General features: G+C 63.2%; 51 protein-coding genes and 2 pseudogenes (1 of these 53 only partly in view). 24 read left to right on the top strand and 29 right to left on the bottom strand.

Going from position 1 to position 56781, the window contains the following annotated elements:
* Positions 1-204, bottom strand: a pseudogene (locus tag HB375_RS15855) (phasin); its annotated part reaches 159 nt to the left of the window's first position; the annotation flags it as partial.
* A gap of 191 nt (positions 205-395) precedes the next feature.
* Between HB375_RS15855 and HB375_RS15850 the strand changes: the two are divergent.
* Together HB375_RS15850 and HB375_RS15845 are read left to right on the top strand one after the other, a co-directional pair.
* Positions 396-3041: a PAS domain-containing sensor histidine kinase gene (locus HB375_RS15850; RefSeq protein ID WP_167673989.1), complete on the top strand. Its 2646-nt coding sequence runs from the start codon at positions 396-398 to the stop codon at positions 3039-3041.
* A gap of 108 nt (positions 3042-3149) precedes the next feature.
* The gene (locus HB375_RS15845; protein WP_167673988.1) at positions 3150-5873 is read left to right on the top strand and encodes a bifunctional acetate--CoA ligase family protein/GNAT family N-acetyltransferase; all 2724 of its coding nucleotides are present in this window, start codon (positions 3150-3152) and stop codon (positions 5871-5873) included.
* A 7-nt stretch (positions 5874-5880) separates the two neighbouring features.
* On the opposite strand, the gene HB375_RS15840 is transcribed toward HB375_RS15845, so the two are convergent.
* The 7 genes from HB375_RS15840 to HB375_RS15810 all read right to left on the bottom strand — a co-directional run bounded on the left by HB375_RS15840 (position 5881) and on the right by HB375_RS15810 (position 10735).
* Positions 5881-6411, bottom strand: a complete 531-nt coding sequence (locus tag HB375_RS15840; protein WP_167673987.1) for a DUF3828 domain-containing protein — start codon at positions 6409-6411, stop codon at positions 5881-5883.
* A gap of 97 nt (positions 6412-6508) precedes the next feature.
* Positions 6509-6988 (bottom strand): bacterioferritin, encoded by a 480-nt coding sequence (bfr, locus tag HB375_RS15835; protein ID WP_167673986.1) that lies wholly within the window; start codon positions 6986-6988, stop codon positions 6509-6511.
* A gap of 82 nt (positions 6989-7070) precedes the next feature.
* The gene (locus HB375_RS15830; protein WP_167673985.1) at positions 7071-7328 is read right to left on the bottom strand and encodes a (2Fe-2S)-binding protein; all 258 of its coding nucleotides are present in this window, start codon (positions 7326-7328) and stop codon (positions 7071-7073) included.
* A 105-nt stretch (positions 7329-7433) separates the two neighbouring features.
* Positions 7434-8105 (bottom strand): LutC/YkgG family protein, encoded by a 672-nt coding sequence (locus HB375_RS15825; protein ID WP_167673984.1) that lies wholly within the window; start codon positions 8103-8105, stop codon positions 7434-7436.
* Positions 8102-9535, bottom strand: a complete 1434-nt coding sequence (locus HB375_RS15820) for a LutB/LldF family L-lactate oxidation iron-sulfur protein (protein ID WP_167673983.1) — start codon at positions 9533-9535, stop codon at positions 8102-8104. The genes HB375_RS15825 and HB375_RS15820 overlap by 4 nt, the downstream gene beginning before the upstream one ends.
* Positions 9532-10338, bottom strand: a complete 807-nt coding sequence (locus HB375_RS15815; protein WP_167673982.1) for a (Fe-S)-binding protein — start codon at positions 10336-10338, stop codon at positions 9532-9534. Before HB375_RS15815 ends, HB375_RS15820 begins: the two co-directional genes overlap by 4 nt.
* 1 nt (position 10339) lies before the next feature.
* On the bottom strand, positions 10340-10735 hold the full coding sequence (locus HB375_RS15810) for a c-type cytochrome (protein ID WP_167673981.1): 396 nt from the start codon (positions 10733-10735) through the stop codon (positions 10340-10342).
* Positions 10736-10973: 238 nt separating this feature from the next.
* Here HB375_RS15810 and HB375_RS15805 point away from each other — a divergent pair, with 238 nt between their 5' ends.
* From HB375_RS15805 to HB375_RS15775, 7 genes are all read left to right on the top strand, one after another.
* On the top strand, positions 10974-12407 hold the full coding sequence (locus HB375_RS15805) for an FAD-linked oxidase C-terminal domain-containing protein (RefSeq protein ID WP_167673980.1): 1434 nt from the start codon (positions 10974-10976) through the stop codon (positions 12405-12407).
* A complete protein-coding gene (gene glcE, locus HB375_RS15800; protein WP_167673979.1) occupies positions 12407-13591 on the top strand; it encodes a glycolate oxidase subunit GlcE in 1185 nt (394 codons plus the stop codon). Before HB375_RS15805 ends, glcE begins: the two co-directional genes overlap by 1 nt.
* A 79-nt stretch (positions 13592-13670) precedes the next feature.
* Positions 13671-14210 (top strand): DUF2585 family protein, encoded by a 540-nt coding sequence (locus HB375_RS15795; RefSeq protein ID WP_167674085.1) that lies wholly within the window; start codon positions 13671-13673, stop codon positions 14208-14210.
* Between the two features lie 9 nt (positions 14211-14219).
* A complete protein-coding gene (gene glcF / locus HB375_RS15790; RefSeq protein ID WP_167673978.1) occupies positions 14220-15578 on the top strand; it encodes a glycolate oxidase subunit GlcF in 1359 nt (452 codons plus the stop codon).
* Between the two features lie 193 nt (positions 15579-15771).
* Positions 15772-17178, top strand: coding sequence for a chromosome partitioning protein ParA (locus HB375_RS15785; protein WP_167673977.1), 1407 nt, complete (start codon positions 15772-15774; stop codon positions 17176-17178).
* Between the two features lie 116 nt (positions 17179-17294).
* Complete coding sequence (locus HB375_RS15780; protein ID WP_167673976.1) at positions 17295-17876, top strand: NUDIX hydrolase; 582 nt, start codon at positions 17295-17297, stop codon at positions 17874-17876.
* An 81-nt stretch (positions 17877-17957) separates the two neighbouring features.
* On the top strand, positions 17958-18692 hold the full coding sequence (locus HB375_RS15775) for a DUF2076 domain-containing protein (RefSeq protein ID WP_167673975.1): 735 nt from the start codon (positions 17958-17960) through the stop codon (positions 18690-18692).
* 47 nt (positions 18693-18739) lie between these two features.
* Here HB375_RS15775 and HB375_RS15770 read toward each other — a convergent pair whose 3' ends face one another.
* Positions 18740-19069 (bottom strand): DMT family transporter, encoded by a 330-nt coding sequence (locus HB375_RS15770; protein WP_167673974.1) that lies wholly within the window; start codon positions 19067-19069, stop codon positions 18740-18742.
* A 349-nt stretch (positions 19070-19418) separates the two neighbouring features.
* Entirely contained in the window at positions 19419-20204 is a 786-nt protein-coding gene (locus HB375_RS15765; protein ID WP_167673973.1) for a L,D-transpeptidase, read from the bottom strand.
* A 214-nt stretch (positions 20205-20418) separates the two neighbouring features.
* Between HB375_RS15765 and HB375_RS15760 the strand changes: the two genes are divergently transcribed.
* The 4 genes from HB375_RS15760 (at position 20419) to HB375_RS15745 (ending at position 24681) form a co-directional block, all read left to right on the top strand.
* The gene (locus HB375_RS15760) at positions 20419-21264 is read left to right on the top strand and encodes a DMT family transporter (RefSeq protein WP_167673972.1); all 846 of its coding nucleotides are present in this window, start codon (positions 20419-20421) and stop codon (positions 21262-21264) included.
* Positions 21265-21458: 194 nt separating this feature from the next.
* Complete coding sequence (gene groES / locus HB375_RS15755) at positions 21459-21749, top strand: co-chaperone GroES (protein ID WP_167673971.1); 291 nt, start codon at positions 21459-21461, stop codon at positions 21747-21749.
* 60 nt (positions 21750-21809) lie between these two features.
* Positions 21810-23444 carry a chaperonin GroEL gene (groL, locus tag HB375_RS15750; RefSeq protein ID WP_167673970.1) on the top strand — a complete coding sequence of 545 codons (1635 nt, stop codon included), beginning with the start codon at positions 21810-21812 and terminating at the stop codon, positions 23442-23444.
* A 118-nt stretch (positions 23445-23562) separates the two neighbouring features.
* On the top strand, positions 23563-24681 hold the full coding sequence (locus HB375_RS15745; RefSeq protein ID WP_167673969.1) for an FUSC family protein: 1119 nt from the start codon (positions 23563-23565) through the stop codon (positions 24679-24681).
* Positions 24682-24683: 2 nt separating this feature from the next.
* On the opposite strand, the gene ogt is transcribed toward HB375_RS15745, so the two are convergent.
* The 5 genes from ogt to HB375_RS15720 all read right to left on the bottom strand — a co-directional run bounded on the left by ogt (position 24684) and on the right by HB375_RS15720 (position 28594).
* Positions 24684-25232, bottom strand: coding sequence for a methylated-DNA--[protein]-cysteine S-methyltransferase (ogt, locus tag HB375_RS15740; RefSeq protein WP_167673968.1), 549 nt, complete (start codon positions 25230-25232; stop codon positions 24684-24686).
* Entirely contained in the window at positions 25229-26734 is a 1506-nt protein-coding gene (locus HB375_RS15735; RefSeq protein WP_167673967.1) for a DNA-3-methyladenine glycosylase 2 family protein, read from the bottom strand. The genes ogt and HB375_RS15735 overlap by 4 nt, the downstream gene beginning before the upstream one ends.
* Before the next feature lie 61 nt (positions 26735-26795).
* Positions 26796-27470 (bottom strand): glutathione S-transferase family protein, encoded by a 675-nt coding sequence (locus tag HB375_RS15730; RefSeq protein WP_167673966.1) that lies wholly within the window; start codon positions 27468-27470, stop codon positions 26796-26798.
* A gap of 19 nt (positions 27471-27489) precedes the next feature.
* A complete protein-coding gene (gene gstA / locus HB375_RS15725; RefSeq protein WP_167673965.1) occupies positions 27490-28107 on the bottom strand; it encodes a glutathione transferase GstA in 618 nt (205 codons plus the stop codon).
* A 37-nt stretch (positions 28108-28144) separates the two neighbouring features.
* Complete coding sequence (locus HB375_RS15720; protein WP_205800230.1) at positions 28145-28594, bottom strand: DoxX family protein; 450 nt, start codon at positions 28592-28594, stop codon at positions 28145-28147.
* 94 nt (positions 28595-28688) lie between these two features.
* Here HB375_RS15720 and HB375_RS15715 point away from each other — a divergent pair, with 94 nt between their 5' ends.
* Both HB375_RS15715 and HB375_RS15710 read left to right on the top strand, forming a co-directional pair.
* A complete protein-coding gene (locus HB375_RS15715; RefSeq protein ID WP_167673963.1) occupies positions 28689-29117 on the top strand; it encodes a MarR family winged helix-turn-helix transcriptional regulator in 429 nt (142 codons plus the stop codon).
* A 122-nt stretch (positions 29118-29239) separates the two neighbouring features.
* On the top strand, positions 29240-29788 hold the full coding sequence (locus HB375_RS15710; RefSeq protein ID WP_167673962.1) for a VOC family protein: 549 nt from the start codon (positions 29240-29242) through the stop codon (positions 29786-29788).
* A gap of 182 nt (positions 29789-29970) precedes the next feature.
* Here HB375_RS15710 and HB375_RS15705 read toward each other — a convergent pair.
* The 5 genes and pseudogenes from HB375_RS15705 to HB375_RS15685 all read right to left on the bottom strand — a co-directional run bounded on the left by HB375_RS15705 (position 29971) and on the right by HB375_RS15685 (position 35244).
* Positions 29971-30998: pseudogene (locus HB375_RS15705) on the bottom strand (ABC transporter substrate-binding protein).
* Between the two features lie 134 nt (positions 30999-31132).
* Positions 31133-32503 carry a matrixin family metalloprotease gene (locus tag HB375_RS15700; RefSeq protein WP_167673961.1) on the bottom strand — a complete coding sequence of 457 codons (1371 nt, stop codon included), beginning with the start codon at positions 32501-32503 and terminating at the stop codon, positions 31133-31135.
* Positions 32504-32673: 170 nt separating this feature from the next.
* Positions 32674-33459, bottom strand: coding sequence for a MetQ/NlpA family ABC transporter substrate-binding protein (locus HB375_RS15695; protein ID WP_167673960.1), 786 nt, complete (start codon positions 33457-33459; stop codon positions 32674-32676).
* A 35-nt stretch (positions 33460-33494) separates the two neighbouring features.
* Complete coding sequence (locus HB375_RS15690; protein ID WP_167673959.1) at positions 33495-34160, bottom strand: methionine ABC transporter permease; 666 nt, start codon at positions 34158-34160, stop codon at positions 33495-33497.
* Positions 34150-35244 (bottom strand): methionine ABC transporter ATP-binding protein, encoded by a 1095-nt coding sequence (locus tag HB375_RS15685; RefSeq protein ID WP_167673958.1) that lies wholly within the window; start codon positions 35242-35244, stop codon positions 34150-34152. Before HB375_RS15685 ends, HB375_RS15690 begins: the two co-directional genes overlap by 11 nt.
* A gap of 364 nt (positions 35245-35608) precedes the next feature.
* Here HB375_RS15685 and HB375_RS15680 point away from each other — a divergent pair, with 364 nt between their 5' ends.
* Positions 35609-37702 carry an ABC transporter ATP-binding protein/permease gene (locus tag HB375_RS15680; RefSeq protein ID WP_167673957.1) on the top strand — a complete coding sequence of 698 codons (2094 nt, stop codon included), beginning with the start codon at positions 35609-35611 and terminating at the stop codon, positions 37700-37702.
* A 163-nt stretch (positions 37703-37865) separates the two neighbouring features.
* On the opposite strand, the gene HB375_RS15675 is transcribed toward HB375_RS15680, so the two are convergent.
* The 7 genes from HB375_RS15675 to aptA form a co-directional block, all read right to left on the bottom strand.
* Positions 37866-38342, bottom strand: a complete 477-nt coding sequence (locus HB375_RS15675; RefSeq protein ID WP_167673956.1) for an META domain-containing protein — start codon at positions 38340-38342, stop codon at positions 37866-37868.
* A 126-nt stretch (positions 38343-38468) separates the two neighbouring features.
* A complete protein-coding gene (gene hisG / locus HB375_RS15670; RefSeq protein WP_167673955.1) occupies positions 38469-39443 on the bottom strand; it encodes an ATP phosphoribosyltransferase in 975 nt (324 codons plus the stop codon).
* Complete coding sequence (locus HB375_RS15665; protein ID WP_167673954.1) at positions 39443-40534, bottom strand: ATP phosphoribosyltransferase regulatory subunit; 1092 nt, start codon at positions 40532-40534, stop codon at positions 39443-39445. Before HB375_RS15665 ends, hisG begins: the two co-directional genes overlap by 1 nt.
* A 127-nt stretch (positions 40535-40661) precedes the next feature.
* Entirely contained in the window at positions 40662-41153 is a 492-nt protein-coding gene (locus tag HB375_RS15660; RefSeq protein ID WP_167673953.1) for a hypothetical protein, read from the bottom strand.
* 75 nt (positions 41154-41228) lie between these two features.
* Positions 41229-41573, bottom strand: coding sequence for a hypothetical protein (locus tag HB375_RS15655; RefSeq protein ID WP_167673952.1), 345 nt, complete (start codon positions 41571-41573; stop codon positions 41229-41231).
* Between the two features lie 53 nt (positions 41574-41626).
* On the bottom strand, positions 41627-43171 hold the full coding sequence (hisS, locus tag HB375_RS15650; RefSeq protein ID WP_167673951.1) for a histidine--tRNA ligase: 1545 nt from the start codon (positions 43169-43171) through the stop codon (positions 41627-41629).
* Positions 43172-43364: 193 nt separating this feature from the next.
* On the bottom strand, positions 43365-44714 hold the full coding sequence (aptA, locus tag HB375_RS15645) for an omega-aminotransferase AptA (RefSeq protein ID WP_167673950.1): 1350 nt from the start codon (positions 44712-44714) through the stop codon (positions 43365-43367).
* A gap of 244 nt (positions 44715-44958) precedes the next feature.
* Between aptA and HB375_RS15640 the strand changes: the two genes are divergently transcribed.
* The 3 genes from HB375_RS15640 (at position 44959) to HB375_RS15630 (ending at position 48339) form a co-directional block, all read left to right on the top strand.
* On the top strand, positions 44959-46269 hold the full coding sequence (locus tag HB375_RS15640) for an EAL domain-containing protein (RefSeq protein WP_167673949.1): 1311 nt from the start codon (positions 44959-44961) through the stop codon (positions 46267-46269).
* 134 nt (positions 46270-46403) lie between these two features.
* Positions 46404-47285: a TIGR01459 family HAD-type hydrolase gene (locus HB375_RS15635; protein ID WP_167673948.1), complete on the top strand. Its 882-nt coding sequence runs from the start codon at positions 46404-46406 to the stop codon at positions 47283-47285.
* A 97-nt stretch (positions 47286-47382) separates the two neighbouring features.
* Positions 47383-48339, top strand: coding sequence for a bifunctional riboflavin kinase/FAD synthetase (locus tag HB375_RS15630; RefSeq protein ID WP_246728540.1), 957 nt, complete (start codon positions 47383-47385; stop codon positions 48337-48339).
* A 3-nt stretch (positions 48340-48342) separates the two neighbouring features.
* Here the strand turns inward: HB375_RS15630 and msrB are convergent, their stop codons facing one another.
* Positions 48343-48846 carry a peptide-methionine (R)-S-oxide reductase MsrB gene (gene msrB / locus HB375_RS15625; RefSeq protein WP_167673946.1) on the bottom strand — a complete coding sequence of 168 codons (504 nt, stop codon included), beginning with the start codon at positions 48844-48846 and terminating at the stop codon, positions 48343-48345.
* Between the two features lie 298 nt (positions 48847-49144).
* On the opposite strand from msrB, the gene ileS reads away from it, so the two are divergent.
* From ileS to HB375_RS15600, 5 genes are all read left to right on the top strand, one after another.
* Positions 49145-52093 carry an isoleucine--tRNA ligase gene (ileS, locus tag HB375_RS15620; RefSeq protein WP_167673945.1) on the top strand — a complete coding sequence of 983 codons (2949 nt, stop codon included), beginning with the start codon at positions 49145-49147 and terminating at the stop codon, positions 52091-52093.
* 152 nt (positions 52094-52245) lie between these two features.
* The gene (gene lspA / locus HB375_RS15615) at positions 52246-52713 is read left to right on the top strand and encodes a signal peptidase II (protein ID WP_343232429.1); all 468 of its coding nucleotides are present in this window, start codon (positions 52246-52248) and stop codon (positions 52711-52713) included.
* An 84-nt stretch (positions 52714-52797) separates the two neighbouring features.
* Complete coding sequence (locus HB375_RS15610) at positions 52798-53442, top strand: hypothetical protein (RefSeq protein WP_167673943.1); 645 nt, start codon at positions 52798-52800, stop codon at positions 53440-53442.
* Between the two features lie 229 nt (positions 53443-53671).
* Entirely contained in the window at positions 53672-55003 is a 1332-nt protein-coding gene (locus HB375_RS15605; protein WP_167673942.1) for a M16 family metallopeptidase, read from the top strand.
* A gap of 20 nt (positions 55004-55023) precedes the next feature.
* Complete coding sequence (locus tag HB375_RS15600; protein WP_425515190.1) at positions 55024-56307, top strand: M16 family metallopeptidase; 1284 nt, start codon at positions 55024-55026, stop codon at positions 56305-56307.
* A gap of 68 nt (positions 56308-56375) precedes the next feature.
* Here the strand turns inward: HB375_RS15600 and HB375_RS15595 are convergent.
* A partial coding sequence (locus HB375_RS15595; protein ID WP_167673940.1) for a M10 family metallopeptidase C-terminal domain-containing protein occupies positions 56376-56781 on the bottom strand: 406 nt, incomplete at its 5' end.

The raw sequence follows: 56781 nt of genomic DNA, 5'->3' as shown, positions 1-56781 counted from the left end.
CTGCTCGGCGTAAGAGAAGCTCTTGCGCGTCACATCCTTGGCGCTGGCCTGCGCCGTAGTGGCCGAGCCTTCGAATGTGTCGACGGTCTTCTGGGCGGCGCCCATGAAGCCATCGACGGCCTTGCGGGCCTGCTCGACGCTCTTCTCGGCGAAGTCGCGCATCTCAGTGGGGATCTCGTAACCGGGGGTCGGATTCGTTGCCATCGAACACTCCTTTTCGGCAATTGTGCAGTGCAATATCACATTGTGCACCGCAAAACAACTCGAGGCCTCAAGATTAAGGTTACTATAAAGTAAAGCGGTGAGAGAGCTTTGCCACCGGCCCAGGATCGCCGATAGTGAAGAAGACGTATTGTAAGAGGTGCCTTGTCGGCAGGTGAAGGTCTAAGCCGTTCATGACGGATGCTCCGAACCCCTTTGAAGCGATGATCGCGCGGCTCGCCGCGGACCCGGCTTTGGCCATGATGGCGAAGCCGGGAATGGGCGTGCTCGTGTGGGATCTGGCTATCGAAAGGCTGCTTTGGGCCTCCCCAGTGGCGGAAGGCTTGGGGGATGTTTTTGCCGATGCCGAGGGCAAGGTTCTTCCCGGGTTCAGGGCGAGTGACCGCCTGAAGGCGCTGGCCGGCGGCCTTGCGCCCCGGCAGGGTATGCGCCTGGAACGCCTGCGGCTCGATCCCACGCAGGCATGGATGCCGGTCACCTGCGCCTGCCGGCTCGCGGATCTCCCGACCGGGGAGACGGTGCTGGTGACGGCGATTGTCGGGCCGGTGCCGAAGGTCTCTCCCAAGCCGCGCGCCGTTCCGACGGCCGAAGCTTCTGCCGCTATTGCTCCGGATGTCGTCCTGCCTCCGAAGGTCGCCAAGCCGACCACGGTTCGTTTCGTCTGGCAGGCGGATGCTGCGACCCGTTTCATCCATGTCTCACCGAACCTTGTCGAGGCCGTCGGGCCGGCGGCGGGGAACATCGTCGGCCGGACCTGGGACGAGGTGTCCCGCTCCGTTGCCCGTGATCCGGAGGGGGCCATCGCGTCCCTCTTTGCCCACCGCGAGACCTGGAGCGGCCGCACCATTTTCTGGAGCCTCGATAGCTCCCCGAAGGAGGTCCCTGTCGATTGGGCCGGGATGCCGATTTTCGGCGATGATCGCGCACTTGTCGGCTTTCGCGGTTTCGGCCTTCTGCGCATGGACGCAGCCCGCGAGGCGGAGCAGCCCGACGAGGAGCTCCCCGCGCCGAACGATGAAGCCGCTGCGGACGACGAAGAGAGCCCCGATCTGACGACAAGCGATGACGAAAGCTGGTTTGCGCATCTGCGCGACCGGGTGGCCGAAGCCCTCGCAAGTTCCAAGCCCGTCGCACCGGAAGAAGTCAGGAGCGAACAGGCTTTCGAGCCGACCGCCAAGCCAGCGGTAGTGCCCGCTCGTCAATCGACCTTGTCGAGCGTCGAGCGCAATGCCTTCCGCGAAATCGCACGCGCCCTCGGCGCACGCGTGGAAACCGCGCCTGTCGAAGAGACGCCTGCCGTCGAGGAGCAAGAGGCTGCGCCTGCTGTTCCGCCAGAGGCTCCAGGCTCCAATGGCGACAAGGTGCTCGACCGCCTGCCCATCGGCGTTCTCGTCCATCAGGGCGAAGAGGTGCTTTTTGCCAACCGCTTCCTGCTTGACCTGACCGGCTACGACGATATTGACCAGATCGCGCGCGAAGGCGGCCTCGTGTCCCTGTTCCGCGGCAGTCCCGTTCTGCAAGGCGCGGACGAGGGCGGCTCGCAACTCGCGCTCACCAACCGGCGAAACGAAAGCGTGGCCGTTGAAGTGCGCCCCGCGGCCGCTGAATGGAACGGCGAGCCTGCAAGCGTCATGGTCATCCGCAAGGCTCCTGAAGCGGATCAGGCGCGTCTGCGGGCCGTCGAATGGGATCTACGCGAGCACGAAAGCCGTGTGCATGAGTTGGAGTCGATCCTCGACACCGCAACTGATGGCGTCATCGTGTTCGACGAGACCGGGCGCATTCTGTCGTTGAACCGCTCGGCGGAAGCGCTGTTCGGCTATGACCAGCGCGACGTGGTGGGCGATGCGATCACCGTCCTGCTCGCGCCGGAAAGTCACATCGTGGCGCTCGGCTATCTAGAGGGCCTGCGTTCACCCGGCGTGGCGAGCCTGCTCAACGATGGTCGCGAGGTTCTGGGGCGCGTGCGCCAGGGCGGCACGATCCCGCTCTTCATGACCATGGGCCACGTCAATGACGGGCCGCAGCGGAAATTCTGCGCTGTGCTGCGCGACATCACCCCCTTCAAGAAGGCGGAAGGCGAGCTGGTCGGCGCGAAGCGCGCGGCTGAGCAAGCGAGCGCGCAGAAATCCGATCTCTTGGCCAAGATCAGCCATGAAATCCGCACGCCGCTCAATGCCATCATCGGTTTTGCCGAGGTGATGCTGGAAGAGCGCTTCGGCCCTATCGGCAACGAGCGCTACAAGAATTATCTGAAAGACGTTCACGCCTCCGGCGCGCATGTCATCAGCCTGGTCAACGATCTTCTGGATCTCGCCAAGGTCGAAGCCGGGCGGATGGAGCTGACCTTCACGAGCGTCAATCTCAACGATCTCGTGTCGTCCTGCGTCGCGCTTCTTCAGCCGCAGGCCGCGCGCGACCGCATCGTCATGCGCACGAGCTTCGCCGTAAAACTTCCGCCCGTCGTCGCGGATGAGCGCTCCATGCGCCAGATCGCGCTCAACCTCATCTCGAACGCCATCAAGTTCACCGATGCGGGCGGACAGGTCATCATCTCGACTGCGCTGACCGACCGGGGCGAGGTCGCGTTCCGCGTGCGCGATACCGGCATCGGCATGACGGAAAATGAGATCGAGGCAGCGCTCGAACCGTTCCGTCAGCTCGCGACCTCGCGCAAACGCGGCGGCACCGGCCTCGGCCTGCCGCTGACCAAGGCGCTCGTCGAATCCAACCGGGGCGCGTTGCAGATTTCGAGCCACCCGAACGACGGTACCCTCGTCGAGGTGATCTTCCCGCCGACGCGGGTTCTCGCCGAGTGATGCCGGCTTTGCGCAGCCCCCACGCCCGCTATTGCTGAGTCAGACGATTGATCCTGGCGGAATAGACGCTACGCTTCTCTCTTCCGTGACACGAGACGAAGGATTATCATGTCCACCTATCGCCTCGACAAACTCTTCTCGCCCCGCTCCGTCGCCGTCATCGGGGCGAGCCCGCGGCCGGGCTCTCTCGGCTCGACCTTTCTCAAGAACCTGATCGAGGGCGGATACGCGGGCGCGCTTTATCCGATCAATCCGCATCATCGTCAGGTGGAGGGTAGGCGATGCTATGCGTCGATCTCCAAGCTGCCGGAGACGCCGGACCTTGTCATTGTCGCGGTGCCGCCGCGCAACGTTCTGGAGGTGATTGAGGAAGCTGGCCGCAAAGGGGTCGCGGCGGCGATCATCGCGACCGCGGGGCTTGGCTACGGGCGCGATTCTGAGGCGGAAAAGGTAAGGGTTACAGCGCGCCGCTACGGCCTGCGCGTCATCGGCCCCAATTGCATCGGCGTCATTGCACCACGTGCGCGGCTTAATGCGAGCTTTGCGGCGCATAGCGCCGCCCCTGGCGATCTCGCGCTTGTCTCGCAATCGGGCGCAGTCGCGGCAGGTCTGGTCGAATGGGCGGCGCAGCGGCAGGTCGGCTTTTCGGCCATTGTCTCGCTCGGCGACAAGGTCGACGTCGACTTCAGCGACTGCATGGATTTCTTCTCGGCAGATGCCGGCACCCGCGCGATCCTGCTTTACATCGAGTCCATCGACAACGCGCAAAAGTTCATGTCGGCGGCACGGGCCGCCGCGCGCACCAAACCCGTCGTGGTCATCAAGGCTGGGCGCCATGCACAGGGCGCGAAGGCGGCGGCAACGCATACCGGAGCTATGGCGGGGTCGGATGCGGTTTACGACGCCGCCTTCCGACGCGCCGGTCTTTTGCGCGTGCTCGATCTCGATCAGCTTTTCGCCGCCGCCGAGACGCTGGGACGGCAAAAACCGTTTCCCGGCAATCGCCTTGCCATTCTCACCAATGGCGGCGGCGTGGGGGTGCTGGCGGTCGACCGCCTCATCGACCTCGGCGGTACGTTGGCCGCGATCTCCGACGCCACGCGCGCGAAGCTCGACAGCTTCCTGCCGCCGACATGGTCACATGCGAATCCGGTCGATATCGTCGGTGACGCCGATCCCGCCCGTTACAAGGGCGCGCTGGAAGCGTTGATAGCGGATCGTGACAACGATGCGATCCTCGTGCTCAACGTGCCCACCGCCGTGACGAGCGCGCCCGAGGCCGCGACAGCCATCGCCGGCGTGGTGAAACACGAGCGGCGTCATGGCTTGCAGCACAAGCCGGTCTTTGCCGCCTGGATCGGCGAGGACCCGGATTCCGCCCGCGTGTTCGAAGAGGCGCGCATTCCGCATTTCTCGACGGAAGCGGACGCCGTGCGCGGCTTTCTGCAGCTGGTGCGCTATCGCGAGGCGCAAAGCGAACTCATGGAAACGCCGGATAGTCTGCCCCATGATTTTGCACCCGATACCGCCGCCGCGCAGAGGATCGTCGAGCGCGTTCTTGCCGAGGGGCGGGAGTGGCTCGATCCGTTGGAGGTCAACGCCCTCTTGCGAGCCTATGATATTCCCGTCGCTCCTGTCGTCCTCGCCAAAACCGCCGATGAAGCGGCGGAGGCCGCGCGCCCATTCCTGGCGAATGGCGGCACGGTCGTGGTCAAGATCCTCTCTCCCGATATCGTGCACAAATCCGATATCGGCGGCGTGAAGCTCGATCTTACGACGGAGGGTGCGGTGAAAAATGCCGCCGCCGACATTTTCGCGCGCGCGGCGCGGCTGCGCCCGGATGCCTCTGTGAGAGGCGTGACGATTCAACCGATGATCCGGCGGCCGAAGGCGCGTGAACTGATTGTCGGCCTTGCGGACGATCCCTCTTTCGGGCCGGTCGTTCTCTTCGGTCGCGGCGGCACGGCGGTGGAGGTCATCAATGACAAGGCCCTCGCGTTACCGCCGCTCGATCTGAAACTGGCGGACGATCTCATTTCACGCACGCGCGTGTCGCGCATTCTCAAATCCTACCGCGACGTTCCTGCCGCAGACATGCCAGCCATCGCGCTGGTTCTGGTGAAAGTCGCGCAACTCTCTGCCGATATTCCGCAGGTCCACGAACTCGACATCAATCCGCTGCTCGCGGATCACGACGGCGTCATTGCCGTTGACGCGCGCGTCGCCGTCGCGCCGGTGCCAAAGGCGCGAAAGGGCAAAGGCCATCCGCGCTTAGCCGTGCGGCCGTATCCTAAGGAATGGGAGCGCACCATCACGCTACGCGACGGACGCACGATTTTCGTTCGCCCGGTTCGCCCTGAGGACGAGGCAGAGTTTCGCCGGTTCTTCGAGCAGATCACGCCGGAGGATCTGCGACTGCGGTTCTTCGCGCCGGTGCGCGATTTCAGCCATGCCTTTCTCGCCCGGCTGACGCAGCTCGACTACGCGCGCGCCATCGCCTTCGTCGCGTTCGATTCGCAGACCGGCGAAATGATGGGCGCGGTCCGCGTCCATGCCGACGCCAACCACGAGACCGGCGAATACGGTATTCTCCTGCGCTCCGACCTGAAGGGCATCGGCCTCGGCTGGGAACTGATGCAGCTCATGATCGAATGGGCGAAGGTGGAAGGCTTGCGTGAAATCGATGGGCAGGTCCTGCGCGAAAACACGACCATGCTCGACATGTGCCGTAGTCTCGGCTTTGCGATTCATCCCGATCCGGAGGATCCGGAGCTTCGCCTCGTCACGCTGCCCATCGCCTCCATGGGAGAGGCCGAACCCGTGCCGCCATAAGAGCGGTTCAATCGGCCTCTGCGGTTGCCCCCAAAGGACGTGAGAGGAGCGCGCGAAGATTGTCCGCCCCGGCCTCGGCCCCATCCCACGACATGTTCTCGATCCGCCAGCCCTTCAGGGTCTTGACGAGATCGTAGGTGATCTTCGTCACCGCGCCGATATTCTTGAACGAGACGTTTCCGACCGCCCGCGCGGTGCCCTTGGGCGTAACGGTGATGCTGAGATCCTGAAGGTCGAAGTCCTGAGCGTAGATGAAGGGGTCGAATTCGATGCGGCTGAGCTCGCCCTTGGATTCCTTGAGGTCCTTCAGGATGAGCTTCGTCAGGTTGGCGTCGAAATAAAGCTGTGCGTTCGGGCCGCGCCATTCGATGCCATCGGCGTTCGCGTCAGTGTACGACTTGTAGATCGACTCGAGAAACGGCTTCGCGCCGGCATCGGCCGCGAAGGATGACGAGGGCGTGCCGAAAAGGAGAAGGAAAGCCGCCGCGAGCGCAAGAACGCTCCGTTGTGATACAATCTTGCAAAGAGTAGTGATCATTGTGGTCTCTGTCAGGGCGCATCGAGCGATGCACTTGACAGTATATGCCAGGATACAAACCGATGCACCGTGTGCAATGGCACGATCCGAGATCGGTTTAGTGGTCGAGGCCGCCAATGTGTTTCTGGGCGTAAAGCTCCACGCCGACCTGCTCGACAAGCTTGAGCTGTGTTTCGAGGAAGTCGATGTGGCTTTCCTCGTCCTTCATAAGGTCCTCGAACAGGATTTTCGACACGCGATCGCCGACGCTGTCGCAATATTCGGCCGCTTCGCCGTAGAGATTGCGCGCGTCATATTCGGCGGCGAGGTCGGATTCGAGGATTTCCTGGACGTTCTGGCCAATGCGCAAGGGATCGAGCACCTGCAGGTTGGCGAAGCCGTCGAGAAAGAGAATGCGCTCGATGAAGCGGTCCGCGTGGTGCATCTCCTCGATGGATTCCTCGCGCCACGCCTTGGCAAGTTCCTTGTAGCCCCAATTGTCGAGGGTTCGGTAGTGCAGCCAGTATTGGCTGACCGCCGTCAACTCGCTGCGCAGGCCGCGGTTGAGATACTCGATGACCTTCGGATCGCCCTTCATCGTCGCCTCTTGTCCAACGGTGCAGGCTCGCGCCCGCCATGCGATGTGAGAGGATTGAGGAATTAGAGAGAATGGAGCGTTCTTAAAGGGCCGGTTCTGCGGCGGCCGGCTGAGGAATGGCTGGGCAACACCCCCCCTCGCAAGTCCCAAGCGGCTCCGCCCCGGCCTCGGCAAGTGCCTGGTCCATGATCGTGCGGATCGTCCGCACGCAGCGGCCGCAATTGGGACTGCACCCCAGGCAGCGGTAGACCTGTGCGGGCGTGCGCGGACAACGCGGCCCTGGCGCGAGACAGGCCTTCACATCGCCGTCGGAAAGGACATTACAGGAGCAGACGATCATCTTGAGTAGTTTAGAATTGATAAAAACTATATCTCTCTCAATGACTTAGTCCAAAATCGCGGCTTTTGCCATAGCAACGCTCTGCGCCGGGTTGTCGCGGCCCCATCAATCCCTCACGACGACGATATGCAGCCGCCGCGGCCCATGCGCCCCTAAAAGCAGCGTCTGTTCGATGTCACCGGAGCGCGATGGGCCGGTGATCCAGTTGACCGTGCGCGGCATCCCGCCCTTGCCGAAGGTGAAGCGCACGCGGTTCCAGACGGTCTCGTAATCGCTCGCGATGTCCTTTGACGACACCACGATGATGTGATTGTCCGGCAGGAAGTTGAGCGTCGAGGGGTTCTCCGGGCCGGAGACCATCACCAGCGTGCCGGTCTCGGCGACGCCGCCGAAAGCGTGGCTGACGGCGTTGAGGTCGCCGCCCGCGCTCGGTCCGTGCGAGATCTCGAGTGAGGTCTCGGCCCAGGGCATCGCCTTGAGACGCAAGTCGTCACCCATACGCAGCGTCGCGGGCAGGTTATGGCTGCGCAGGAACAGCGCGATCGATTGCGGCACCTCCGCCGGGGACGTGACCTCCGTCACCGTGGCAAGAGACGCTTCCGCCTGCGCTTTGAACACGGCAAGCCGCTCCTCGCCCGATGCCTGGCCACGCGCAGGGATCAGCCCCTTCGGTGCGCGTTCCAGCCGCTCAGCCACGATCTGCTTGCGGATCGTCTCCGTTCCCTTCACGCCGAGCGCGCGGCGGATATTGGCCAGGATTTCGTCGCGCGCGCTCATGCGGGCCTCCTGCTGCGCTCGCGTTTCCATCGCGCCTGAAATGTCTCACCTTCCGGTGCGGGGAAGTCGCGATACTTCGTCCAGCCCTTGGCGAGCGGCAGCCATTTGAAGCGTCCGCGATGACGGCCGGCAAAGCCCAGCGTCACCATCGCCGCGCGGGTTGCGAGCCGGTAGAGCGCGGGGCGCTTGGCAAAGAAGCTCCAGAAGGCGAGCCCCGAACGGAAGGTGGCGGGCGCCAGATGCCGCTCGAATTCCCGCTCGCGCCAATGACGCATCAGTTTCGGCAAGGGGATGCGCACCGGGCACACGCTTTCGCAGCGTCCGCAGAAGGTGGTGGCGTTGGGCAGATGGCCGGCCTTGTCGACGCCGATCAGCGCCGGGGTCAGCACCGCGCCCATCGGCCCCGGATAGACCCATCCATAAGCGTGTCCGCCAACCGCGTGATAGACCGGGCAATGATTCATGCACGCGCCGCAGCGGATGCAGCGCAGCATCTCCTGAAAATCGGAGCCGAGCATCGCCGAGCGCCCGTTGTCGATGAGCACCACGTGATAGTTCTCCGGCCCGTCTGCATCGCTCGCGCGGCGCGGGCCGGTAGAGAAGGTGGTGTAAACCGACATATCCTGCCCAGTCGCGGAGCGGGCGAGCACGCGCAGGATCTGGCTCACATCTTCCAGCGTCGGAACGAGCTTTTCGATGGAGGCGAGAACGATATGCGTCTTCGGCAAAATCTGTGTGAGATCGCCGTTGCCCTCGTTCGTGACGATCACGGAGGTGCCTGTTTCGGCCACAAGAAAGTTCGCACCCGTAATCCCCACATCGGCGGCGAGAAAGCGCTCGCGCAACACTGACCGTGCTTCACTGAGCAATTGCACGGGCTGCGAGAGATCGCGGTTCGGGTCGAGGTTCTTGTGAACGCGGCGGAAGTCCTGCTCCACCTGGGTGGCGTTGAGGTGGACCGCCGGCGCGATAATGTGGCTCGGCAATTCGTGGCGGAGCTGGATGATGTATTCGCCGAGGTCGGTTTCGACCGGCGTGATGCCGTTCTTCTCCAGATGGTCGTTGATCTCGATTTCCTCGGCGATCATCGACTTGCCCTTGGTCACCGTCTTCGCACCGGCCTCACGGCAGAGGGAGAGGATGATGTCGCGGGCGTCCTCTGCGTTGCGGGCGAAATGTACATGCCCGCCGGACGCCGTCACCTTGGCTTCGTAGGCTTCGAGATAGAGGTCGAGGTTTTCGAGCGTGTGGTTCTTGATGTCCCGCGCGGAATCACGCAGCGCCTCGAATTCCGGCAGCTTGGCGGCGGCTTTCGCGCGCTTGTCGATAAAGCCCTGCTTCACATTGCCGAGGGCCTTCTGCAGCTGCGTGTCGGCTAGTGCGCGGGCGGCGTTGCGCTTGAATTGAGGAGAGGTGGTGTGAACGTTCATGGCCGCTCTCCCTTTTCCAATTTTGGCGCGCCGATGGGCGGCTCGTCGGTCATGCCGGCGAGAACCTCGGCCACGTGACGCACCTCGATGGTCTTGCCGTCGCGCGAGAGCTTGCCGGCCATGTTCATGAGGCAGCCGAGATCGCCGGCCAGCAATGTGCGGGCATGAGCTTCCTCGACGTTCTTCGCCTTCGCATCGACGATGGCGCCGGAAATGTCGCTGTATTTCACGGCAAAGGTGCCGCCGAAGCCGCAGCAGACATCGCTGTCGTTCATCTCAACCAGAGTCAGCCCTTCGACGCTGGCCAAGAGCTTGCGCGGTTGCGTCTTTACGCCAAGCTCGCGCAGGCCCGAGCAGGAATCGTGATAGGTCACAGTGCCGCTGAACGCGGCATCCACCTTCGAGATGCCGAGCACGTCGACCAAAAAGCTCGTCAGTTCGAAGGTCTTGTCCGCCAGCGCCTCCGCTTTGGGGAGAAGGTTCGGATCGTCCGCGAAAAGTTCGGGGTAATGCGCCTTGATCATCCCGGCGCAGGAGCCTGACGGCGCGACCACGTAGTCGTAGCCTTGAAAGGCAGCGATCACCTGTTCGGCAATGTCCCGCGTCGTCGCCCGGTCGCCGGAATTGTAGGCGGGCTGGCCGCAGCAGGTCTGCACCGGCACGTCGACGGTGCAGCCCGCATCCTCCAGAAGCTTCACCGCCGCGAAACCGATGGAAGGGCGGATCAGGTCGACGAGGCAGGTGACGAACAGGCCGACCCGTGGCTTGGCGCGACGCTCGGTGGGGGAGGCGTCCGCGCTCATGTTACTGCGCCTTCTTTCCGGTGGCGTCGAACTGCTTCAGATAGGCCAAAAGGTCGTCGATCTTCTTGTCATCCTTGACGCCGGCATAGATCATCTTGGTGCCGGGCACCTTGGCGCGCGGATCCTTGATGTAGTCCCGGAAGGTTGCCTCGTCCCAGGTCAGGTGGGAGTCCTTGTTGGCGGGAGAGTAATTGTATCCCTCATAAGTCCCCGCCGGGCGGCCGATGACGCCGTTGAGCACCGGGCCGACCGCGTTCTTCGCGCCCTCTCCGATCTGGTGGCAGGCCTTGCACTGGGTGAAGACCTTTTCGCCGGCAGTGGCGTCCTGAGCCTGCGCCGGACTGACGGCCGACAGGGCGACAAGGGCTAGAGCAGCAGAAAGAACGGGAAAACGCATCAGAAAACTCCTATTCGGCGATGACGACGCTATCTTAGAGGACGTCCACATTATTGGAAAAATCGTTGAAGAGCAGCTACCGTAGGATGAGTCGCTCAGAGGCACAAAGAAGCCCATGAGCGGCCAATCCCACGATCTTCGGCCGGGAACCCTGTTTCCCGCAAGGATCGTGTGCAAACAAGAACGCCGGGCTGCCGCATGACGAACATCATTGCGTTTAAGCCCCAGGAGAGGCGCCATGTCGATTGCATTTCCGAAGCCGGATGAGGCCGTGCTGTCTCGCAGAAGCGAGATTTTGGCGGGCCTTGCGCGGCTCGTCGCGCCGGAGGCGCTGATCGTCTCCGAGGACGAGCGCCGGGCCTTCGAGACGGATGGACTGACCGCCTATCGCCAGATGCCGTTGGCCGTGGTGCTGCCCTCGTCGACGGCGGAAGTCTCCGAGATCATGCGGTTCTGCCGCGACAACGGGGTGAGGGTGGTGCCGCGCGGCGCGGGCACCTCGCTCTGCGGCGGGGCGATCCCGCAGGAGGACGCCATCGTGCTCGGTATCGCCAAGATGAACCGGGTGCTCGACATCGATTTCGCCAACCGCACCGCCCGGGTCGAGGCGGGCATCACCAATCTCGGCATCAGCCAGGCCGTGGGGCATGAAGGGTTTTTCTACGCGCCGGACCCGTCGAGCCAGCTCGCATGCACGATTGCGGGTAACATCGCCATGAATTCCGGCGGCGCGCATTGCCTGAAATACGGGGTCACCACCAACAACCTTCTGGGTGTGACGATGGTGCTTTTGGACGGCACCGTGGTGACGCTCGGCGGCGAACACCTGGACAGCGCCGGCTATGATCTTCTCGGCCTTGTGGCCGGTTCGGAAGGCCAGCTCGGCATCGTCACCGAGGCGGTCGTGCGGATCTTGCGCGCGGCGGAAGGAGCGCGGCCTGCGTTGTTCGGCTTCGAGCGGGTCGAGGACGCAGGCGCCTGCGTCGCCGCCATCATCGCGGCGGGCATCATTCCGGTGGCGCTGGAATACATGGACCGTCCGGCCATTCAGATCTGCGAAGCCTTCGCCCATGCGGGTTATCCGCTCGACGTGGAGGCCATGCTGATCGTCGAGGTGGAAGGATCGGACGCCGAGATCGACGACATGCTCCGACGCATCGTCGCCATCGCCGAGCCCTTCAAGCCGAAGACCATCAAGGTCTCGCAATCGGAAGCCGAGAGCGCAGCGATCTGGAAAGGCCGCAAATCCGCCTTCGGCGCGACGGGTCGAGTCGCCGACTACATCTGCATGGACGGCACGATCCCGACCGGGCAGTTGCCTTATGTGCTCAAACGCATCGATGAGATCGCCAAATCCTACGGGCTCGGCGTCGCCAACGTTTTTCACGCCGGTGACGGTAATCTTCATCCGCTGGTGATGTTCAACAGCAGCAAGCCCGGCGAGATGGAGAAGGCGGAGGCCGTGGGCGAGGAAATCCTCAAACTCTGCGTCGAGGTCGGCGGCTGTCTTACCGGCGAGCACGGCGTCGGCATCGAGAAGCGGGACCTCATGCCCTTCCAGTTCAACGCGACCGATCTCGCACAGCAGATGCGCGTGCGCGGTGTGTTCGATCCGCGCTGGCTGCTCAATCCGGCCAAGGTGTTCCCGCTCGAAGGAAGGCTGGCTGCGTGATGTCGATTCATACCCCCGGCAACGAACTGGAAGCATCCTCCGTTATCCGCGAGGCGGCTGCGAGGGGGACGCAACTTCATGTCCTAGGCGCGGGAACGAAAGCGGCTATCGGCCGGCCGGTCGATGCCGAAAACGGCATCTCCTCGCGGGCGCTGAGCGGCATCACGCTTTATGAGCCTGCTGAACTTGTGATTTCCGCGCGCAGTGGCACGCCTGTTTCCGAAGTCGTGAAAACACTCGCCGCGAAGGGTCAAGAGCTTCCCTTCGAACCGATGGATTATCGCGCGCTTCTGGGCGCGCAGGACGAGCCCACTATCGGTGCGGTTGCTGCCATGAACCTCTCCGGCCCGCGCCGCATCATGGCCGGGGCCGCGCGCGACAGTTTGATCGGCGTGCGCTTCGTTAATGGACAGGGCGAGGTCGTGAAATCGGGCGGACGGGTGATGAAGAACGTCACCGGCCTCGATCTCGTGAAACTCATGGCCGGTTCCTGGGGCACGCTTGGCTTCCTCACGGAAGTGACGTTCAAGGTTCTGCCGAAACATGAGCGGATGTCGACGCTCCTGCTACGTGGGCTCGACGACAAGCGCGCCATTCAGGCTCTCTCGGAAGCGCTGGGCTCGCCCTATGACATCACCGGCGCGGCCCATCTGCCCGCGCCCGACCTTCAGGGCGCGCGGACGCTGATCCGCCTCGAAGGGTTCTCCGTCTCGGTCGATTATCGCCTCGGCGAGTTGCGCCGTCTCCTCAAGCGCTTCGGCACGGGCGACATTCTCGAGGGGCGGGGAGCAGAGGCCATCTGGCAATCCGTCCGCGATGTGACCGTCATGCCGGATCGCGCCGAGCGCGCCATCTGGCGCGTGTCGACCGCGCCGACGCGCGGGCCGGATTTTACCGCGTGGCTGTCGAAGTCCATCGATGCGCAATGGTTTTATGATTGGGGCGGCGGCCTCATCTGGATCGCGACGCCTCTCGTCGCGGATTTCGGTGCTGCCGCCATGCGTGAAGCCACCAAGGTTTTCGGCGGTCATGCGACCCTGGTCCGCGCGCCAGCGGAGGCGAGATCGCAGCTTGCCGTCTTCGAGCCGCTGTCGGACGCGGTGATGACCCTGACACGCGGCATCAAGGCATCGTTCGATCCGGCCGGAATTCTCAATCCGGGCCGGATGTACGCGGGGGTTTAGAGTGAGCGGAGCCGTCACTTTCGCATCGGACGACACAGTATCGAAGTCAAACCGCACGGTGCTCCACGCCGCGTTGGCCATGGCCATCGTCGCCCTGACCGCCGCCATCCTGTTGGCCATGGGTCGCACGGCGATCTGCAAGTGTGGCACGGTCGAGCTGTGGCATGGAATCGTGAACGATTCAGGCAATTCCCAGCACCTGACCGATTGGTACTCGTTCTCCCACGTCATCCATGGTTTTCTGTTTTATACGGGAGCCTGGCTCATCGGCCGGATGATTGGAAAGCCGTTGCCGCTTGGCATCGCGTTTCTTCTGGCGCTCGGCCTCGAATGTGCTTGGGAGATCGCCGAGAACACCAACACGATCATCGAGCGTTATCGCGCCACCAATATCGCGCTCGATTATTATGGCGACAGCGTGCTCAATTCCATGTCCGACATCCTGATGATGTCCTTAGGCTTTTTCCTGGCGCGTTTCTGGCCTGTCGGGCGAACGGTGGTCGTCGCTTTGGTGATGGAACTGATCGTCGGGGCCTGGATACGCGACAATCTCACCCTCAACATCATCATGCTGGTTCACCCGGTCGAGGCCATCAACCAATGGCAAGCGGGGAGCTGAGTTGTAATCATGCAGACCAATTTCACGCCCGAACAATTGCAAGACCCGGTGATGGCGAGTTCGGAGAAGATTCTCCGCACCTGTGTCCATTGCGGCTTCTGCACCGCCACTTGCCCGACCTATCTGCTGCTCGGCGACGAGCTCGATTCCCCGCGCGGCCGTATCTACCTCATCAAGGACATGTTGGAGGGCGGAAAGCCCGCGACGCCGGAGGTGGTGAAGCATATCGACCGCTGCCTCTCCTGCCTGTCCTGCATGACGACCTGCCCGTCCGGCGTGCATTACATGCATCTCGTCGATCATGCCCGCGCCTATATCGAACAGACCTATAAGCGGCCCTGGCACGACAGGCTCCTGCGCGCGGTTCTGGCGCAGGTTTTGCCTTATCCCACCCGGTTCCGCTTCGCGCTCATGTTCGCCATGCTGGTGAAGCCCCTCAAAGGGGGCATCGGCGCGATGCCGCTTTTCGGCACGCGCCTCAAGGCCATGGTGGACCTCGCTCCGACGCGCATTCCCGCGCGCTCTCCCTTCGATGCGCCGGGCGAGTTCAGGACGAAGAAGCCGGCCCGCCGGGGGCGCGTCGCGATCCTCTCAGGCTGCGCCCAGCCGGTTCTCAAACCGGGCTTCAACGAGGCGGCGATCCGTTTGCTCAACCGGCATGGCATCGACGTGGTGCAGGCGAAAGGGGAGGGGTGCTGCGGCGCGCTGGTCCACCACATGGGGCGGGAGGAGCAGGGCCACGCCTTCGCCAAGCGCAATATCGATGCCTGGATCGCCGAAATGGACGGGCCTGGGCTCGATGCCATCATCGTCACGGCCTCCGGCTGCGGCACGACGATCAAGGATTACGGATTCATGTTCCGCAACGACCCGGCTTATGCGGAAAAGGCAGCGCGGGTCTCGAATATCGCCAAGGACATTACGGAATACGTCACCAGCCTGACCCTGATGGACCCGGTGCGCGAGGTGGACCTCATCGTGGCCTATCATTCCGCCTGTTCGATGCAGCACGGGCAGCAGATCCGCACCGAGCCCAAGACCCTGCTCAAACAGGCAGGCTTCATCGTCAAGGATGTTCCCGAAGGGCATATCTGCTGTGGGTCGGCGGGAACCTATAACCTGCTGCAGCCCGAAATCGCCGAAAAGCTGCGGGAGCGGAAGGTGGACAATATCGAACGCACCCAGCCGGATGTCATCGCTACCGGCAATATCGGCTGCATGACCCAGATCGGGAAGGGAACCAAAATCCCCATCGTCCATACGGTCGAGCTGCTCGATTGGGCGACCGGCGGCCCGGTACCGGAGGCTATCGAGGCGGCGGGCCTCCAGAACCGCATGGCCTCGCCGTTAACCATCGCGGCGGAGTAAGTCTGTCACGTTTCTGTAACACGAAATTTCGTTTCCAACCTTGGCCGCTCTGGGCTAAAAGAAGCCCAAAGTACGACAATTTCATGCGTAAGGGGGCGGCACCGTGTCTTCAGGTTGGACGTCTTTCAGAAGCCGTTTTGGCAAAAAGACGGAGCAGGACGGCCCCAGCCTCCTCTCCGAACAGATGGAATCCGTGCAGCCGGCTCCGGTTGCCGCTAGGGAAGAATCCGTTGGCGTGCGGCCGAATGGCGCACTCGATTCCACCGGCCAGAAGAACGAGCTGATCCGCGTCCGCTTCGCCAACCTGATCGACCGGCTGGAGGAAATCCGCAGCCTGAAGGACGACTTCACGCTGCTCAGCGAGCCGGTTTACGACCTGATCCGGGCCTATCCGCAGATCCAGTCGCGCCTTCTCGAAACCGAGGCGGTGCTGAAGCAGGAGACCGAGAATACTACGGCGCTGCGCCGGGAATTGGCCGATCTGACAACCGTCCAGGCCCGGATGTCGGACGATCTCTCCGCCACCGTTTCGCAGCTCCGCAAGGCCGAGACGAAGGTCCGCGACCAGGAATCGGCCATCGAGGATCTGCGGCTGAACGTGAAGGACAAGGAGGCGATCGTCGCCGACCTTGAGAACCAGCTCTCCATCGAGACCGAGCGCGCCCGCAACATCACGGAAGAAAACCAGGCGCTGCGCCTCGAAGCGCAGGAGGCCGACCAGACGGTCGCCCGCGCCGAGCGCGAGCTGATCGAGACTCGCGAGCGCAACGGCCTTCTCGACCACGAGGTCAAGCGCCTCCAGAAGGTCGCCGAAGAGCAGAATTACCGCCTGTCGAGCCTGACGAACCGCTATGGCGAGCTGGAAACGCAGCTCGAATCCACCCGCCAGCGCGCCTCGGAGCTCGAGACGAAGCTGATGTCCGAGCAGGTGATCCGCCAGCGGCTCGAAACCCAGCCCGACTCCGAGCGCTCGGCCCACCAGACCGACCTGTCGGCGCTCGACATGAAGATCGAGGGCTTGAACTCCCGCCTCGCTGCGACAGACAAGATTCTGGCTCACACCCGCGATCAGCTGCGCGACAAGAACGAGGCCCTGCGAGGCGTCGAGCGCAGCCTCAAGGAAACCACCATCGAGAAGAACACCGTCGACCGGCGCCTCGAAGCGACCCAGCAGGAGGTCGAGCGTCAGGTCGCCATGGTCAACGAGTTGCAGCGCTCCCGCATCGAGTTGCAGGAACGCGTCGAGATGCTCAACAAGGCCATCGCCGCCAAGGATTTCCAGATCGAAAGCTCGGACAACAAGGTGGCGAGCCTCACCGAGCGCATCGATCAGGTCACGAAGCGCTTCGAGCAGGAGCGCAACACGCTCGAATCCGCCAATCGCCGCCTCACGGAAGAGCTGCAGAACGAGCGCGCGGAACGCTCGCTGGTGCAGGGCGCGCTGGAAATTGCCCGCGAGAGCCGCGTGAAGATCCAGAAGAAGTACGTGTCGCTGCGTAAGAAGACACGCCTCGATACACAGGAAGAAGACCCGACCCTCTTCGACGAGGACGAGGTCGAGACCAATGTGCGGCCGCTGAAATCCTCGGACGCCGAATAACGACAGGCTTGAAGCCCCGCCCTCGGCGGGGCTTTTGCTGAGAGGGCGGCGCTTCGGTCGCTCCCGCGCCGTCGCTCTGCCCGCGGTCACCTCAATTCCGACACTCGGAACCGTCCATGGCCTTCGATCCCGCCGCCTTCCGTCGTCACGTTCTGACTGTTCTCGACGATCACGCGCAGGCCTTCGGCATCCCGGCGGATCATCACGCCGTGCTGCGCGGCCAGATCGCGGACGGGGACGATATCCACTCGCGGAAAACCTTTCCCGGCCATGTCACCACCTCCGCCATCGTTCTGGACACGGAGGGACGGCGGACTCTTCTGATCCGGCATCGGGCGCTGGAGCGCTGGCTCCAGCCCGGCGGTCACTACGAAGCGCCGCAAAGCCTTGCGGCCTCCGCGCTGCGGGAAGCCGTGGAGGAAACTGGCCTCTCCAGGCTTTCCCTCGACCCTTGGCATGAGGCCTCAAACCTGCCCATCGATATCGACAGCCATTTCATCCCCGCCCGGCCTTCGCGGGACGAGCCCGAGCACTGGCACCATGACATCCGCTACATCGTGAGGGCGATGCCCGAGGACGGCTTGCGGCCGGACCTTGCCGAGGTGGAAGGGGCGGAGTGGCGTGATCTGGCGGACCTTGAGGATGTCGCCCCGCGAGCGTTGCGAAATCTGAAACAGCTTGGTTTCGCCGCGACGTAACGGCGGACCCGGCCCCTTACAAATGGCTGGGCCATCCTTACATCAGTCTCCGGCATTCGTAAGGTTCGAAGGAGGCATGCCATGAACGACCAGGAGCGCGAGGTCATCGCCGATATTTTTCGCCGTCTTGAGCAGGTGGCGAGCCAGCCGCGCGATCCGGAGGCCGAACGGTTCATCGCCGACAAGGTGCGCGAGCAGCCCTACGCGCCCTATGCCATGGCGCAGGCGATTTTCGTTCAGGAGCAGGCGCTGAAGAACCTTCAAGCCGCGAACGAACAGTTGCGCGCCGAACTTGAGCAGGTCCGCCGCCAGCCGCAGGCGCAGGGCGGCTTCCTCTCCGGGCTTTTCGGTGGCGGCGCTCGCCCGCCGGAGCCGGATTACCGGGAGTCTCCGCGTCCGTCGCCCTGGGGCGGTTCCGTCCCACAGGTTCCGCCGCAGCCCCAACAGCCTTACGGACAACCCTATGGCGCGCCGCAGGGCGCGCCCGGCGGCCCCTGGGGCGGCAGCATGATGCAGCAGCGCCCCGGTGGCGGCTTCCTGCAAGGAGCCTTGTCCACGGCGGCCGGTGTCGCGGGCGGTGTGATGATCGCCAACGCGCTATCTCACGCCTTCGGCGGCGGTCAGGCGGGGGCTGGCGAGAAAAGCGCGCTCGCCGATCTCGGCGGCAACCAGAGTGGCTCCTTCGATCAGGCGAGCATCACCGATTCCCTTTATCCTAAGGGGCAGGACAACCAGACAGGCCCCGAGCCGGATGAGCCCGATGACGACTTCTCCGACATGGGTGGCGACAACGGCGACGACGGCGATTGGATCTAAACCTCGCCTCGATTGCAGAGCGCCCGCCATCGGCGGGCGTTTTCTTTTCAGTGCCCTGCGGTGCGCGAGAACAGGTTGATGACCAGTACCCCGGTCAGGATGAGGCCGATGCCGAGGATGGCGGGAAGATCGAGCGACTGGCGATAGAGCACCCATCCGGCAAGAGCGATGAGTACAATGCCGATGCCCGACCACACCGCATAGGCGATGCCCACCGGGATGGTCCGCAGGGTCAGGGACAGGAAGTAGAATGCCAGCCCATACCCGACGATGACGAGGGCCGACGGCCACAGCCGGGAAAAACCTTCCGACGCCTTCAGGGCCGAGGTGGCGATGACTTCGCAGATGATGGCGGCAAACAGATAGGCATAGTTCATGGCGAAAGCGGAGGTTTGGGGAGGGAAGGGCGGTCTTGCTTCGCGCGATAGCGAGGCTGCGCGCTGTAATCAAATGACCTATATGTTTATACAGGCACCTTTGAGATCGTGTTGCAATAGTATTGATTACGTCATATAGCTATATAATTAAATAGTATGTTGCGCTATATTATTTTCGATTTGGTTTTTGTTGCCGAATAATTGTCGATTTGTTCTGAGTTTGGTCCGGATTAAATGTAACTATATCCGAAATATTTCGGTTTCTTGGAACGAATGAGGAACCGCCGCGCGCGCAAAAGAGGCGGCGCGGACCTTGGCGAAAGGGTCCGCGCTCCTGAGGGAACGGCGATCAGATCACCACCACTTGAGCGCCCACCGGGACCCGGTTGTAGAGGTCAATCACGTCCTTGTTCAGCATGCGGATGCAGCCGGACGAGACGGCCTTGCCGATGGTGTGGGGCTCGTTCGTGCCGTGGATGCGATAAAGCGTCGAGCCGAGATAAAGCGCGCGCGCGCCGAGCGGATTGTCGGGGCCGCCTTCCATGTAATCAGGCAGGTCCGGCCGGCGCTTCAGCATCTCCTTCGGCGGACGCCAGTCCGGCCATTCCTTTTTCTCGCTGACCAAGTGGTGCCCAGCCCATTCGAAGCCGGGACGACCGACCCCGATGCCATAGCGGATCGCCTTGCCGCCTTCCTGGACCAGATAGAGGAGCCGCGACGGCGTATCGATGATGATGGTGCCGGGGCTCTCCTTGCCGGAATACGCCACCACCTGGCGTTGGAAGCGGGACGGGATCGCATAGCCGGAACCAATGCCGCCATCATGCTCGTAATAGCGTGGCACGGATGCCGTGCGCCCATAAGGCAGGCGCGGGTCATAAGAATAGCCCGTCATGGGGTCGACGGGCGAAGCGCGATAGCTGCCGCGGTATGAACTGGCGGGCGGGTAATCCGGCGCATACCCGTCGCGTGTACGCGCGTAAGGATAAGCGTAGCGCGGCACGACGAGCAGGTTTCCATACGCATCGCGCGGCAGGCCGCCATAATAGCCCCGGGAGGGGGCCGGTTGTGCGAAACTCGTGGCGGGAAGGGAGAGGGCGAGAAGAAAAGTGGAGCAAGGAAGCCAAGCGCGCATCGCAGCATCCTTTCTTGCGATTTTAGTCGGAGATCAGCACTTCAATTCTTGCTCGGAAGATGGACTGAAGTTGGGCGTGGGGCCGCTCCGGCTTTTCTGTCGAAGAGAATGGAAGCGGGGGTGTTGCAGTCCCAAAAGTGATGTAAGACGCCTTTCGCTCTTCACCGTATGGGGGATTCCGGTTTTGGAATCGCCTCCAAATCGCCGGAACATCATGCAATTCGGATCCGCCTTTCGGGCCGCCGCGGGCATCGCGGTCTTGTCCATCATGGACGCGATCATCAAGGGGATGGCCGCCCATTATCCGGTTTTCCAGGTCGCCTTCCTGCGCTTCGCCTGCGGCTCGATCATCGTCTCCGGTGTGGTTCTCGCGATGCGGCCCGGTTGGCCAGGCCGCGAGACGATCATCGCCAATGCGTTTCGTTCGGTCGTCGCGGTGACGACCGCTGTCAGTTTCTTCTATGCGCTCGGGCAATTGCCTCTGGCCGAAACGCTGGTGCTCTCGTTCCTGTCTCCGATGTTCATCGCCCTTTTCGGCCTGCTTCTGCTGAAAGAGCGGGTCGACGGCAAAGTCCTCGCTGCCATCGTGGTCGGCTTCGTCGGCACCCTCATCGTGGTTCTGGGCCAGACCGAGACGGCGGGAGCCACCCGGTCCTGGGGCGGCGTTGTGGCGGCGCTTTTGTCGGCCGTCACCTACGCGTTCAGCCTCGTCCTGCTGCGCCAGCGCGCCCAGCGGGACAAGTTCATGCATATCGTCATCTTCCAGAATTTCGGCCCGGCGATCCTTGTTGCGCCGTTCGGGTTCTATGTCTGGCAACCCTTGGACCTGTCGCATCTGGCCTGGTTCATGACGATGGGCGTGCTGGGCGTGGTCGGCCACGTCCTTCTGGTGACGGCCTATGCCAAGGCCGAGGCAGCGCGCCTCGCGCCTCTGGAATACACAGCCCTGATCTGGGCGGCGGGCATCGGCTACGGCGTTTTCAGTGAAATTCCCACCTGGGCCACCCTCGGCGGCGGCGCGCTGATCGTGGGGGCAGCGCTTTTGACCTCCCGACGGTAACCTTGAACCCGAAGGAAAGTCCGGGTTTCGGCATCATTTGACCCGCGGATACGATTCCTTTTGCAGCGCGTCTTGACTCACCTTGGGGGCGTACTTATTTCGCCCGTCATTGGCACTCGTCACCCGACAGTGCTAACAGAACAGACCAGGACGCGGCCAATGGGGGCTGCGCTAACAGTCAAAGAGGAAGTTCCATGAAGTTCCGTCCGCTGCACGACCGTGTCGTCGTTCGCCGCCTTGAGAGCGAAGAGAAGACCAAGGGCGGCATCATCATCCCGGACACCGCCAAGGAAAAGCCGCAAGAGGGCGAAGTCGTCGCCGTCGGCTCCGGCGCTCGTGACGAGAGCGGCAAGCTCGTTGCCCTCGACGTCAAGAAGGGCGACCGCGTTCTCTTCGGCAAGTGGTCCGGCACGGAAGTGAAGATCGATGGCCAGGATCTCCTGATCATGAAGGAATCCGACATCATGGGCGTGATCGCGAAGTAAGTTCGCGCCGTCTGCCGAAATCTCCTCAAATCTTTTTTCATTTAACTGGAGGCTCAGCCTATGGCTGCCAAAGACGTTAAATTCGCCGGCGAAGCTCGCGAGAAGATGCTGCGCGGTGTCGACATCCTCGCCGACGCGGTGAAGGTCACCCTCGGCCCGAAGGGCCGCAACGTCGTGATCGAGAAGTCCTTCGGCGCTCCGCGCATCACGAAGGACGGCGTGACCGTCGCTAAGGAAATCGAACTCGCCGACAAGTTCGAGAACATGGGCGCGCAGATGGTGCGCGAAGTCGCCTCGAAGACCAACGACATCGCCGGTGACGGCACGACGACCGCGACGGTTCTGGCCCAGGCCATCGTTCGCGAGGGCGCGAAGGCGGTTGCCGCCGGCATGAACCCGATGGACCTGAAGCGCGGCATCGACCTCGCTGCTACCGAGGCCGTCAAGGACATCCAGTCCCGCGCCAAGAAGGTGAAGTCGTCGGATGAGGTCGCCCAGGTCGGCACCATCTCCGCCAACGGCGATGCCTCCATCGGCGAGATGATCGCTCACGCGATGCAGAAGGTCGGCAACGAGGGCGTCATCACGGTCGAGGAAGCCAAGACCGCCGAGACCGAACTCGACGTCGTCGAGGGCATGCAGTTCGACCGCGGCTACCTCTCCCCGTACTTCATCACGAATGCGGAGAAGATGGTCGCCGAGCTCGAGGATCCCTACATCCTCATCCACGAGAAGAAGCTCTCCTCGCTCCAGTCCATGCTCCCGATCCTCGAGGCCGTGGTGCAGACCGGCAAGCCGCTGCTCATCATCGCCGAGGACGTGGAAGGTGAGGCTCTCGCCACCCTCGTCGTCAACAAGCTGCGTGGTGGCCTCAAGATCGCTGCCGTCAAGGCTCCGGGCTTCGGCGACCGCCGCAAGGCCATGCTCGAGGACATCGCCGTCCTCACCGCCGGCCAGACGATCTCCGAAGACCTCGGCATCAAGCTCGAGACCGTGACCCTCAACATGCTGGGCCGCGCCAAGCGCGTCCGCATCGAGAAGGAAAACACCACGATCATCGACGGCGCCGGCAAGAAGAAGGACATCGAGGCTCGCGTCGCTCAGATCAAGGCGCAGATCGAAGAGACCACCTCCGACTACGACCGTGAGAAGCTCCAGGAGCGTCTCGCCAAGCTCGCTGGCGGCGTCGCGGTGATCCGCGTCGGCGGCGCGACGGAAGTCGAAGTGAAGGAGAAGAAGGACCGCGTTGACGATGCGCTGAACGCCACCCGCGCTGCGGTTGAGGAAGGCATCGTTCCCGGCGGCGGCACGGCACTGCTCCGCGCCAAGGCTGCGGTTGCCAAGCTCAAGACCGACAACGCCGACGTCAAGGCCGGTATCAACATCGTCCTGCGCGCGCTCGAGGCTCCGATCCGTCAGATCTCCGAGAACGCGGGCGTCGAAGGCTCGATCGTCGTTGGCAAGATCAACGAGAACAAGTCCGACACCTTCGGCTTCAACGCGCAGACGGAAGAGTTCGTGGACATGCTGAAGGCCGGTATCGTCGATCCGGCGAAGGTCGTCCGCACGGCTCTGCAGGATGCGGCTTCGGTCGCCGGTCTCCTCGTCACCACCGAAGCTATGGTCGCCGAGCTTCCCCGCAAGGAAGCGGCTCCGGCGATGCCGGGCGGCGGCATGGGCGGCATGGACTTCTAAGTCCAAACGCACTTTGAATACGAAAGGCCCCGGAGCGATCCGGGGCCTTTTGTTTTGCCTGTTGCTTGTCTCGGGCGTGTGCGGAGCCATTACTGATAGGCGGGCACGGAGACCAAAGGTGGCATTTCCGGCAGCATCAAAAGTCTGGGATTGGTTGGTGGGCCACCGCGCCGAGTTGCGGCTTGCGTTGCGCGTCACCATCGCGGGAGCGGCTGCCTTCGCCCTGGCTCACGCGTTGTCCTTGTCCCAAGGCTTCTGGGCGGTGATTACGGCGGTCATCGTCATGCAGGCGAGTGTGGGCGGTTCCCTCAAGGCAGCAATCGACCGCTTCCTGGGGACATTCGCCGGTGCGGTTTATGGCGCGGCGGTCGCCGCCTTCGTGCCGCACGAGACCGTCATCCAAACGGGACTTGCCGTGGTTGTGGCTCTGGCGCCTCTGGCGCTTCTTGCGGCGGTCAAGGCGAGTTTTCGGGTCGCACCCATCACAGCGCTGATCGTTCTTCTCGCAACGACGAGCCAGACGCTCGGCCCTTTCGCATCGGCCATCGAGCGGGTGCTTGAAATTACGCTCGGAAACGTAGTCGGCGTCGCCGTTGCCCTGTTCGTGCTGCCCGCGCGGGCGCACACGCTCTTGACGGAGTCCGCGGCGCAGGTGGTTCGGCTGAATGTGCAATTGATGACCGCGATGATGAACGCTCTCATCGCGGAGCCCGGCACGCCTGGCGGAGTTGCACCCCTTCATGCGCGCATTCGCGTCAGTCTGAAGCAGGTCGACACGGCGGCTGACGAAGCCGCGCGAGAGCGCAAGACGCATCTGACCGACGCGCCCGATCCCGAACCATTGGTGCGCACGCTCTATCGCGTACGGCATGATTTTGTGATGATTGGCCGCGCCGCATCCGGTCCGTTGCCGGATGCCGTTCGCGACCGGCTCAGACCCTCCATCCTCGCGATCCGCGATACGGCTTGCGCGCTCCTGAACGAACTCGGCGACGCGTTGCAGATGCGCGCGCTGCCGCCGACCTCGGAGGCTTTTGATACGAGTCTCACGCGTTACGTGAGAGAGATGGATGCGCTGCGTGCGGAGCACTTGATGGACACGCTGCCGGGCGACACGGTCGGGCGCCTCTATGCGCTGCAATTCGCCTTCGAGCAGTTCCGGCAGGATCTCGACGATCTGACCGGGCGCACGCACGAAATGGCAGTGAGAAACGGTCGCGCGTCGGAAGAGAGATAGCCTTACAAGGTCAGCGAAAGCTGCGGCGTGACGGCGGCTTTCGCTTCATGCGCAAGCAGCCATCTCTTGCGCTCGATGCCGCCGCCATAACCCGTGAGCGTGCCGTTCGCACCCACCACCCGGTGACACGGCACGACGACTCCGACCGGGTTCGCGCCGTTGGCAAGGCCGACTGCGCGTGTGGCGGTGGGCTGGCCGATGCGCCGCGCCAGCTCGGCATAGGAGATTGTCGTGCCGCAGGGAATGTCGCGCAGGGCAGCCCAGACCTTGCGCTGGAACGGCGTGCCCGCAGTCTGGGCTGGCATGTCGTCGATGACCGACAACTCGCCCTCGAAATACGCGTTCATCGCGGTGGTGAAACCGCTCGGATCGCGTGCTGGCGTGAGGGTGAAGCGATCATCACCGTAGGAGCGCCGCAGCAGCAGAAGCAGGCGGTCCTCGTGATCGGTCCAATCGACGACGCGCAGATGTCCGCTGTCATCCGCAATCACTACGAGTTCGCCAATCGGCGTGCTCGTTCTGTCGATGAGAAGCCGCAACACGTCAGTCATTTCGCAACTCCGCTGCGTTCTGTTTTCAATCCGGGATCGGCGGCCCAAAGATGTTGTGCCGCGTAGGCGCGCCACGGTCGCCAGGGTTCCGCCCGTTGCAGAAGGTCCGCAGGCGTCGGGCGACTTCCAGTGTCGATGGCCGCCCCGCGCAGAAGGCCGATATCGCTTGCGGGAAAAGCATCCGTCTCGCGCAGGACGCGCAGCGCAATGTAATGCGCCGTCCAGTCGCCGATGCCGCGAATGCGGCGCAGGCGCGCAATGGCTTCCTCAATCGTTCCGAGCGGACGAAATAGGTCACGATCTTCAAGTGATGCTTCGGCCAACGCGGTGAGTGCTGTGCGTCGCGCACCCGGCATGCCGAGGCTGGAGAGGTCCGCCGCCGCGACACGTTCGGGCGTGGGGAAGGTGCGTAGGAGCGCGGGGTGCGTGCGCTCGTTCTCCGTCAGCGTCTCGCCGCACATCCTCACCAATTGCCCCGCGAGTCGCCGCGCGGCGCCAATCGTCACCTGCTGGCCGAGAATGGCGCGCACGGCGAGTTCGAAACCATCCCATCCGCCCGGCGCGCGCAGGCCCGGCCGCTCGGCGACAAGCCGCGCCAAAAACGGATCGCGGGAGAGATGCGTGCCGATGGTTTCGATGTCGGCTCCCACATCGAAGACGCGGCGCACGCGCGCCAAGATGGAGGGAAGCGCACGCACGCAAGGAAAATGGATTGTGACGGCAAGGCTGTTTTCCTGCGGCGCGTGACGCACTTCGACAGTGCCGTGCTTGCCCTCATGCGAAACGCTGCGCCGGTAAGTGTCGCCCACAACCTCCTCGACGCCCTCGATAGCGCGCGCTTCGAGATAAGCCAGAATGGCGGACCAGTCGTAAGGCGGCCGATAGCGCACGTTCAAGGTCACGCCCGCTTCCGACTGAGCGGAGAGATCGGTGACGCTCTTGCGACGCAACTCGCTCGGCGGGCGGCGGAAGAGATCGTGAAAAGTTTCGTTGAAGCGCCGCACACTGCCGAAGCCTGCGGCGAGTGCAACCTCGGCCATCGGCATGCGCGTTTCCTGAATGAGCTGTTTGGCAAACAGCACTCGCCGCGTTTGCGCGACCGCTATCGGAGACGCACCGAGATGCTGCTTGAACAGCCGACGAAGCTGCCGCTCGCCGAGCCCCAAACGGTCGGCGAGGGCTTCGACGTTCGCTTCATCGCCATCAAGCGCGCCATCGGCAATGAGCGCGAGAGCGCGCGACACCGTATTCGACGTGCCGCGCCAGGAGCCGAAATCTGGCGCGGTCTCCGGGCGGCAGCGCAGGCAGGGCCGTAAGCCCGTTTCCTGCGCGGCGGCAGCGGAGGCGAAGAAGCGGCAATTTTCGAGCTTGGGTGTCTGCGCCGGGCAGACAGGGCGGCAATAGATACCCGTCGAGGTCACGCCGACGAACAGGCGTCCGTCGAAACGCGGGTCGCGGGTCTGGAGAGCCCGGTAGCAGGCTTGGCGGTCGAGAAGGTCCATGAGCGGACCTTCTCACATTTTGCGCATCAGCGCTCGCGGTTTTCGGACGTGACCATTACGGTCAAGCCGCCGCCTTTGCCGCGAGGAGCGTGCTGAGATGCGAATTTCGCTTGGCAATGAATTGCCGCAAGCGCTCGGGGTAATCTGGCTGCACGGCGCCTCGCACGGAGGGTCGGGTGCTCAGCGCCGCGCGCCAACGGCTTACCTTGGGCTTATCGGCAAAGATGCCGAGATCGGTGAAGCCGTCGAAAACGTCGAAATAGCGGAAGATTGGACCGAAGACGGCATCGACGAGCGAGAACGAGGAGCCGTCGAACCACGGATCAGCTTTGAGCCGCTTCTCGATCCACGCGAAACGCTTGCTCAGAACGGCGCACTTGGCGTTGAAGCTCCGTTCGTCGGGCGCGTTGTAGAGCCCGCCGATGTCGTTGAGGATCGTCGATCCGAATTCGATCCAGGCGCGGTGGTCGGCCCGCGTGAGCGGGTCGACCGGATGCAGTTTCGGAGCCACCGTATCCTCGAGATACTCGAGGATCACGGCGGATTCGAAGATCACCGCATCACCGACCTTCAGCAACGGCACCTTGCCGAGCGGCGAGATGGCCTTGAACCAGTCAGGCTTGTCCGCCGTGTCGACATAGATGCGCTCGAACGGCTCGCCTTTTTCGGCCAGTGCAATCGCGGCGCGCTGGACGTAGGGGCAGAGGTGGCTGCTGACGAGGGTAAGCGTGGTCATGCGGTGTCTCTCTTCGTGCTTAGGCCGCGGCTTGCAGCAAGCCCTCGGCGACGAGCGCCTCGCGCACCTTCGGACGGGCGCTGACGCGATCGAGGAAGGCCTTGAGATTCGGGTATCCCGAGATGTCGATGTTGAGATAGCCGGCCCAGTTCACGACCGTGAACAGATAGGCATCGGCCACCGTGAACTGCGAGCCGGTCAGGAAGGGCTGAGCCGCGAGGATCTTGTCGAGATAGGCGAAGCGGATCGCCAGGCGGTCCTTTGCAGCCTGCTTCGACTCTTCCGGCGTTGCCGGGTTCCAAAGCGGCGAGAAGCCCTTGTGAACCTCGGAGCTGATGAAAGCGAGCCATTCCTGCAGGCGGTAGCGTTCCATGGTGCCGTTTGCCGGCGCGAGCTTAGCGGACGGGTTCTTATCGGCAACGAGCTGCACAAGGGCTGCGACCTCGGTCATCACTGCGCCGTCGTCAAGCTTGAGAGCCGGGACGTAACCCTTCGGGTTCAGGGCAGCGAAATCGGCGCCGGTTTCGGTCTTGCGGGTGGCGAGATCGACCTTCTCAATCGTGAGGGGCAGGCCGGCCTCATAGGCGGTGATGTGAACCGCGAGCGAGCAGGCGCCGGGAGCATAGTAGAGTTTCATAGGGAGGTTTCCTTTGGAGTGGGGATGAGCAGAAGGATCAGGCGGTGCGCCCGACGGGGGAGGTCTGCGAGCCGAGCGGCAGGGACCGCGACGGGCTCAAGGCATAAGCGCCATCGCCGAGCAGGGCCTGTGCGACGGAAAGGATGATGAGGTAGAGCGGATATTCCCAGCCGCCGCCGGTCGACGTAAACACCCAGCCGTTGCCAGAATGGACTTTGAGCGCGCCGATCAGGATCGGAACAAGCGCCAGGGCGACCCAACGGCTCTGAACGCCGAGGATGAGCAGAACGCCGCCGATGGCTTCAGCGAAGACGGTGACGTACGCCAGCCAGCCGGGCAGGCCGATGGACTGAAAATACTGCGCAGTGCCGGCCAGCGTGAAGGTCATCCATTTCAGGACGATGCTGTGGGAGAGATACATGAGGCCGAGCGACAGACGCAGAAGCAGGGTCGCGTAGGCGGTCGTGGGGGAGGTGGTCGAGGTCATTGCAAACTCCATGCAGGTGCATGGATATAGACATACTTGCCTTTTGGTGTCAAATTTGATGCAATTGCATGAGAAAGAGGAGAGGTTTGCGGCAATGCAAAGACCATCCGAGGCGGTCGTCGATCTCTGGATTCGCCTGAACTGCGCCCAGCGGCGGTTGAGGGCGAATATCGAGGCCGACTTGAAGAAGGCGGGCCTCCCGTCTCTGGATTGGTACAGTGTGCTGCTTCACCTCAAGCGCGTCGAGTGCGGCCGCCTTTCTCCCCGCGAAATCGAAGAGGGGTTGCTGTTCGAGCAATATAACCTCTCGCGCCTCCTCGACCGCATGGAGAAGGAGGGGCTGGTACGCCGCATCCCTTATCCCGGCGACAAGCGCCGCCAATTGATCGAAATCACCGACAAGGGGCGGGGTCTGCAAAAACGCATGTGGTTGATCTACGGCGCGGCTATCGACCGCTTCCTCGGTGCGAGGCTCGATGAAGGGCAGGTGGAGCAATTGTCCACCCTGCTGTCCCGTCTGTAACGAACTCGTTAGCCCGCCAAGTTTCCGCCTTGTTCCTCGGGTTTGGCAGCCCATCTTTTCTTCCAGACAAGGCTCGGTTCTGGGGGAGGCAGAACGGGTTCCCGTTGACGAGGACAGTTTTTGTGAAACGTTTTTTGCTCGCCGTGATTTTTCGAAGCGCCCTATGCGTGCTTGCTATCGGCGCTCTTTTCTCCCTTCTTCCCACCGCGCTTCCCGTTTCGGACACGGCCCTTGCCGAAAGCGCTCCCACGGTTCGCTCAGGCTCGGTCTCCATCCGAACGGCAGACTTCACCGAGAGCGTGCAGTGGTATCAGGATCATCTCGATTTCCGCCTGATCACGATCCGCAACACTGCTCCTGAGCGCATGGCCGTTCTGGAGCGCGGTTCCTTTCTTCTGGAAATCACCGAGGCGGACCATCCGGCCCCCGCCCATGCGGCTGGCGACCGCGAAGCCAGGGTGACTCATTTTCCGGTGATCACCCTGTTGGTCCAGGATGTGGACGAGGAGATCGAGCGGCTGGAGACCCAAGGCGTCGAGATCCTCGAAGAGCCGGAGGACGATCTCGACGGCTCCTACCGGACGGCCCAGATCAAGGACAATGGCCGGCATCGCATCGAGCTGCGCGAGCCTCTCGGCTCCCCGGCCAGCATCGATTCAAACGGGCGGTGAAGCTGGCCGAAGCGATAAGCTGTGTTATAATATTTTTTCTCGGAATTCTTGAAGACGTCGGCGGCGACAACGCGTCAAACCGCATCGTCGCCACTCTCCCGCTCCGGCCTGTGTCGGCGGAGAACCCTCAATGACGATGGCCGGGCTTTCACTTAGCCATCGCATAACGATGACGCGCGATCCTAGCGCGGTGCAGATTTCACGTCCGCGTCCCACTTCTTGAGCAGGCGCGTGCGTTCCGCGACCGAGCCGTATTTTGGCACGTCGTAGTTGATGAGCTTCATCTCGGAGAGTTTCGGCGCATCCGGCGAGATCGGCGCGTTCTTGTTGGACGGGATCGAGTAGATTTTCAGATCCGCGCCGACGAGCTTTTGTGCTTCGGTGGAGAGAGCCCAGTCCACGAATTTCTGCGCCAGTTCGGTGTTCTTGCCACCCTTCACGATGGAGACGGAGCCCGTTTCATAGCCGGTGCCTTCGCAAGGAGCGACGGTCTTCACCGGCGCGCCCTCGGTGATCATCGTCACCATGTCGTGCATGAAGGCGATGCCGATGCCGGTTTCGCCGAGCGCCACCGCCTTGACCGGGGCCGCACCCGACTTGGTGTACTGATTGACGTTCTTGTGCAGCGCCTTCATGTAGTCGAATGCTTTGTCCTCGCCCATCAGCTGCACCAGCGTCGCGAGCATCACATAAGCGGTGCCGGACGAGTTGGGATCGGACACCTGAACTTCGTCGCGATATTTCGGGTCGAGCAGATCGGCCCAGCATTTCGGCTCGGGCAGGCCGCGGCTCGCAAGCACCTTGGTGTTGTAACCAAAACCGAGCGCGCCGAGATAAGTGCCGGTGGCGCGATAGCCCGATTGTTGCGCAAAGCGCGACGCCCAATCGTGAAGTTCCGGCAGCACGGGCGATTTGTATTCGACGGTCAATCCTTCTTCCGCCCCTGGATGTGGGAATCGCCGGGTCCGCCCCACCACACGTCGGCGCGCGGATTGGAGGCTTCGGCGCGAATCTGGGCCAGCGCCTCGCCGGTGCTCTTGCGCACCATTGTCACCTTGGTGCCGGTCGCCTTCTCGAAGGCCGCGACACCGACGCGGCACTGCTCTTCGAGAATGGAGCAATAGATGGTGAGGGACGCCTGTGCCTGGGCCGCAATCGGCGCAATACCGAGGCCGGCCGCAAGAGCAGTGCCGAACAGAAAGTGGCGCATTCGTTTTCCTCCTGAAGGCCGGACTCTTTGCCGGCTCTGTTACGAAGCGGAATGCGCGATCAGGACTATTAGCCGGCTTCTTGTCAAGCTGGCGGTGCTCCAGACGGCGAAAAATCTCGGCGCGAGGCGGGGCTTCAGATGATCTCGAAATCGAGCGCGGTCAGCTTCAGATACATGGGTAGGATCGCGAACTTGATCGGCGCTGCCGCGCCCGTTCCGTCCGTGTCGTAGAAGAGATCGCCGGTCTTGTTGTTGTAGATGATGCGGTCGCTGGAGTCTTTCGCCCGCGTGCCGATGACAAATGCGGAAGCGGGGAGCAAACCCCTCTTGAGCCTCGTGAAGATCGCGTCGTCGAGGCGGATGGTGTCGTCCGTCACGTTGAAGTCGGTGATCTTGTCGATATTGATCCTGCCCAGAGAGTTGTCCGAAAATCGCGTGTCGAAGACGAAAAAGTCCTTGCCCACGCCGCCCGTGAGGGCGTCGCTATCGAGACCGCCGGAGAGATAGTCGTTACCGACGCCGCCGGTTAACGTGTCTCGCCCCTCGCCGCCCTTCAGCACGTTGTTCACATTGTTGCCGATGAGCTTGTCGTTGCCCGAGCCGCCGGTCGCCCGCTCGATGATAGTGTTGGGGCCAATACAGATCGTGCTCCGGCTCGCGGTGCCGTCGGAGAAGGTGATCGGGTCACTCAACGTGCTGAACTTGCCCGGACGCAGGTCGATAGTGCAGTTGAGCCACCCTTTGTAAACGATGGCGTCCGTCCCGCTGACGTCGTCGATGGTCTGCCAGTATTTTTGCCCGTAGTTGAACGTGTAAAGCGTAGATCCCGCATTCGACTGCGGATCGCGCCCATAAAGATACTGGATCGCAACGAGGTCGAGATACATCGGTGTCGTCGGATAGTAGTCAGCAGTCACCGAGTCAGGCGCATAGGCTTTCGCTGAATAGCTCATCACCGTGTAGAAATAGCTGTCATACGCCTTCGACAGGATGCTGGAGCCTTCAAACGGATGTTTGAGGCCCAGGGCGTGGCCGATCTCGTGCAGCAGCGTGAAATAATCGTAAGTGCCGACGGGCGCGCCGGCGCCGTACCTGTCCCAATCGAGGCTCATCCAGACGTCGCCCGCCGACGGATATCCGGATGGAAGATAGGCGTGAGCATACTGGCTCACGTAGGCGCTCTGCGCGAAACGGAGCTCACCGACGACGGTGGAGTTGTCGGAGACGCGCGAAAAACTCAAACCCGATATGTTGGCCCAAGCCGTGAGCGCCTTAAGCGTCTGGTCGATTTCTTGGGAGGTGAATACGTACCAATCGTTCCACTCCATGGAAGCGGAGTAGTTTCGATCATAATAAGCCGTCGACTGCGGTACGCTCCAGGTCAGCGTCACTCCGCTGCCGGCGGGCTCGCTACCCCATTTTGTGCCATGGATCAGCGCGCTCGCCAGACCGATGGATGTCGAGACGGAGGAGCATGAGACAGAATTTGCAGTCGGGCGGGCCACAGTATTTTCATAGCATTCGCGACAATGGACGTGGCAGGAAGATTATCTGGGGTACCTCTTTCTATCAATGTTTTACGGTTACGTTTAATTGTCGCGAGCCGGCTTTAATGAAAAACGGCCGGCCCCTCATGAGGACCGGCCCGTCAGCAGGATCACGCTAGTGGAGAGCCTTACCAGCTCGTCAGCACCGCGCCCTTGAATTTCTCTTCGACGAACTTCTTCACTTCGGGCGTGTGGTAGGATTCGACGAGGGTCTTCACCCACGGTTTGTCCTTGTCCTCGGCGCGCACGGCGATGATGTTGACATAAGGACCCTTCGGGTTCTCGCGGGTCAGCGCATCCTTCACTGGGTCGAGACCAGCCTGCGTCGCGTAGTTGGTGTTGATGACGGCCGCATCAACGTCATCAAGGACGCGCGGAGCTTGTGCTGCGTCGATCTCGACGAATTTCAGCTTCTTCGCGTTTTCGGTAATGTCGAGAATGGTCGGCTTGAAGCCGACGCCGTCCTTCAGCTTCAACAGGCCCTTGTCCTGCAACAGCAGCAGCGCGCGGCCGCCATTGGTCGGATCGTTCGGGATCGCGACTGTCGCGCCATTCGGCAGTGCGTCGAAAGCCTTGTGCTTCTTCGAGTAGACGCCAATGGGGAAATTCACGGTCGTGGCGACGGTCTCGATCTTGTAGCCGCGGTCGGTCTTCTGGTTGTCGAGATAGGGCTGATGCTGGAACGAATTCGCTTCTAGTTCGCCGGAGGCCAGTGCCGCATTCGGCACGACGTAGTCGGAGAATTCGACGATCTTGATGTCGAGGCCCTTCTGCGCGGCGATGGGCTTCACCGCTTCCAGGATCTGCGCATGCGGACCGGGCGTGACGCCGATGCGAATGGTCTGCGTTTGCGCAGCGGCGGGCAACGCCGCAAGGGCGAGGAGGGCGGCAAGGCCCAGTTTCTTGAGAGACATCGGAAGGATCCTTGGATGAGGATAGAAAAGATGGATCAAGCGTGACGGATGCGCTTGTTGAGACGCCGCGCAAGCCTGTCGCCGATGCTCTGCACGAGCTGGACCAGCACGATGAGAACGACGACCACCGCGATCATCATGTCAGGCATGAAGCGCTGATAGCCGTAGCGGATGCCGAGATCGCCCAGGCCCCCGCCGCCGACCGCGCCGACCATTGCCGAGTAGCCGATGAGCGAAACGACCGCGAGCGTCAGACCGAGCGCGATGCCGGGTAGCGCTTCGGGGATCAGGACCTTCAGCACGATTTGCAAAGGTGTCGCGCCGAAGGCGCGCGCCGCTTCGATGAGGCCCTGATCCACTTCGCGGATCGCGCTCTCGATGAGACGTGCGATGAAGGGCGTTGCGGCGACGGTGAGCGGTACGATGGCCGCATTGGTGCCGATGGACGTTCCCGCGATCAGGCGCGTGAAAGGAATGATCGCGACGACGAGGATGATGAAAGGCGTGGAACGCGCGGCGTTGACCACCGCACCGAGCACGCGGTTGACCCACGGCGCGGCGTAAAGCTCACCCTTGCCGCTGGTGGCAAGAAACACACCGAGCGGCAGGCCGAAGAGGGTGCCGAGCAGCGCCGACACCGCAACCATGTAGAGCGTTTCGCCGGTCGAGGCGGCGATGAGGCGGATCATCTCAGGCGACATGGCCGAGCACCTCCGTGTCGAGTCCGTATTGCGTCAGGAAATTGAGAGTGGCGGTGAGCGAAGCGACCGGCACGCCGATGACGATCGTGCCGCAGGGGCGGCCCGCAATCTCGTCCACGGAGCCCGCGAGAATGTTGGCCTCGATGGAAAGGTCGCGCGCGAGCCGCGCCAGAACAGGATCGGTCGCATGCGGTCCGCGAAAGCCGATGCGGATTACCGCCTGACCGCCTGCGACCGGTTCCGCTTGCAGGCGGCTCGCCACGTAAGGCGGCAGCGCACGGCCGGCTTCATCCGCGAGGAAAGAGCGTGTCACTTCATGCTGCGGGCGCGTGAAAACATCGAACACGTCACCCTGTTCGACGATGCGTCCGCCTTCGATCACCGCGACCTCGCGCGCGATCGAGCGGATCACCGCCATTTCGTGCGTGATCAGCACGATGGTCAGGCCAAGCTCAGCATTGATGCGCGCGAGGAGGTCGAGAATAGAGCGCGTGGTTTCGGGATCGAGTGCGGAGGTTGCTTCGTCGGACAGCAGCACCTTCGGCTTCGTGGCGAGTGCGCGCGCGATGCCGACGCGCTGTTTCTGGCCGCCGGAAAGTTCGGAAGGGTAACGGTTGCGCTTGTCGGAGAGGCCGACGAGCGCCAGAAGCTCATCGACGCGCGTTTTGATCGCCGCCTTGTCGTAGCCCGCAACCTCGAGCGGTAGGGCGATGTTTTGCGCCGCCGTGCGCGAGGAGAGCAGGTTGAAATGCTGAAAAATCATGCCGATGGAGCGCCGGGCGTGGCGCAGCGACTTTTCCGGCAGCGCCGCGATGTCCGCGCCGTCGACAATGACGCGGCCTGAGCTCGGCTTTTCGAGGCCGTTGACGAGGCGGATCAGGGTCGACTTGCCCGCGCCCGAACGACCGATGATGCCGAGGATCGAGCCTTGCTGGACCGAGAGGTCGATCTCGCCCAGCGCCGTGACGGGCGAGCCGTCGCGGCCCGCAAAAATCTTCGAGACTTTCTCCAGGCGCACGATGGGTTCCACCGGGACCAAGCGTCGCACCGGCTGATCGCCGAGATATCCGAGAGAGGCGTTCATGGGTTCCGTTCGTGGTTTTCCTTGGGGACCGGTCTCATTGTGCGGATGCGAAGAGATGCGCTATCTTGTTCTCTATGTCAACTTTTTCGTTCTTTAAATCGGAAAGTATGTTCTGAGGAACGATCTGCCGGGTGCCACGATGCCCTGGTACGTGTCGTCACAGCCCCGGAAAATCGGGACTTTCACCATTTTTTTGCCACGAGGGCGGTTGATCGGGCATGCACGGCCCGCCGCAACAAGGGGCGCGGGACGCTCGCTCACATTTGAGCCGATCCGAAGGGGCAGTCTGATTCCCCTCCGTCGGATCATGCTTTAGACAAGTCATAATTCGTTTTTGCTTCAGAGGGTTTGGGGGACCAACCATATGATTCAGGCCAGCATAGCCACAGCAGCAGCCGGTCTTGCGCTACTCGCCCTGCAATGGGGCGGAACGGACATCTCGATCCTGTTGCCGGTGGCAGTGCTAGGCTTAAGTGTGGCGCTCTTCCTCGCCCGGTCGATGGCGAAGTTTCTCCAGATCTTCATCGGCGTCCTGGCGGGTGTCGAAGGCCTTCTGGTGGCCTTAAGCCTCCTGCGGGCGTTCGGCCTCGTATCGGAATCCTTCGCGGATTATGTGCCGCCGGCCTCCATGCCCATTGGCGCGACGATCTTCGCCTTCATCATCTTCGGCGTGTCGCGCGTCCCGGTCATCCGCACGATCACGCGCATCGCGGATCGCTATTTCACCTCCAGGGCGTTGAGTGAAATCCATGTGCCGTTGATTGGCCGCATTCGCGCATCGGAAGGGGCCATCGGCACAGCGCTACTCGCTTTCCTACTCCTCATCAATCTGGGTCAGGTCGCGCTGAACGTCCGGCTGAACTTCTTCGGGCGCGACATGTTCAACGCCCTTCAGGAGAAGGATGCGGGAGCGTTCTGGTATCAGCTGTTCTGGGTCTTCGTGCCGCTCGCTTCTGTCTTCATCACGACGGCACTGGTCGAGATCGTATCGCAATACGTGCTTCGCATCCGCTGGCGCGGCTTTCTCAACCGGCTCTACGTGCACGAGTGGTTGAGCGAAGGCACGCATTATCGCATGCAGCTTGTCGGCCACGCGGCGGACAACCCCGATCAGCGTATCGCGGACGATTTGAAGAGCTATATCGACCAGACCTACACGCTCTCCATCGGCCTGCTGAACCAATCTGCGACACTCGTGTCCTTCATCGCGATCCTGTGGTCGCTCTCGGCTGGATTCACGCTGCCCGGCACGGACATTCCGGTTCCCGGTCTGCTGGTCTGGGTCTGTATCGCCTATGCCGTTCTCGGAACGTGGCTGACACATGCCATCGGGCGTCCGCTGATCCGCCTCTATTTCCAGCAGGAGCGCGTGGAAGCGGATTACCGCTTCTCCCTTGCGCGTCTGCGCGAATACACCGAACAGGTTGCGCTGCTCGGCGGTGAGACGGCGGAGCAGCAGGCACTGAACGGACGCTTTGGAATGATCGTGCGCAACTTCATGCAGATCGTTCGCCGCGTTATGCGTCTGCAAGTATTCCAGTCGGCTTACTTCCAGGCCAACGTGGTCGTGCCCTACATCCTGACCGCGCCTTACTTCTTCATTGGCAAGGTGACCCTTGGCCAGATGCAGCAGACGGTCGGCGCGTTCTCGAGCGTGCAGGGCGCGCTGGACTTCTTCATCACGTCTTACTCCACTATCGCCAATTACAAGGCGGGCGTTGACCGTCTGACCACTTTCGAGGCCGCTATCGAAGCGGTGCGTCACCAGGGTGAGAAGGGCCGCGTCACGCTCGCGCCCTCGCACAACGGCGATCTCAATGTCGAAGGCCTTCAGGTTGCGCTCCCCGATGGCCGCGTGTTGATGACGGCCGATGGCGTGTCCTTCCGCCAGGGGGAGACGACGTTGCTCACGGGACCGTCGGGCTCGGGCAAGTCGACGCTCTTCCGCGCCATCTCTGGCATCTGGCCATTTGGTACGGGCCAGATCCTCGTGCCGAAAGGCCAGTCGATGATGCTGCTGCCGCAGCGGCCCTACATTCCGATGGGAGCTTTACGCGCGGCGGTGACTTATCCCGGCACGCATGTGGCTTACGGCGATGCCGCCATTAAGGAGGCGCTGCGCGCCGCGAGGTTGCCGGCTCTCGTGGATCGTCTCGACGAGGAGCGTGCCTGGGCGCAGACGCTCTCGCTCGGCGAGCAGCAACGCCTCGCCATCGCCCGGGCGCTCCTCGCCAAGCCTGATTGGCTTTTCCTGGACGAGGCCACCGCTGCCCTCGACGAGCCGACGGAGGCTGAGATCTACGCCGTCATCCGCGAGAAGCTGCCCGAAACCACCGTCGTCTCCATCGGCCACCGCTCGACGCTGTCCGCCTTCCACAACCGGCGCATCGACATGGTGAAGACCGAAGACGGGCTTTTCGCACCCGTCGAGCGGCGCCAGCCGGAACCGGCGGAGTAGGCGCTCTTTCCCGTTGTCGTCACCGGGCTTGTCCCGGTCACCCCGATACGTGAGGCGATTTCATCGAGATGGCCGGGACAAGCCCGGCCACGACAACGCGAGGACTCCAAAACGAAAATGGCCGGCGCGAGGCCGGCCATTCGAAATCGCTCGTTCGGAATTCCTAGAGCGCCCGCTCGAACCGCAGCTCGCCGTTCTGGGTGCGGACGATGAGCGTCGAGCCCAGAATGTCCCACTTCGCCGAGGTGCGAAGCGCCACGAGGAAGGCTTGCTCGGTCGCCATGATAGTCTTGTCGCAGGACTTCTTGGTCAGCGCGAAGGGGCCGACCGCGAGGCCCTGTTCGCGCAGGGGATAGGCGGTGGCCGAGTAGTTGTTGCAGCCGCCGAAGCCGCGGGCGCGCAATTGGTCGTCGAGCGCGAAGCTCGGGCGGTCGCCCCCGAAGGGCTTGCCGTTGAGGCTCACGGCGACCCAGGACGAGCCAAGCGGAAAGATCTTGTCCTTCTCACCGGGCTGAGGAACCTTGGTATCGACCTGACGGGCCGGGCCGGCGGGGCGGCCAATGGGAGTCTGGGTCTGGGCATGGGCTGCCGATACCGTGGCGAGGGCGGCCAGGAGCGCCGCAAGGCGAAGCGCGTACATCAGAACCTCGTGAACAGAAAAACGCCGGGACCATAAGGGGCCTGACGCGCGGAGGCAACGTCTCCCGCGCGTCCTTTGATTATTTGCACATACGGCTACCATCGGCAAAGCCGCCTGGGACTGTTTTCAACCGATCCGGCGCAGCAGCCGCTCGGTCAGGGCGTTCGTCGGACGGAACAGGTAGTCGAAGGCCCGCACGGTGATGTCCTGCGCTCCGATGGCCTGCAGCCCGGCCACGATCTCGAACACCGTCGAGGCTTTGCAATGCAGCACCACTTCTCCGCCTGCCGGCTGGCCGTAAGGCAAGGTCGCACCGAATTGCTGGACAAGGGCCGAGAGGCCCGACACGCGGGAGAGATCGAGCGCGGCGCGCACCTCGCGGCTCGTGCGGGCTTCTTCCTCCGCCGCGATACGGGTCAGGACGGTGGTGGCGGCCCGGCGCGCGCGGTCGTTCCAGGGTGCGCGGGCGGATGCGACGAGATTGGCCTCCGAGCGGAGGATCATCCCGTCGTCGATGATTTTGAGCGCATTGGCCTTCAGGGTCGCGCCGGTGGTGGTGATGTCGACCACGATTTCCGCCGAGCCCGCGCCCGGCGCGCCTTCGGTAGCTCCCAAACTTTCCACGATGCGGTAATCGGCTATGCCCCGCTCCGCAAAGAAACGGCGGGTCAGGTTCACGTATTTCGTAGCGACACGCAGCTTGCGGCCGTGGCGGGCGCGCATGTCGGCGGCGACCTCGTCGAGGTCGGCCATGGTGCGCACGTCGATCCAGGCCTGCGGCACCGCAACGATCACGTTGGCATAGCCGAAGCCGAGGGGCGTGAGCAGTTCCACGGCCTCGTCCGCATCAGCGATCTGCTCGCGGATCAGGTCCTCGCCGGTAATGCCGAGATGGGCCGCGCCGCTCGCCAAGTGGCTGACGATCTCGGAGGCGGAAATGAAGGCCACCTCGACGTCAGGCACGCCGCTCAGCGTGCCGCGATAATCGAGCGCGCCGCGCGACTGATTGAAGACGAGACCGGCGCGCGCGAAGAACGCCGCCGCGTTTTCCTGCAGGCGGCCCTTGGAGGGCACCGCCAGGATCAGGGGAGAATCGCTCATCAGGGCCTCCCCACGATGCGTTCGAGCCAGAAAGAGCAGCCGACTGCCGGGATCGGCGCTGCCGCTCCGAGGTGTTCCAGCAGGCGGTCATAACGTCCGCCGCCGACGACCGGCTTGCCGTCGCCGCGGGCCGGGTCCAGCACCTCGAAGATGAAACCGGTATAGTAGTCGAGATTGCGCGCGAAGGTCGCGGCGAAGGCAAAGGCGCTCACATCGAGCCCACGCGCCGCCATGAAGCCAGTCCGTTCCTCGAAGGCGCTGATCGCCGTGCCGAGATCGAGCCCGGCATCCTTCGCGAGATTTTTCACCGCCTGGATCGCCTGATCCGGATCGCCTGCGATGGCGAGGTAGCGCTCCAGCACGTTCCGGGCGTCATCCGACAGGCCCGTGCGGTTCGATGCCCGGGCAAGGAAGCGCTCGGCGATTTCGCCTGCAGTCCGCCCGCCCACGCGGGCGATGCCGGCGATGGACAAAATATCCTCCACGAAGGCCTTGGCGGCTTGAGGCGCTTGGCCCTCGATGGCGGCGAGAAGGCCTGCGTGTTCCTCACTCTGGCCCTCGGTGTCGGCGAGGCTCGCGAGCCCCTGGCCTGAGACGATGGCGCGGATGACCCGGCGCTTGGCGGCGGGCGCGACGCCGAGCGCGTCGATGAGCGCGTGGAGCAGCCCCATATCGCCGAGCTTGACGCGGCAGGAGGTTCGCCCGAGCTGTTCCAGCCCTTCGAGGGCAAGCCCCAAAATCTCGGCATCGGCGGCGGAGGCGTCTGCCCGGCCGATGGATTCAAGGCCGGCCTGGAGGAATTCGCCGCTTTCGCCCGGGCGCATGCGGAAGACCGGGCCGCCATAGGAATAGCCGGCCGGTTGCGCGCCGTGATGGGTGAGATGGCCGAGACAGACGGGGATGGTGTATTCGGGCCTGAGGCACAGCTCTGTTCCCGAGGCGTCCTGCGTCACGAACATGCGCCGCCGGATATCCTCACCCGACAAATCGATGAACATGTCCGCTGGCTGCAGCACAGCCGGTTCGACGCGCGCATAGCCCTCGCGCTCGAAGAGCGCGATCAGCGCGATGATGGCTTCCGTCTCCGTCACTGGCGTCGTCCAAGTTCCTTGTCCGCATGCTCTCTAGCAATGCTCGACAGGGAAGGCGACCGTTTTCGGCGGGCAGGGTGAACAGGGGAGGGCCGCATCCGGAGCAGGGCGCGGCCATGGGAGCCTGTCAGTGCTTCGCGGGCCGCTCGGGCTTCGGCGCTTTGCGCGGTGATTTCTTAACCTTGTTAAGATCGCTCGCGAGATGCGCGTAAGCCGGCTTTCCGGCGGTCTTCGTGCCCTCCGGCTTCGGCTCTCGCTCGCCCATCACGGCTGTCGGAAGGTAGGTGTGCGCCGCTTCCGTGACGACGCCGGCGACCGCGTCTGCGGCTGTCTGAACCGTCTGCTTGGCGGCCTCGACGACCTTCGGCGTCGCTTCCGAAATGGCGGAGGCGATTTTTGTGGCTGGGCGTTTTTTGGTGAGGGCTGCGGCTGCCGCGGCTGCTGCCGCGACCAGGGCTTCCGCCAAAATCTCGCGCCCCAGCTCCGAACTCATGAGGGTCTTGAGCGGCGCGAACTTGCGCAGGCCCTTCGGCAGCTTTTTCGCCTTTTCAGGGGCCTTGGCCGGCTTGGCGGCCTTGCCGGGGCTTTTCTTCGCTTTGGCTGCTTTGGCTTTCGCCATGGCGGTCTCTCCGTGCTCGCATGCCCAAAGAAAACGCCGAGGCAAGCTTAAGAGTTCCGGCTAAGTTTCTCGGGCTCAACCGCCGACGAGTTCGTGCTTTCTCGCCTCGGGAAGCTCGCCCCAGATGCACATACGCAGCACGAAATAGGAGCCGTTTCGGTTTTGTTGCGAGGCGGGAATGCAGCGGCGGAGGATCTCGGCGGGCAGCGTGTTCCACCGGGCCTTCACCAGCTCGTAGGACTTCTGCTCCTGCGAGAGGCAGCCCTGCAGGATCGCCTTGGATTCCTGCCGGTTCAGGGTCGCTGCGAAGGCGCACCAGTCCTTGATGGTGTAATGCGGAAAGGCGGGGGAAGCGGCAGACGCGCCTGACGATCCAAGCGCAAGCCATGCCAGAGTCCAGACGCCCAAAGCCGTCCGCACGGGAAGCCCCCTATCCCAATGGAAGCTTAAACTTATTGGGACAGGGTGTTACGTCAAGCGAAATGCCGAGATAGAACCTCGCGCACAGCCTCGACGAGCTTGCTCTCAGAGACCGAGAACTGCGCCGGGCGGGCGGCTTTCCATTCCTCGTTGGAGGCGATGGCGGCAGCGGCTTTTGCGCCCTCGATGAGGTCCTTGATCTCGACCTCGCCGCGCTCGCGCTCGTTCGAGCCCTGAATAACGACGCAGGGGCTCTGCCGCCTGTCGGCATATTTCATCTGCGCCTTCATGCCGGACGAGCCGAGATAGAGTTCCGCGCGGATGCCGGCCTGGCGCAGGGTCGAAACCATGCGCTGGTAGGCGGCGATTTGGTCCTTGTCCATGACCAGAACCACGACCGGACCCGGCTGCTCCGCCCCAGAGACGATGGGGCTTTTAACCATGCGCAGCGCCGAGAACAGGCGCGACACGCCAATCGAGAAGCCAGTGGCCGGAACGGGCTCGGAGCGGAAACGCCCCACCAGCCCGTCATAACGCCCGCCGCCGCCCACCGAGCCGAAGCGCACGGGGCGTCCGTCCTCGTCGGTCACTGTAAAGGTCAGCTCGGCCTCATAGACCGGGCCGGTATAGTATTCGAGGCCACGCACCACGGAGGGGTCGATACGAACCCGATCTGAGTAGCCAGCTGCATCGATGAGGGTGGCAATCGTTTCCAGCTCTTCGAGACCGTCATCTAAGGTCTGGTTCCCTGCAAACGCGCTTCGTAGTGCCTCCACGACTTGCATGTTCGGCGAAATGTGATCTGGAACCACTTCCATCTTTGACGGGTCGCTAGCTGCAGGTTGCAGTCGAATTGACTGCCAATTCACGTACTGCATGAGCGAGAGGATCTGCGCATCGTTGAGTCCCGCGCCCTTGGTGAAGTCGCCGCTCTCGTCCTTGCGGCCTGCGCCGAGAAGGTGGCTCACGCCGTCCAGCCCTAGACGGTCGAGCTTGTCGATGGCACGCAGCACAGTGAGCCGTTGGCCTGCTTTATCGTCGCCGCCAAGACCGATGTGCTCCATAACGCCATCCAGAACCTTGCGGTTGTTGACCTTGATGACATAGTCGCCGCGCTTGATGCCAACCTTTTCCAGCGTGTCGGCGGCCATCATGCAGATTTCGGCATCCGCCGCGACGGAGGCAGCACCCACCGTGTCGGCGTCGAACTGCATGAACTGGCGGAAACGGCCCGGCCCCGGCTTCTCATTGCGGAAAACCCAGCCCGCGCGGTAGCTGCGATAGGGTTTCGGCAGGGCGTCGAAGTTCTCGGCCACATAGCGCGCGAGCGGCGCGGTCAGGTCGTAGCGCAGCGACAGCCACTGCTCGTCATCGTCCTGGAAGGAGAACACGCCCTCGTTTGGGCGGTCCTGATCCGGCAAAAACTTGCCGAGCGCGTCGGTGTACTCGACGAAGGGCGTCTCGACCCCCTCGAAGCCATAGAGTTCGTAAGATTCGCGGATGGCCGCGAGCATCCGCTCGGTTGCCGCGAGTTCCGCGGGGCCACGGTCGGCGAAGCCGCGCGGCGCGCGAGCCTTCAGTTTGTCGGCTTTGGACATGGGGTGCCGGTCTTTGAAGAGAAAACGTAGCGCGTCCTACCCCGTGAGGCTGGGAGGGGCAAGGGTTGTTGCGGCCGCGATGCCTCTCACCCATGTCATCACCGGCCTTGTGCCGGTGATCTCGATGCGTCGCGCTCCACGGGTCGAGATGGCCGGGACAAGCCCGGCCATGACAGCGAGGGGTTTTGAGGTTTTAGGCCACCGCCTTGATGACCTTGCCCACCTTGTCGACGATCTCGCCGATCTGGTTCTCGGTGATGATGAGCGGCGGGGAGAGAGCGATGGTGTCGCCGGTGATGCGCATCATCAGGTCGTATTCGTTGAAGCCACGGTCCATGGCCTCGAAGGCCCGCGCGCCCACGGCGTTGGGGCGTGAAGCGAGATCGATGGCACCGACGAGGCCGATGGTGCGGATGTCGAGGACGTTCGGCAGGCCTTTGAGCGAGTGGATCGCATCGGCCCAGACCGGCTCCAGCGCCTTGGCGCGCTCAAACAGCTTCTCGTCGCGGTAGATGTCCAGCGCCGCCAGAGCCGCCGCGCAGGCGAGCGGATGGCCGGAATAGGTGTAGCCGTGAAAGAGCTCGATCATGTTTTCCGGCCCCTTCATGAAGGCATCGTAGATGCCCTGGCGCACCAGCACGCCGCCCATGGGCACGGTGCCGGAATTCACGCCCTTGGCGAAGGTGATCATGTCGGGGATCACGCCATAGCGCTCCGCCGCGAAGGCGGTGCCGAGACGGCCGAAGCCGGAAATCACTTCGTCGAAAATCAGCAGGATGCCGTATTTGTCGCAGATCTGACGGAGGCGCTGGAGATAGCCCTTCGGCGGCGGCAGCACGCCGGTGGAGCCTGCCATCGGCTCGACGATGACGGCGGCGATGGTCGAGGCGTCATGCAGCGCGACGATGCGTTCCAGATCGTCCGCGAGATGCGCGCCCCATTCCGGCTCGCCGCGCGAAAAGGCCTGCTCGGCGCGGTTATAGGTGTGCGGCAGGTGGTCGACGCCCGCGAGGAGCGAGCCGAAGAACTGCCGGTTCTTGACGATGCCGCCGACCGAGATGCCGCCGAAGCCGACGCCGTGATAGCCGCGCTCGCGGCCGATCAGGCGCGTGCGGCTGCCCTGGCCCGAAACGTTCCAGTAGGCGAGGGCGATCTTGAGCGCGGTGTCGACCGCCTCCGAGCCCGAATTGCAGAAGAAGACGTGGTTCAAATCGCCCGGCGCGAGCTGCGCGATGCGCGACGCGGTGGCGAAGCCCGCCGCGTGGCCGAACTGGAAGGCGGGCGAGTAGTCGAGCTCCGCCGCCTGGTTCTGGATCGCGGCGGTGATCCGGTCGCGGTTGTGGCCCGCGTTGCAGCACCACAGACCCGCCGCGCCGTCGATCACGGCCCGTCCGTCCGGGGTGAAGTAGTGCATGTCCTTGGCGCGGGCGATCATGCGCGGGCGCTGCTTGAAGGAGCGGTTCGCCGTGAACGGAAGCCACCAGGCCTCAAGATCGTTCGGTGCGGAAAGGTCGTTGGCGGCCCGGGATGATTGAGCGGTCATGGAATCCTCGAACATGATTTGCAGCGAGCAGCCTAGCAGCGGGACGACTCGCCATGGAAGGGCTTTTGCAGGGTGAAAGCGGCAAATTTATCGCTTGCAACGTAGTAACGCTTGCGGTTCAGGTTCCGCTTGGACAACATCATTTCACACTGATTCGCCCTTCAAAGGCGTGACCACGGGAGCGGGGGCCCCCAGGGTGCACATGGCAAAGGGATTGCAGCTCTTGGATAGCCGCGGAGGGGCCTTGGGCGTTCTCTCCCTGGTTGCGGCTGCGGCCGTTGTCATTGCTGTCGTGGTGATGGAAGTCGATCTTGTCTGGATGGCAGTCGCGCTTCTGCATGTCGCGGCGCTGTCCGGCGTGGCTTTTGCCTGGCTTCGGGCCCACGAGGCCGCCAAGACCGCCGAGCGCGCCGCCTCGGATTTGCGATTTCTCGCCAAGCGGCTGATCCGGCTGGAGCAGGAGATGCGCAGCCCCGGCACGGGCGCGAGCCCTGCCATCCGCACCACTATGGCCGAGGTCACGGGCACGGTCGGTCTCCTCGGCGGCGTGGTGCGCGAACTCGCCCGCAATGTCGCCGCGCAGAACCGCGACGTGGCCGATCTAAGAAGCACCCTCACGTCCTCCGCCCAGCCTGCCGAGAGCGAGAAGCCGGCGCTCAAGATTGTGCCGGAAGCGCGTCCCGTCCCGGTCGCTGTGCCAGAGAAGGCGCAGCCCGAGCCCTCGCTTCTGCCGCGTAAGGAAGCCGAGGACGAGATCAAGCGGATGCGGCTCGTCACCCAGGCTTTCGAGGCGGGCGGGATCGAACTTCACCTCCAGCCGGTCGTCGCGCTGCCGCAGCGCCGGGTCCGCTTCTACGAGGCGCTCGCGCGGCTGCGGCTGTCCGACGACACGCTTCTGACGCCTGCCGAGTTCCTGCCCGTTCTGGAGCGTTTGGGCCGCATGCCGGAATTCGACCGGAAGGTTCTCGCGCGCGCCGTCGCAGTTGCCAAGCACCTGCTGGCGCGCGGCAGCGAGGCCATCGTCGGCGTCAACCTGTCGCCGTTTTCGGTGAAGCAGCCGGGCTTCCTTGCCTCCGTCGTCAGGCTTCTGGATGCGTCGCCCGAGGTTTTGGGCAAGATCGTTCTGGAACTCCCGCAAAGCGCCTGGCGCGATCTCGATACGGGCCGGAAAGACGCGCTCGCCGTCCTGCGGGACCGGGGCGTGCCGCTTTCTCTCGACCGGGCCGAGGATCTTGCTTTCGACGCCCGTGCCCTTGCCGATCTCGGCGTGCGCTTCATGAAGCTTCCCGCCGATCTGATGATCACCGCAGCCGAGAGGGAAGGGGCTTCCGCCTCCGAGTGGAGCGTGCGCGATCTTGCCACCATCCTGCGCCGCGAAGGCATCAGGCTCGTGGCCGAGCGCGTCGAGCGGGAGGAGACGGTGCCGGTCCTGGTCGATCTCGGCGTTCCGCTCGCGCAGGGCTTCGTGTTTGCCGCCCCTCGTGCCGTCCGGTCCGAGGTGTTGGGCGCGAAAGAGGCGACCGACGGCAAGCCTGCTCTGCGCCGCGCCGGTTGACTTAAACAGGGCGAGGGCCTAGCCCTGCCGCTTGGAGCGAACGGCCCTGTTTCGCAGCATTTCGGCCCGAAACGCCGGTTCCTATTTCTTGAGGAAGACGCTCCGTCTGCTGCTTTAAAAACCGCGAGACTTTGATGACCGCCTCTCTTCGCCCCGCCCTTGTCGATGGCCTGCAGCCGCTGGCGGATCGCTACGATCTCGTCCTGTGCGACGTCTGGGGCGTGCTGCACAACGGCGTCAAGGCCTATGAGACGGCAAGCGAGGCGCTGACGCGCTTTCGCGAGGGAGGAGGGCGCGTCGTCCTCGTCTCCAACGCGCCGCGCCCGGGTGCGGCGGTCGGCACGCAGCTCGACGGTTTCGGCGTTCCCCGCACCGCTTACGACGCCATCGTCACTTCCGGCGACCTGACGCGGCTCGCCATCGAGGAGCGGGTCCACAACTTGGTGCACCATATCGGCCCCGCCCGCGACATGCCGATCTATGCCGGGCTCGACATCCGCTTCGGCTCCATCGCGGAAGCCGAATACGTGGTGTGCTCGGGTTTCGAGAACGACGAACTGGAGACGGTTGAAACCTATCGCCCCCGCCTCGAGGCGATGCTTGAGCGCAAGCTTTGGATGGTTTGCGCCAACCCGGATCTCATCGTAGAGCGCGGCAACGTCATCGTGCCCTGCGCAGGCGCACTGGGCGTGGCTTACGAGGAGATGGGCGGCGACGTCTATTATGCCGGCAAGCCCCATGCGCCGATCTATGATCGGGCCATCGCGGTGGCAGCCTCCCTCAACGGGCGCCCCATCGCTAAGGACCGGGTGCTCGCCATCGGCGACGCCATTCGCACGGACATCGCGGGCGCGGCGGGTTTCGGCATCGACTCTCTCCTCATCGCGCGCGGAATCCATGCGGAAGAGCTGAAAGTCCATCACGGTCCGCTGGTGTCGCAGCACGTGCAGGACTGGGTCTCTCGCCAGCCGGTGAAGCCGCAGGCCATCACGGACGTGCTGTCCTGGGCGGCGTGAACCATCACGCCCCTCGATGCTTGACCCCGAGATCGTCTTTCGACAGGCTCGCGCCGCTTAAAAAGCCCGTCTGGATCCGATGTCCTCTGAAATCGAAATGCCTCCGCCGCCTCCTCCCTTCGTGGTCTGCCGCGAGGGCGATCCCGCGCCGGAGAGTATGAGGGACGCCATTGCCGCCATCGGCAATTTCGACGGGGTTCATCGCGGCCACCGCTATCTCATCAACATGGCGATCGCGGCGGAAAATCGCGGTGTCGTCATCACCTTCGAGCCGCATCCCCGCACCTTTTTCCAGCCGGACCGCCCGGTCTTCCGCATCACGCCGGAGCCGGTGAAACTCAAGATCCTCTCGCGCCTCGGGCTTGCGGGCGTCTTCCTGCAGCGGTTCGATCAGAGGCTCGCCTCCCTGACCGCCGAACAGTTCGTCGATCTTCTGGCGCGGGAGTTCAAGATCGCCGGGGTGGTGATCGGCCACGACTTCCATTTCGGCAAAGGCCGCGAGGGTAACCCGGCACGGATGCTGGAATTATGCAAGGAGCGCGGCCTTGAATGCCTCATCGCTCCGGCCGTGACGGAGGATGAGGAGCCGATTTCCTCCAGCGCCATCCGCGCCGCGTTGGAGCGCGGCGACATCACGGAAGCCAACCGGCTTCTCGGCTATCGCTGGTTCGTCCATGGGGAGGTCCGCCACGGCGACAAGCGCGGGCGGGATCTCGGCTATCCCACGGCCAATATGCGCTTAGCCAACGATTGCCGTCTCATGCACGGCATCTATGCGGTGCGGGCGAATGTGGGCGGCCGCCTCGTCGAGGGCGTCGCGAGCTTCGGCCGCCGCCCGACCTTCGACAACGGCGCGCCGCTTTTCGAGACCTTCCTGTTCGATTTCTCGGGCGATCTCTATGGCCAGATGCTCGATGTGGAATTCGTCGGCTTCATTCGCGGCGAGGAGAAATTCGACAGCGTCGAGGCGCTGATCGCGCAGATGGACAAGGACTCGGCTGAAGCGAAGCGGTTGCTCACTGACGACAAGACCGTGTCGATGATCGGCGAGTAGCGCCTACGCGGACGGCTTCCCCTCCGGCGCCCCCCGGCCGAGCAGGTCGGGCAGGGGCAGGCCCTCGGCCACAAAGCGCATCGAGGCGGAGTTCATGCAATAGCGTTCGCCGGTGGGCGGCGGGCCGTCGTTGAACACGTGGCCAAGATGGCCGTCGCAGCGGGCGCAGCGGATTTCCGTGCGGATCATGCCGTAGCTGAAGTCGCGGATGAAGGCGATATGCTCCCGGTCGACAGGGTCGAAGAAGCTTGGCCAGCCGGTGCCGGACTCGAACTTGGCGCCGGAGCGGAAGAAGGGCAGGCCGCACAGGCGGCAGACATAGATGCCGGCCTCCTTCGCCGCGTTGAAGACGCCGCAGAAGGCCCGCTCCGTGCCGTGATCGAGGATGATGCGGCGCTCTTCGTCGTCGAGGTCCGCCACCAGCCTGTCGAACTGCTCCCCGCTCGGCGGGGTCAGGTCGAAGCCGGATTTCGAGCGGTGGGCAGCCTGAGCCGTGGTTGGGGCCATTCGTTCCATTCCTTTGCGAGAGAGCGGGAAACGCGGTCGGGTCGCATTCGTTCTTTCCTAAATTAATGACCCGCAGCCGGAATCGCTACGCTTTATTATCCCGCGAGGCGCTGCTAAAAGGCATGCCATGTCCGTGGCTTTTCAGGCTTCCCGCGCGGTCCCCGGCCGTGCTTCGCGAATTATAGGCCCGGCCTTCGCCTGATGCGCGAAGGGCCGGGATCTGAGCCGTTTCGCCTCTTCACGAATGCCTGGAGCGCCCGTTGATGCGGGCCATCCTCATCAAGACCGATTGACCGCTATGACCGATAAGACCGACGCCCCCGCGCGCGACTATTCCGAAACGCTGTTTCTGCCGCAGACCGAGTTCCCCATGCGAGCAGGCCTGCCGCAGCGCGAGCCGGATCTGCTGAAGCGCTGGAACGAGAACAAGCTCTACGAGCGCCTGCGCGAGGTCCAGAAGGGCCGCCCGCGCTTCGTGCTGCACGATGGCCCTCCCTATGCCAACGGCAACATCCATATCGGCCACGCGCTCAACAAAACCCTGAAGGACATGGTGGTGCGCTCTCAGGGCATGTTGGGCTTCGACTCCAACTACGTGCCCGGCTGGGATTGCCACGGTCTGCCGATCGAGTGGAAGATCGAGGAAGAATATCGCGCCAAGGGCAAGAACAAGGACGACGTGAACGTCGTCGAGTTCCGCCGCGAGTGCCGCGCGTTCGCCGAAAAGTGGATCAACGTGCAGCGCGAGGAGTTCAAGCGCCTCGGCGTCGAGGGCGATTGGGCCAATCCCTACCAGACCATGTCCTTCGATGCGGAAGCGCAGATCGCCCGCGAGATCATGAAGTTCGCGACGAGCGACCAGCTCTATCGCGGTTCGAAGCCGGTGATGTGGTCGTCGGTCGAAAAGACCGCGCTCGCGGAAGCCGAGGTCGAGTATCACGAAAAGACCTCGACCACGATCTGGGTGAAGTTCCCCATCACCAACACGCTCGACGGTGATCTCGAAGGCGCGTCCGTCGTCATCTGGACGACGACTCCCTGGACGATCCCTGCCAACCGCGCCATCGCGTTTGGTTCGGACATCGCTTATGGCCTTTACAAGGTTACTGAAGCGGCGTCCGACAATTGGGCGAAAGTCGGCGACCGTTTCGTGCTGGCCGACAAGCTCGCGGCTGATGTTTTCGCGGCGTCGCGCGTGACGGGCTATGAGCGCGTGAAGGACGTGCTGCCTGTCATGATCGAGCGCTGCGCGCATCCGTTCCGCGGTCTTGAGGGCGCGAACGGTTATTGGGATTTCCAGGTCCCGATGCTGCCGGCCGATTACGTCACGGATGATGCGGGCACGGGCTTCGTGCACACCGCGCCTGGCCACGGCGCGGACGACTACAATACCTATATCAAGCACAAGGCGGTGTTCGAGGCTTGCGGCCTTAAGCAAGTGCCGCACACCGTGTCGCCGGATTCCTCCTACTTCCCCAATATCCCGCTCTTCGCGGGCGAGCGCGTCTATGACGACAAGGGCAAGGATGGCGGCGCGAACGAAGCGGTGCTGAAGAAGCTCGTCGAAGCCGGCGCGCTGATCGCGCGCGGGCGTCTCAAGCACCAATATCCGCATTCCTGGCGCTCCAAGGCGCCGCTGTTGTTCCGCAACACGCCGCAATGGTTCATTGCGATGGACAAGCCGCTGGACAACAAGGGCGACACGCTGCGCCAGCGCGCGCTGCATGGCATCAAGACCGTGGAATGGGTGCCGGCATCCGGCGAAAACCGCATCAACGGCATGATCGAGAATCGACCCGATTGGGTCGTGTCGCGTCAGCGCGCCTGGGGCGTGCCGATCGCGGTCTTCGTGAAGAAGGGCACCAACGAGATTCTCAAGGACGAGGCCGTCAACAAGGCCATCGCCGATGCTTTCGAGAAGGAAGGCGCGGATGCGTGGTATGCCGATGACGGCGCGCGCTTCCTGAAAGCGGGCGGCTACAATGTCGCCGATTTCGAGAAGGTCGACGACATTCTGGACGTGTGGTTCGACTCCGGCTGCACGCATGCCTTCGCCCTCGAAAAGCGCGACGATCTGAAGGTCAAGCGCAAGGTCGATGGCGGACCGGATCAGGTCATGTATCTCGAAGGTTCGGACCAGCATCGCGGCTGGTTCCACTCGTCGCTGCTTGAAAGCTGCGGCACGCGCGGACGCGCGCCTTACGACATCGTCGTGACGCACGGCTTCACGCTCGACGAGCAAGGCCGTAAGATGTCGAAGTCGCTCGGCAACACCGTCGCGCCGCAGGCCATCATCAAGGAATACGGCGCGGACATCCTGCGCCTCTGGACGGCCTCGGTGGATTATTGGGACGATCAGCGCATCGGCCCTGAAATCATCAAGACGACGGCGGAAACCTATCGCAAGCTGCGCAACACGATCCGCTGGATGCTGGGCTCGCTCGCGCATTTCCATGAAACCGACAAGGTCGCGTTTACGGAGATGCCGGAGCTGGAGCGCTTCGTGCTGCATCGTCTCGTCGAGCTCGACGGCGAGATGCGCGAGGCCTATCGCACCTTCGACTACAAGCGCGTGATCGCGCTGCTCAACTCGTTCATGACGACGGACCTGTCGGCGTTCTATTTCGACGTTCGCAAGGACACGCTCTATTGCGACCCGTTGTCGAGCAAGATCCGCAAGAGCGCGCTCACCGTCATCGACCAGACGTTCCGCTGCGTGGCGACGTGGATCGCGCCGATCCTCGCCTTTACTGCGGAGGAGTCGTGGCTCGCGCGTTATCCCAACGCCGAGTCCGTGCACGTCGAAACCTTCCCGCAGGTGCCGGCTGAGTGGCGCAACGATGCGTTGGCCGAGCGCTGGGCGAAGATCCGCCGCGTGCGCCGCGTGGTGACGGGCGCTCTCGAGATCGAGCGCGCACAAAAGCGCATCGGCGCGAGCCTCGAGGCCGCTCCCGTTGTGCATATCGCGGATGCGGATCTTCTCCAGGCGGTGCAGGGGCTCGATCTCGCCGAAATCTGCATCACCTCGGGCATCAAGGTTGTGGCGGGCGAAGGTCCGGCAGACGCCTTCCGGCTCGATGAGGTGAAGGGCGTGGCCGTCGTGCCGGCTCTAGCGGAAGGGCGCAAATGCGCGCGCTCCTGGAAGGTTTCGCAGGATGTGGGCTCCGACCCCGATTATCCGGATGTGACCCCGCGCGATGCTGCTGCTTTACGTGAATGGGACCGCCTGAGGACGGCCGCCGAATGAGCACGACCGAAAATCCCGATCCTTCGTTGCCGCCCGCCGACGGGCTCGAACAATTCGCCCCGCCGCGTCCGCGCGCCGTGAAAAGCCCCTCGCCGTCGAAAGGCGGGGGGAAGAAGCGCCGCGCGAAGAAGGGAGACCTCTCCTTTGCGGCTATTCTCGGCTTCACGGCGGCCTTCATCACCCTCGTGCTCGACCAGGTGACGAAGATCTACGGGCTTTTCATCTATGACCTGCCCGTGCGTGAGCCGGTGCCTTTCGGGCCGTTCATCAACCTGATCGTGGTCTGGAATCGCGGTGTTTCCTACGGTTTGTTCCAGCAGAGCACGGAAATCGGGCGCTGGGTGTTGATCGTGGTCTCGATCATCGCTGCCATCGGCCTCGGGGTCTGGATCCGGCGGACGACGGGCCGGGTTCTGGCGATTTCGCTCGGCCTCATTGCTGGCGGAGCGGTCGGAAACGTCGTCGACCGTTTGGCCTATGGCGCGGTGTTCGACTTTATCCAGATCTACTTTGGGTCGTGGTCCTGGTACGTCTTCAATGTGGCCGACGCGGCCATCGTTGCGGGGGTGGTGGGATTGCTTTATGACTCCTTTCTGTTGGAAAAGCGCCGGTCTCGATAAGATCAGGCGAGGGGAGTTCCCTACTGCCTTATGTTCGCCCGAATGGGCGGTCAGGCGTTCGGGAACGATATGGGGAACCTAACGGTGAGTGCCATGAAGGGATTGAAGGTCGTTGGTCGCGCGGGCGCTCTGGCGCTTCTCGTCGCCTCTTCCGGTGCGATGGCGCAGGAGGGCGAGGCTGTCAAAAGCCTGCTTGGCAGCATTGGCATCATTCCCAAGGAGAAGCCGCCGATCGTCTATAACGAGCGCGCGCCGCTGGTCCTCCCGCCCAAGATGGAGTTGCGCCAGCCCGCCCCCGGTGGCGGAGCGGAAGCCCGCAACTCCAATTGGCCGAAGGACCCGGACGTGACAGCCGCCCGCAAGGCCGCCGCCGAGGCCAAGACGCCCTGGACTAGCTCGGAATATTATAAGAACAGCGAAGGCAAGCGCCTCTCTATTGAGGAGATGCGCGCCGGACGCAACCCGGACAACTACACGCAGCATCCCTCTGCCCTCGGCGGCCGTGGCGACAAGAGCCTCATGAGCCCCGACGAGTTGCGCGCGTTCAAGCCGAGCGACGACGTGAAGCTCGCCAATGGCGGCCTGGAGCGGCGCTATCTCAGCGATCCGCCGGGCACAATGCTGAAGGCCCAGGGCGGCGCGCCGATCAAGGCTTCGGTGGACCCGCAGCCGGTTGGTGATCCGGATAGTCCGATCAACTTCATCCGGCAGCAGCAACAGCGCTACTAAGCCAAGTCAAAATCTCTTCACCTTCAGGCGAACGGCCAGGCCGTCTCGCCTGAAGTGCTTTCTGGGGCCAAGAAAAGCCAAGCTTAGAAGGCTAAGCTGTCTGTCGAGCTCTGCATGAAAATCTTGTCGCACCCGGAACTTTCATTGCTCCGCTTGCACATGAGCCGGATTGAGTTATTCCCGTAACCGAAATCCTACGGGTTGATTAGTTTCCGCCAAGGTTAAAAAGATGGATGCAACCACCAAGCCTTTCCTCCGTGTCGACGCTGCTCCCCTGGGGCGGACCGAAGGCAGCGGCCCGGACGTGTCGAGCTTCACTCTCGACAACGGCCTCGACGTCGTCGTGATCCCCGATCACCGGGTGCCCGTCGTCACGCACATGATCTGGTACCGCAACGGTTCGGCGGATGATCCGATCGGGCAGTCGGGCATTGCGCACTTTCTTGAGCATCTGATGTTCAAGGGCACCGCCAAGCATCCGGCCGGCGAATTCTCCAAGGTCGTCTCCGGCCTCGGCGGCCAGGAAAACGCTTTCACCTCGTTCGACTACACCGCTTACTTTCAGCGCGTCGCGCGCGAACACCTCAAGACCATGATGGAGTTCGAAGCCGACCGCATGACGAACCTCCTGCTCGACGAAGACGTTATTGCGCCTGAGCGCGACGTGGTGCTGGAAGAGCGCCGCATGCGTGTCGAGACGGACCCGTCTTCGCAGCTCTCGGAAGCGATGGCAGCGGCGCTGTTCGTGCATCATCCTTATGGCATTCCGATCATCGGTTGGATGCATGAGATCGAAACGCTTAACCGCGAGCACGCGCTTGACTATTACCGCCGGTTCTACACGCCCGAGAATGCTATTCTCGTCGTCGCTGGCGATGTGACCTCCGACGAGGTGCGCGTTCTCGCTGAAGAAATCTATGGCCGCATTCCGGCACGCGGTGCACGCCCGGTGCGTTTCCGCCCGCGCGATCCGGAGCCGGTTGCTGCGCGTCATATCACGGTGGCTGATCCCAAGGTCGAGCAGCCGACCCTGCAGCGGCTTTATCTCGTGCCGTCCTGCTGCAGCGCGAAGGACCGGGACTGCTACGCGCTCGAATTGCTAGCCGAGGTGATCGGCGGCGGTCCGACATCCTATCTCTACCGCAAGCTCGTTCTGGAGCGCGGCCTCGCTGTGAATGCGGGCGCTTGGTATATGTCTTCCGCCATGGAGGAGACGCGCTTTTGCGTTTATGCGGTGCCCGCCGAGGGCGTTTCGCTGGAGACGCTGGAGCAGGCCATGGACGAGGTGTTGGCGGCGATTGCTACTGACGCTCTTGATCTTGAAGCCATCGAGCGCGCCAAGACCCGCCTCGTCGCCGAGACGATCTATTCCCACGACAGTCAGTCGGCGCTGGCGCGCATCTACGGCTCGGCGCTCGCCATCGGCGAAACCCTCGAGGACATACAGCGCTGGCCGAGCGAGATCGAGGCCGTGCTGAAGGACGATCTCGCCTCCATTGCGGAGCGCTACCTCATTCTGCGTCGTTCCGTGACCGGCTATCTGAAAAAGTCCGCGTCGTGAGCGCGCATGTGAGAACCGAAATGACCATGACCGCGACCCTCGCAACCCATTCCGCTTCCCCCACCACGGTGAAGACGCTTAGCCCTCACAGCGGCGTCGAGGCGTGGCACGTCGAATCCGATGTGGTGCCGCTGATCGCCGTCGCCTTCACGTTCGAAGGCGGCTCCGCTCACGATCCTGCGGACAAGCCCGGCGTCGCGCAGATGCTGGCGCGCCTGCTCGATGAAGGTGCGGGCGAACTCAATTCCGATGCGTTTCAGGAGCATCTCGCCGCGCGCGCCATCGAGCTTTCTTTCAACGCGGGCAACGACGCCGTCGGCGGTTCGCTGAAAACGCTCGTCAAGCACGCGGACGAGGCCTTCGAACTGTTGCGTCTCGCACTGGCCGAGCCGCGCTTCGATCAGGATGCCATCGAGCGCGTGCGCGCGCAGACCATCGCGGGCCTGCGCTATCAGCAGAACGATCCGGGCGTCATGGCGACGCGCCGCTTCTTCGAGGAGGGCTTTGCCGGCCATCCCTATGGCCGCTCTACCTCGGGCACCATCGAGAGCGTTTCCGCGATCACGCGCGACGATCTTTTGGCGATGCACCGCGCCCTCATCACGCGCGGCCGCATCAAGGTCGCGGTCGTCGGCGCCATCAGCACGGAACGTCTCTCCGCGCTCATCGACAAAACTTTCGGCGTGCTGCCCGAGGCGACGCCGCTTACCGCCATCGAGCCGGTGGCGCTCGGCAAGCTCGGCTCGCAGTTCGTCGTCGACCTCGATGTGCCGCAATCGGTGATCCGCTTCGGCACGCCCGGCATCGCCTGGCGCGATCCTGGCTTCATTCCGGCTTACATTCTCAATCACATCCTCGGCGGCGGCGCGTTCACCTCGCGCCTGTTCCAGGAAGTGCGCGAGAAGCGCGGCCTTGCCTACAGCGTCGGCACGTCGCTCGTCAGCTATCGCGCCGCGTCGATGACCTGGGGCTACACAGCGACGAAGAACGAGCGCGTCGGCGAAGCGCTGAAAGTGATCTCGGACGAGATGGCCCGCCTGCGCGAGGACGGCCCGAGCGACGAGGAGTTGCGGAAGGCGAAGGATTACCTCATCGGCTCCTACGCGCTCGGCTTCGACACCTCGACGAAGATCGCGCACACCCTGGTCCAGATCGCCTTCGAGGGCCTCGGCATCGACTATATCGGCCACCGCAACGGGCTCGTCGGCGCGGTCACCCAAGCCGACATCCGCACCGCCGCCGAGCGCATTCTAGGCGAAGGCAAAATGCTGACGGTCATCGCCGGACGTCCGACGGGGTTGTAGGACCTGCTCCAACGGGCCTGAAAATGAAAAGGGAGCCGTTGAGGCTCCCTTCTCGGAAATCGACACGCTCAGATGATAAGAAAGTCGGCGGCGGTTAAGGCCAAGTTCTTCTGCACCTGTGCGAATTTCACGGCCTGTCCGGCCCCGTTGCCATCGGCATCATAGAAGAGCTCGCCGGTCTTCTTGTTGTAGATGAGGTAGTCGTTGCCGTCCTTGGCCTTGTCGCCGATGGCGAAGAACGCCTTGTTGAGCTTGCCGGGTTTGTCCAGCGAGCCTTTGCCGAGCTTTCTGAAGATGGCGTTGTCGAGCCAGATCGTGTCGTCCTTCACGTTGAAATCGGTGATCTTGTCGACATTCGTCTTCGCGTTCAGTTTGGTGTTGAACACGAACACATCCCGGCCGGCGCCGCCGCTCAGCGTGTCCTTGCCCAATCCGCCATAGATCCTGTTGGCGAAAGCATCGCCGGTCAGAATG

This window comes from Microvirga terricola, from assembly GCF_011777495.1.
Lineage (GTDB): Bacteria > Pseudomonadota > Alphaproteobacteria > Rhizobiales > Beijerinckiaceae > Microvirga > Microvirga terricola.
This window is presented reverse-complemented; position numbering and strand designations above follow the sequence as displayed.

What these genes read in the sequence shown, in the direction of transcription:
- HB375_RS15850 (WP_167673989.1), top strand. Translation starts at nt 396, where the DNA reads ATGACGGATGCTCCGAACCCCTTTGAAGCGATGATCGCGCGGCTCGCC.
- HB375_RS15845 (WP_167673988.1), top strand. Translation starts at nt 3,150, where the DNA reads ATGTCCACCTATCGCCTCGACAAACTCTTCTCGCCCCGCTCCGTCGCC.
- HB375_RS15840 (WP_167673987.1), bottom strand. Translation starts at nt 6,411, where the DNA reads ATGATCACTACTCTTTGCAAGATTGTATCACAACGGAGCGTTCTTGCG.
- bfr (WP_167673986.1), bottom strand. Translation starts at nt 6,988, where the DNA reads ATGAAGGGCGATCCGAAGGTCATCGAGTATCTCAACCGCGGCCTGCGC.
- HB375_RS15830 (WP_167673985.1), bottom strand. Translation starts at nt 7,328, where the DNA reads ATGATCGTCTGCTCCTGTAATGTCCTTTCCGACGGCGATGTGAAGGCC.
- HB375_RS15825 (WP_167673984.1), bottom strand. Translation starts at nt 8,105, where the DNA reads ATGAGCGCGCGCGACGAAATCCTGGCCAATATCCGCCGCGCGCTCGGC.
- HB375_RS15820 (WP_167673983.1), bottom strand. Translation starts at nt 9,535, where the DNA reads ATGAACGTTCACACCACCTCTCCTCAATTCAAGCGCAACGCCGCCCGC.
- HB375_RS15815 (WP_167673982.1), bottom strand. Translation starts at nt 10,338, where the DNA reads ATGAGCGCGGACGCCTCCCCCACCGAGCGTCGCGCCAAGCCACGGGTC.
- HB375_RS15810 (WP_167673981.1), bottom strand. Translation starts at nt 10,735, where the DNA reads ATGCGTTTTCCCGTTCTTTCTGCTGCTCTAGCCCTTGTCGCCCTGTCG.
- HB375_RS15805 (WP_167673980.1), top strand. Translation starts at nt 10,974, where the DNA reads ATGTCGATTGCATTTCCGAAGCCGGATGAGGCCGTGCTGTCTCGCAGA.
- glcE (WP_167673979.1), top strand. Translation starts at nt 12,407, where the DNA reads ATGTCGATTCATACCCCCGGCAACGAACTGGAAGCATCCTCCGTTATC.
- HB375_RS15795 (WP_167674085.1), top strand. Translation starts at nt 13,671, where the DNA reads ATGGCCATCGTCGCCCTGACCGCCGCCATCCTGTTGGCCATGGGTCGC.
- glcF (WP_167673978.1), top strand. Translation starts at nt 14,220, where the DNA reads ATGCAGACCAATTTCACGCCCGAACAATTGCAAGACCCGGTGATGGCG.
- HB375_RS15780 (WP_167673976.1), top strand. Translation starts at nt 17,295, where the DNA reads ATGGCCTTCGATCCCGCCGCCTTCCGTCGTCACGTTCTGACTGTTCTC.
- HB375_RS15775 (WP_167673975.1), top strand. Translation starts at nt 17,958, where the DNA reads ATGAACGACCAGGAGCGCGAGGTCATCGCCGATATTTTTCGCCGTCTT.
- HB375_RS15770 (WP_167673974.1), bottom strand. Translation starts at nt 19,069, where the DNA reads ATGAACTATGCCTATCTGTTTGCCGCCATCATCTGCGAAGTCATCGCC.
- HB375_RS15765 (WP_167673973.1), bottom strand. Translation starts at nt 20,204, where the DNA reads ATGCGCGCTTGGCTTCCTTGCTCCACTTTTCTTCTCGCCCTCTCCCTT.
- HB375_RS15760 (WP_167673972.1), top strand. Translation starts at nt 20,419, where the DNA reads ATGCAATTCGGATCCGCCTTTCGGGCCGCCGCGGGCATCGCGGTCTTG.
- groES (WP_167673971.1), top strand. Translation starts at nt 21,459, where the DNA reads ATGAAGTTCCGTCCGCTGCACGACCGTGTCGTCGTTCGCCGCCTTGAG.
- groL (WP_167673970.1), top strand. Translation starts at nt 21,810, where the DNA reads ATGGCTGCCAAAGACGTTAAATTCGCCGGCGAAGCTCGCGAGAAGATG.
- ogt (WP_167673968.1), bottom strand. Translation starts at nt 25,232, where the DNA reads ATGACTGACGTGTTGCGGCTTCTCATCGACAGAACGAGCACGCCGATT.
- HB375_RS15735 (WP_167673967.1), bottom strand. Translation starts at nt 26,734, where the DNA reads ATGGACCTTCTCGACCGCCAAGCCTGCTACCGGGCTCTCCAGACCCGC.
- HB375_RS15730 (WP_167673966.1), bottom strand. Translation starts at nt 27,470, where the DNA reads ATGACCACGCTTACCCTCGTCAGCAGCCACCTCTGCCCCTACGTCCAG.
- gstA (WP_167673965.1), bottom strand. Translation starts at nt 28,107, where the DNA reads ATGAAACTCTACTATGCTCCCGGCGCCTGCTCGCTCGCGGTTCACATC.
- HB375_RS15720 (WP_205800230.1), bottom strand. Translation starts at nt 28,594, where the DNA reads ATGACCTCGACCACCTCCCCCACGACCGCCTACGCGACCCTGCTTCTG.
- HB375_RS15715 (WP_167673963.1), top strand. Translation starts at nt 28,689, where the DNA reads ATGCAAAGACCATCCGAGGCGGTCGTCGATCTCTGGATTCGCCTGAAC.
- HB375_RS15695 (WP_167673960.1), bottom strand. Translation starts at nt 33,459, where the DNA reads ATGTCTCTCAAGAAACTGGGCCTTGCCGCCCTCCTCGCCCTTGCGGCG.
- HB375_RS15690 (WP_167673959.1), bottom strand. Translation starts at nt 34,160, where the DNA reads ATGTCGCCTGAGATGATCCGCCTCATCGCCGCCTCGACCGGCGAAACG.
- HB375_RS15685 (WP_167673958.1), bottom strand. Translation starts at nt 35,244, where the DNA reads ATGAACGCCTCTCTCGGATATCTCGGCGATCAGCCGGTGCGACGCTTG.
- HB375_RS15680 (WP_167673957.1), top strand. Translation starts at nt 35,609, where the DNA reads ATGATTCAGGCCAGCATAGCCACAGCAGCAGCCGGTCTTGCGCTACTC.
- HB375_RS15675 (WP_167673956.1), bottom strand. Translation starts at nt 38,342, where the DNA reads ATGTACGCGCTTCGCCTTGCGGCGCTCCTGGCCGCCCTCGCCACGGTA.
- hisG (WP_167673955.1), bottom strand. Translation starts at nt 39,443, where the DNA reads ATGAGCGATTCTCCCCTGATCCTGGCGGTGCCCTCCAAGGGCCGCCTG.
- HB375_RS15660 (WP_167673953.1), bottom strand. Translation starts at nt 41,153, where the DNA reads ATGGCGAAAGCCAAAGCAGCCAAAGCGAAGAAAAGCCCCGGCAAGGCC.
- hisS (WP_167673951.1), bottom strand. Translation starts at nt 43,171, where the DNA reads ATGTCCAAAGCCGACAAACTGAAGGCTCGCGCGCCGCGCGGCTTCGCC.
- aptA (WP_167673950.1), bottom strand. Translation starts at nt 44,714, where the DNA reads ATGACCGCTCAATCATCCCGGGCCGCCAACGACCTTTCCGCACCGAAC.
- HB375_RS15635 (WP_167673948.1), top strand. Translation starts at nt 46,404, where the DNA reads ATGACCGCCTCTCTTCGCCCCGCCCTTGTCGATGGCCTGCAGCCGCTG.
- HB375_RS15630 (WP_246728540.1), top strand. Translation starts at nt 47,383, where the DNA reads ATGCCTCCGCCGCCTCCTCCCTTCGTGGTCTGCCGCGAGGGCGATCCC.
- msrB (WP_167673946.1), bottom strand. Translation starts at nt 48,846, where the DNA reads ATGGCCCCAACCACGGCTCAGGCTGCCCACCGCTCGAAATCCGGCTTC.
- ileS (WP_167673945.1), top strand. Translation starts at nt 49,145, where the DNA reads ATGACCGATAAGACCGACGCCCCCGCGCGCGACTATTCCGAAACGCTG.
- HB375_RS15605 (WP_167673942.1), top strand. Translation starts at nt 53,672, where the DNA reads ATGGATGCAACCACCAAGCCTTTCCTCCGTGTCGACGCTGCTCCCCTG.
- HB375_RS15600 (WP_425515190.1), top strand. Translation starts at nt 55,024, where the DNA reads ATGACCATGACCGCGACCCTCGCAACCCATTCCGCTTCCCCCACCACG.